Source organism: Anaerostipes sp. Marseille-Q3525, from assembly GCF_018223505.1.
GTDB lineage: Bacteria > Bacillota > Clostridia > Lachnospirales > Lachnospiraceae > Anaerostipes > Anaerostipes amylophilus.
The window spans coordinates 1-55849 of record NZ_JAGTTT010000014.1 but is presented as its reverse complement, the minus strand read 5'-3'; the positions used below and the strand labels follow the sequence as shown (position 1 = coordinate 55849).

The window sequence follows — 55849 nt, the reverse complement described above, 5'->3', positions numbered from 1 at the left end:
TCTTCTGGTGAAAGGAATGTTTCTGCATCTAGTAAAGCTTTTAGCTCTTCTTCACTGATGTTAATATGTTCCATATATGCTTTTACAGATAAATTTGAAATTTTATCCAGATCATCGGCTTCTTTCCTTAACTGATCAGCATTACCACTTGTATAGGTCCATGCATTATGAATCATAAGTAATGATGCATTATTCATGATTCTTTCATCTCCTGCCATAAAAATGACAGATGCAATAGAACAAGCCATGCCATCACAGACTGTTTTAACTGCTGCCTTGTGACGTTTCAAAGAATTGTAAATTGCAATCCCTTCTGCAACCTCTCCGCCATAACTGTTTAGGTAGACATTGATCTGTTCCACATCCAACCCTTCAATTTCTTTTGACAGATTGTAGGCTGACACATCTTTCTCTGTCCATGGATAAGATGTAATGTCTCCATAGATATTTATATTTGCAGCCTTTTGATCTTCATCTACATACAATGCATAATATTTATTTTTCATTTGTTCCCTCCTCATTAATCGCTTTCATTGCATCTTCAATCTTTGTGTAATTCTTTGTCATCCAATGCTGCCTTGACCATTTAGTATTTAAAGGCTCTCTCCCTATTTCCTCTCGAATCTCATCAATGCACAGGTTTCCACTCGCAAGCAACTTGTCCATTGCATTTGACAGATCGAAAATATCTCTATGTATGATCTTTCCTGTATCTACACGATAATACTCTCCTGATTTCCAATTACGAACACCAGCTCTCTTATTCAGTACTTCCTGGATCATATCTGCAACAGGATCTACACTAAATGTCAGAAATACTTTCATGATCTCATTCATATTTGTAATATTCCCTGTCATTAATGTCATTGGAATATGCAGCGCATTTGCTACCATCTCGAACATATCTTTTCTAAGATTGATCATCTCTGCCGATGATGCTGTTCCTGATGACTGCTCATCTTTTTCCAATACGCGGCCTACAAATTCTGGATAAACTGCATTTTCTGATGATATGTATGTTTCTATCTGCTTTTGTAGATAATTTGTAAATTCCTTTTGAAATTCTTCATCTCCAGCCTGAACATTATCAATTTTCAGCTTATATTTCACGCCATTGGCGCGTTTAAAAGCATTCGCAGCACTTTTTAACAGCTTTCCATATTCTTCTCCAATACCTGCCATCAAAGAATTGATTCCTGCATCATGCCATTTGAAATGATATAAATTTTTCGCTTCATAGTTTCCCGGAAACGTAAATTCATTAATACTTATATTGGAATAGACATCTCCATTGATAGAATCCTGTTTTGCAAGCGGGCAACTATCTACACAATAAAGATTCCCTTTGTGCTCAACAACATAAGCTCCTTCGTTCTGTCTGATTGCCTTATTGATCACATCATGCCAAAATTCACTAGAACTCTGATTTGGATTCGGCGATATATTTAAAACATAATAATCATCTTCCTGTACCTCTTTGCCATTTACAAAAGTTTTAATCTCACTTTTTGCAACTGCATTCGATATCAACGTGATTCCTGTGTAAAGTGCCAGCTCTTTATAATACAATTCCGGCGATACACTTATCGTTACTGTATCAGGACCAGTGATCTGTTTCGTAGGAAACCACTTTCCTAAAAAATCTGTAAAACTCATTTTCCCTCCTAAATATTAAAAACCATCGTAGGTATCTTCGGCGGTTTCACTTTCTCTTTTATCTCATCTTTTATCGTAGCTGCTGCCACAAATGCCATAAATCCATCTGTTTTTCTGTAGTGTTCTTCCTGCTTTCCATACTCATAATTGATTCCTTTACTTACTTTTTTGGCATTGTTTGTATACCATCTCATGATCGGACAGTCTCCAAACACTATCTTATGATTTATGAACATTGAATTTATTAATACAGATACTTCCTGAATATTACTTGGTCTTACAGGAAACACATTTTTCTTTTGATATGCTTCAAATCCTATCTCGCTTAATGCTTTATTCATGTATGCATATCTATATTTATCAATTGCAATCTTCTTTATCCTGCACTTATATTTTTTCTGAATAGCTTCAAACCAATCGGCCACATAAGAGGCTGGAATTTCCACATCATCAACATAGATCACATCTCCATCTGTTGCCCATTGATCTATCGGAGTTCTTTCCTTGATTCCTCTAAGATCTTTTGACCTTGTGCATACAAACGTCTGCTGAATCCAGTAATATTTATCCCGAATCTTAAATAATAAACCACATGAAGTAAAATCGTCAGAAGATGAATAATCCACTCCTCCAACACATTCCAAACCTGTTAGATCTGGAATCTCCTGATTCGTTGCTTTGATATCTTCCCATGAAGCCACTTCAATATCTCTGTTCCCTATTGGAAAATTACAACGTTTTGCCATGTATTCCATGTAATATTCTGGTTTAAACGGCATATCAGAAATCTCTTTCATGATCGTTCGTTTTAAACTAGGCATATAATTGATACTTGGATTGGCTTTGACCATTTTATTTATGTCATTCCACTCTTCTTCCTTTTCAATCTTGCACCAAAATACCAATGTTTGATTGTCTGGGTTATATTTCTCTAAGATCAACCTGTTCTGGTCTTTCTCTGCATCCAAAACTCCGCCTCTGATATGTCCATCTGTTGTGATCGTGATAATTCTTCCATCTTTTGTCTTACCAAGACCAGATTGCAATGTATTAATATTTTGTGTATCAACATATTCATGTTTTTCGTCAAAAATAAGACAACCTGAACGTTTTGAATCTTTTCCTCGTTTGGATGAAGTATTAAATACTAGAATGCTTTTTGTTATTTTCCCTTTGATTTCCTCTTTTGTAGCGTAATAATTTGATTTCAAAGCCCTGCGATATTTCTTTTCAGGGTTTTCAGTTACGATTTCATAAACATCCTTAAAACTTCTTTTGGCCTGATTCTCTGAATTAGCCAAAATATCAATATCATAGTGAGGAATCCCATGAGCTGGAGACAAAAAATAAAAGCAAAGAAATGAAATAAATCCATTTTTCCCTGCTCCTCTTCCAATGATGATCCTTATTTCTGTAAAATAAATGTCATCTGTTTCTTTATATCTGACTCCTACGATCAACGTAAACAAAAATATTTCCCACTCCATCAGATCATATGGAAAATACTTTTGTAATTCCAAGCCTTTTTCTACTCTTGCTTCATCAATATAAACATCTTCTCTCTCTAAAACTGGTATGACATTGTTGAAGATCATTTCTTCCTGTTCCTGGCAATGCTCAACCTTGTTTTCAATTATCATTGACATATAAGGGTCTAAATATTTACTATAGCTCTTCAAAGATATCATCCTTATCAATTTCCACTGGACGAAGTCCAAGGAAATCGAGTATACTCCTCATTTCTTTTGTGATCTGCCTCTTTTCTTTTGACAAATCAATCTTAAAACCCTTCTTTAATTTGCCATTTATTTCCCCTAAACTGTCATAATAACCCATGTATTCATCTACCTGGTCTAAAAGATATTTTTCTGATATTCCTCGATCCTGCAAAGCCTTGATAATTGTAGCTTTTGTCTCCCTTTTTAACATTTCTTCTTTGCTTGGACGAGCCACAATTATCACCCACTTTCGCTACTTTTTTCGAATTTTTGATTTTTCTCTGGATGCCTGCCCATCCCCCGTTGTACAGCCCTTCCCAAAATTTTAGGGGTTAGGGGGGGTGTGGGGGTACTACCATCGTTCTTCTGTGATCGGTTTCGGCTTCGGTTTATACTTCATGCGACCATGCACCTTATCGTGGCAGTCGTGGCACAAAGGAATCAGATTCTTATACTCAATCCCTTTGTATTTGTATGTCTTACTCAATGCCAACCATGGATATTTTTTTACATGCTGCACATGATGTACTGTCTCTGCCTTTGTTACCTTTCCTGACTCTCTGCACATAGCACATTCATAATTGTTTTCTTTTAATACTTCTTCTTTTAAATGTCTCCATTCTTTTGATTTATAGAAACTGTATAATCTATTTTCTTTTATCAGTCTCTCAATCCAATTTGTTAATTCTTCTCTTGTAATCTTGTTCACCTTCCTTTTGGATACAAGAAAAGCACATCAGATATATTCCAATGTGCTTTTCTTTCTTTTAATTTTCTTCTACCTTTTCAATGAATTCATTCATCATCTTTGTCAACTGTCCAGCTTGACTTACTCCAGCTTTCTTACACGCTTCTGCAAATGCTTCCACTGTGTCTTTCTTAAGCTTGTAACTCTTTGCTACATATCCTGCTTTCTTATTCCACTTTGCACTTGCTTTTGTCTGTGCGTTTGCTTTACTTTCCATGTTTTACCAACCTCACAATCTTTGGAACTACATCGATTAATTCAAGGATTGATGCAAATAACAACGTTAGTGTTGTGTAGATGCTTCTCTCTCCGAACTGCAACATGACTGCAAAGAGTAATACCATGTCGTAAAAAGTTATCTTCTTCATTTCTTTTTTAAGCTAATGTGTGTTATACTATTGTTACAAAGGATCGGGAGATTTCTCTCCCTTTCCTCTGTTGTTTTAACTAATAGGGCTTTATTAGTTAAGAGCTTGTATAAGTTGAGCTATCGCACTTAACAGTAACGCAACTGCTGTTATTGCTTTGATGATCAACTTTGCAAGCTTTTTCTTTTGTTTTTTCTTCATTAGCTTTCCTCCTTTCATACTTATATTATACTATAGTGTGTACACTATGTCAATACTTTTCTGAAAGAAGTTTTTTAAATGGATCTCAAGGGGTTCGAACCCTTGACCGATCGGTTATGAGTCGATTGCTCTGACCAACTGAGCTAGAGATCCATGATTTTAATCATAAAAAGACTCGGGGTCCGAAGATCACCCGAGTTCGTTCAATGAAAATATATGAGAAAAAGAACACCCTATGAAGAATCACTTCATCTAATCGTTCTAGCTTATATATTACACTATTTTTTGCGAACGTGACCGAACATTTTCTAATTTTCTTGAAAAAATCTTGCATTTCTCATTCTACAGCTGTCTTCTGTATAAGCTATTTTTCTTTTGGGATGCAGCTGGTTCATCTTATGTGCTACCTGCAGCCACGTCATACCATCAATGTAATAAAATCTAAACATCATTCTTAATTCACTTTTCTTGATGCTGTTTATGTATTCTTCTGCTTGGTTCATAAGATTCAAAAGTTCATTTTCTTTTTCGAGCAGCATTGCTTTTCGCCTGTTGAGCAATAATCTCTTTCGGCTAAGTTCTGGCATCGGCATTCCTTCCACCACAAAATGTTGTATTCCGCCCATTCCTCCCGATACCGTATCTTTTACAGTTCCTTCTTCTCCAATCTTCCAGATCTGCTTTTCAGTCTCTGTGATTCTTCTCCTTAAATCTTTAATTTCTTCTTTCATGTCACAATATTGGATCAGTACGTTCTTGTCCACGTTCTCCCCTCCTGTTATCTGCTGCCTTGTTTCTTTTATCGGCACAAATGCCCATGCAATTTTTCTGCACAGGCTTTGCGTTGATTTACCATACTTTTCTACCACTCTTTTGTTTCATTAAATTTCTCTTATAAAATTTCCCTCTTGTGGTAGATGAATAGTATTTATCTCTATCTTCTTTCTTTTTCTGTCTGATTGCCTGCATGCTTAACTTCCAGGCAACAAATTGTGTACACTTTCTTCTACACTCTATCCGCTTTTCTCTTTGTTCTTCTGAATCACATTTAAAACATGGACAGTCTTCATATCCCATTATGTATCATTCCTTTCATTTAATAATAATTGGCTTTATATCTACAACGTCATAAAAATTAGGTTTTGCTCCAATCTCTTTGATATAGTCTTCTACTAGATTCGTTAATTTTTCCTCGTATTTATCATATATTTCTTGTCTTTCTTCTATATCCCTTACAGACAGATCCCAGTCTTCTGCATTATCTCCATAGTCAGAATACATTGCATCTTGTACATCTTCTAACACTCTGTCAAGAAACACTCCGCAACTAATATCTGGTTCCGTACATTTTCCGATGTAAATTGTCTGTCCAGGCTTAAATCCTTCTTTTTTAGCATCCTCAACACATTCTTCAATTGAATCAAATGTTCCTTTATAGTCTTCTGAAAAAATTCTATCTCTTTCCCATGCATATAAAACTTCTTTATCTGAATCTATCATGTTCTTCTTCCTTTTCTACTTTTTTAGTTTTAAATATTTCGATTGCCAGTACACTATTTTCTGGTCCATCTTCCACATATTCTATATTTACATCTAGTCCTTTTTCTGCAAGATACTCCGGAATTCCGAAGCTTACTCCGTGCGTATACATGTGAATCTTTCCTATTCTATCTCTAATTGTTCCCATTATTTTCTTTCTCCTATTCATATCTTCCTGCACTTGATCCGTATCGATGCCATGTTATTGCTTTGGAAACTTTTTTCCTCTGTAAAGTTTCTCTTTCAACTTCATCGATCACTTCATATCGGTATTTATTATCCCAGTATTCTATTAGTTGTCGGCTGATTCCTGTTTCTCTTGCCATCGCCTCACAGGTAATCCCATCATAGATCATATTTTTTACTATACTTTTTTTGTATTCTTCACTGTATTTTTTGCGATCTACTTTAGGTACTTCTTCATCCTTATATTGTTTAATCCATCTTTTCAATGTTTCTACACTAATATCCACTTTATCTGCAAACTCTTTTCGTGACGTTTCTGATGCTATAAGGACTCTTACCATCCCTCGTTTAAATTCCTCTGTATACTTCATTTTCCTTTTTCAGACAGCTTAGTTCTCTATCCGATTAACATTTTATCTTTGATCACTGTTCCCTTATTTTTTGCCCGATCGTATAAATTGTTATGATTCTTTTTTGTTTGTGATTTGCAATACTAAATCTAGATAAATCGATGAAATTTTTATCTGGAAAAATCTGAAAAAATATGTTTACATCCTGTTTCCTTAGTTAATAGTTACTTTAAGAATCCGGCCAGGTAGAGAACTAAGCTGTCTGTCTCCTTTCTGCCTGCTGCCGTGGCAACAGGCTTATGATTTGTTTCTTATGCGTTTTTGTTGTTGGTTACTGTGGTATATAAATCAGCTTAACTGATTGTGCACTTATTTTTATCTTTTATGACTCCCGTCATTTGATCCGTTAACGTTGTTTTAAATGCCAGATTATAGCATTGTTCTAATTCTTTATCTGTCATTTCTTTAAATGGTTTTTGAGTTAAATCACACATTGGATAACATTCGCAATTTTCCTCTGTACATCTTTGTCTTGAACAATAGTGTAGTAAGCTTTCTGTCATTTCTAATCCATTCATGCCTTATTACCTTCTTTCTCGCACCAGATACAGTTTTTATCACATTTCTTCCGTATTATAAATTTTTGAAATTTATCCGGGCACAACTTCATTTCTTTGATCTTCTTGCCTGTGATTTCACATACATAACCTTCAAATTCTTTCTTGTTTAACATTCTCTTACCTCTCAATATCTGTCAGTGCTAATATACAATAACCTTCTTTTAATCCTGCGAATCCTTCCAGGATATAGATAATTTCTTTTTCAAGGATTCTGCCTGTTGGTTCTCCATTATCCATTTCTCTATATTCGATCACATCCCCAAGCTGATATTCTCTATCATTCTTCTGTAGATCAAAAGGCTTTCTGCCTGTTTGCATGTCGTTGAAGAACATCTTAGCCAATTTGAGTTTATGCCTGTGATCATCTGCAACTGTTTCCGGAACTTCTACTTTGTTTGTCTGTTCGATTTTTACTTTCAAATCATCTGGTAAATATTCTGGAAAATCTTTTTCAATGCTTGTTTGGCCAACAACTTGTTCTTCTTGTTGCGATGTCGCAACTGGCTTAGATTCTGCTTTTGCCGGCTTTTTCGGTTCTTGCTTCTTTTCAACTTTTTTTGTTTCTTCTTCCTCTATCTCTCCGTATGCAGCTTTCCATGGATCTTCCGCCCCTAAGTCAAATGCCCGATCATACTCGCTTAGAATCTCACTCCATGTTAATTCCTGCACTCCTGAAACTCCCATGGTGCGGACTGTGATCTTTTCATCTTCGAACTTGATCGCCATAACTCCTTTTTTCATTAGTCTGTATCCTTCTGGGATAACTGCAGCTTTGATATCATCGATGCATTTTGCGTTAGCAATCTCGATCAATTCTTTTCTTCGGTCTGGTGATGCATATTCTTTTCTTAGGACCTCTTGAAATTTTGTTAATGTTTGATTGTCATCTGCTGCCTTTTCCATTCGCTTAATCTCTCGAATATCTTTTATGCTTGTCTGATCCGTTACAAGTACATAATCCTCTGGATCCATCGTTAACATTTCGGACAGTCTGCTTTTTCCAAGTCCAATAAATTCCTCTCTAAGTTCCAGACTGTTACCACCAACGCTGTACTTATCATTGATCGCCATAAATCTGCTTGTTGGAGATTTGGTTAATCCTAGCTCTTTTTCTGCAAATTCAAAGATAGTATTATATCCATCTTGTCTATATGCCTCCGTGTCTCTAATCTGCTTTAGTCTGTAGCCGATCGCTACGAAACTCTCTGCCAGGTGATTGAGTCGTCTTTTGATGTCTTCTTTGATGCTTATATACTCATTTAATGTGATCTGGTGATATTCTTCCATTATGCTACCCTCTTCCTTGCTCTTCTCTCAATTACTCTCTTGAATCCTTTTACAAATTGGTGTATTTCTTCTGGCACTGGATTATTATGTCTGTTGTTATATGCTCCGCGGTATTGCACAATCTCCATATTTTTAACTTCCATTGTGTAATACGATTGATCCTCTTCTCCTTTCTTTCGGATAAACAGGATATCTGTTTCGCCTTTCATAACACTTTTTACATATGTTCCTACACAATGATGTAAATTCTTTCCTTCATCTACGATCGCCTTCAGATTTTCAGGAACTATGATCTTATATTTTTTCGTTTCATAGTTGTACAATTCCTTCATTCCGGGAATACGTTTCTTGTACTGCTGCTCTTTTTCGTTATCATGCTTTACTTTGAGCATTTCTGCTAAATCATCGTGCTTGTCTTCAAGTTCCCTTGGAAATAACACCGCTTTATCTTTCATGTTATAATCTAATTCGTCAGCCATTCTTAGATAATCCCACCACGTCCCTGCATCGTGTCCTTTTTGGGTATAATGAGCTATTTTAGTGATCGTTGTATATAGCTTGAGTCCTTCGATATAATTTCCTGCATTGGACAGAGCAATAATCTCATCATTTGACAGTTTCCCATATGGATCATTTCGCATTACTCTGATTTCATTTATCCCCAAATCGTAATCTCTTGCTTTTCTCATGTTAGGCTTTGTAAGTCCTAAAACCTCATGTAATTTTGTTCCTTTGTATAAATATCCTTCATGCCACCATGCCTGCCGTGTTAATTTTCTCATGTTTGCCTTGATCAAAAGTTCCATTTCTGGATTCTTTCTATAATTTTCAATGATCTCTTTGTATCTTTCTCTTCTTCCTTTCCAGGATGCTACAATGTCAATTCCACTGTATTCTAAGCACGTTCCTTTAATCACCTGTTTTATATTTCGGGTGTAAATTCTTGCTTCTCCATGTTGCACTCCGTAATTTGCATCATACCACTTGTGACTTATATAGTTCATATTGTTATATAACTCATATTCTTCTTCAATAAACCATATGTAATAATCTATAGTCTTTGTTTTTTCTTGATTTTCTGCATATGATCCTTTTATTACTATGCTTTCGATCGCTGCAATTCCAAACTTTGTTTTTTGGAATCTTACAACCCTCATTCTTTCTTCAATCTTTGGCTGTCTGCCTGCTGCCTTGAACACAATCTTCTTTTTGCAATTTGGACAAGTACCTTTCATGTTATGTGTTATTTTTATCTTTTTTCGGTCAAATTTTGCAGTTTGTCCACAATGTCCACAGTACCCTGTTGAATATTTATAAAACAAATATGACTCCATTTGATTCGATGCCCATAAACTCATTTGATCCGTATATGGTCTGATTTCTGCAAGATGTTCTTTTATTTTCTCATTCCTCTTTTGCTCACGTCTTTCTGCTTTCTTTTCACAAATTCGATCTTGATAATGTTCAATCTGCTGTCCTGGATCTCTTATACATTCCCATTCTGGTTTTGTTTTCTCATAAAACTCTGCCAGTTCTTTGCGTTCTTTTGTGCTTAATTCAAGACTTGCTCTGAATACGTTATTGGACGCCCAGCTATTTAATTTCTTTTTATTCCATCCAGTTCCTTCAACATAATTTGCAAACTCGTTTTCTCTTAAACAAATTCTGACATTGATGTTATTTGTTTTTCTGTCGATCAGCTTTCCATCGATCATAAAGCAATCATCTAATCTGTGAATTTTCTCTTTCCCAAATGGAATCTTTTCTATCGCTTTCTTTTTCATGCTCTGGCACCTTCTTTGTAGTATTCATTCGTAGCCTCAATTACTTCATTGCCTGTCAACACTACACAGTCAGTTGGACTATTTTTTCTTTTATCAGCCTTATTCCGTAGCATTTCATAAGCACTTGCCAGCCTCTTTTCCTTCTTCCTGATGCAAATCGCCAGTTCCTCATCTTTTTCTGCACCTACTTTCAGGAAATTTGTCATAACTTTCAAATACTCTTTATGTCCTGTTGCTTCTTTCAGTTCCATATCGAGTTTTCCAACTGCTGCCATGAATGTATCTGTGATAAAATCAATCTCTCCATCCCAAAACATCTCCGCCAATTCAGCATCTATGCCGTTTTCAGCACATAGCTTGTCCAGATTTTCTCTTTCTCCTTCTTCCTTCAGACTTCTTGCAACTGCATTGATTTCCTCTGCTGTTTCCATTTCTCCAAACATGTCAAACATCTTTAACACCTCCTAATACAATTTACCGCCCATGATCGCTCGTACTGCATCTTCAATCTCATACTTTCCGCCATAGCTTTTTGCACTTTCCAGACGTTTATGTAATTTTCTCTCACTTCTTCGGTTCATCGGGCAGCATAAATGCACGATCTCATCCGCTGTCTTTCTTTCTGTTCCTAATTCGGCAAATAGTGCGTTCTGGACACTTTGTTTTAAAAATACATCTGTTTCTCTGCACATATGCGGACCTCTCCGCCCTTTATGTAGTCCTGTTGGGAGTTCAATGATGTTATAATAAAAATCACAACCGCCTTGACTTCTAAATACGATATGATGTTTCTCCATGATCCCAACTTTCTCATCGTCTGTGAATCCATTCAAAAATGCTTCTAATTCGTGAATTTCCATAAATTATCCTCCAGTTCTTCTTTGCATGCATAATGGTCTAATAGATCGCTGTCTGCTGTGACATGGTTTGTCTTTTTAAAGATATAAATCTCTTTCCACAGGTCCGCATTTGCAATTTCTTTTCCTGCTTTTGTTTTCCACTCATGTTCTGCGTAAACTCTTGCAGCTTTTAGCATCCGTTCAAAGTAGTCTGAATCCGCATGTATTCTTATTTCGTAAGGTTGATTCAACTTAATTCTCCGTAGTGCTTTCACTGCTGCTTCGATCGTGATCCGGTTTATCGTTGTCTCTTTGTCTGCTCCTGTAACATCCAGTGTGTGTACTTCTCCGTTTTTCGTTACAAACTCCAACACAGATTTATAAACTGCCGGACCTTTTCCACGGCTGTGGGATAGCGTGTATATGTAAATATCTATCTGTTTCATTCTTTCCTCCACCTGTTGCGTATCTTAACCTGGATATATCTAAGAAACTGATATCCATCGTCTGTGAATCCAGAATATACGCTCTGTTGATCAATGTAGTATCCTTTTTGTGCCTTTGGTTTTCTTTTGAAAAATTTTCGTTCAAGGATGATTCTTCTTTTCGGCACTGGAATCCGCAGATTCTTTGATGGTGAGTATCGTCTTGGCAATTTCTCGCCTTTTTCTGTTACTTCTTTGATCAAATAACTGGCAAGTTTTCCATATTGCCCGGTATCATCTAATAAACTTACGTATACAGATCCATACGGCCAACATTCCCTTAGTGTTCTGCTGTCTATGGAATTGATCACCAAATGGTGATGTCTAGCTCCTCTTTTCCCGATCTCGAACACATGAACAAATTTCAACTCTTTATCCTGTTTACGAAATTCTGTTCGTAGCTTTCTTAAGAATTTTGCTTTATCTTCTTTCATCTGCTCATAATCTGGTTTTGTGCCTGCATAAGATAAACGGATATGCATGTCCCCACCTGTGAAATTTTCATTCAACAGCCATCTAAGTTTATCTGTTGCTTTTCTGACATTGATCTTTTTCTGTGATTCTTTTGTCTCTTTCTTTTTCTTTTCTCTCTTGCATCCTTTGGGGTGTATCCTGTGACTGTAATGTCTTTGGATCTCTATTGTTCTTCCTGCCTTTACTGTTACTTCTACATATGGCATTTCATTCTCCTTTTTTGTCTTAAACTTAATACCTTTAGCAAGTCTAAACAGCGGTATTTCAACCGCTATTTTTCTTGCTTTCTTTTGGAGAACTTGCTATAATATAAATGTGCAGTTTTTGCACTAAGAACTTACTTTTGCCGGTGGGTTCTTTTTTTCTGCTCTTTTATAAGTTTTTCAAGTTCTTCTGGTTCTTCGCAGATATCTTCATACCTGCCTAACTTGTTTACCACATCCCCGATCGCACAATTATTATCTTGTCTAATCAGGGATGCTCTGTATGTATTACTTGCGTGGTTCTTCATTGTCAGTCTCATTGATCTCTTCCTCTTGGATTTCAAACTCTATCTTGCTTGCGATCGCTGTCGCGACACTTATTGTAGTTTTCCATTTGCCATCTAGTTGTTTTTCTAATCCATTTGCCAAAACTCGCAATGCAGCAATCACATATGGTTGTGTATTTTTTGTGATCGGCTGTATGCCATTTACGATTTCTTTCATAATTGTATCTAACACTTTTCTTGTAGCCTGAATTCCTTCTTCATGCTGTCCGCACATCAGAAAAAGATTTGCTTCCAAGATCTCTTTTTCGCAATTGAGTAAAAACTCATCTCTCATCTTCTTACCTCCTACTTTATCGTTAACTTATCCAGTACATACTCCATTACTCTCTGCCCAATCTTCGTTTTTGATGCGATCGCGCATACAATCATACTTACTGCTACATATAAACCAAGCACTGCTGCCGTTGCCATGTCTCACGCTCCTTTAAATACAATATCTTTCCAGGACTGTTCTGCCCCTTCTTTTTCCTCGAACTGACTCATTGGGATCCTGATCAGTTTTCCCATTCGTAAAGCCTGGATCTCTCCGCTTTTTACCATTTTTGTTACAAAGGACTTTGAACAGCTCATTTTCTCGGCAAACTGTGCCGGCGATAAATACTGCTCATTTTTCTTCTGCTTTTTTAACTCTCTGATCTCTCTTTCAAGTTGCTCAACTCTTTGTTCTAAATACATTCCTTGCATCTTTTTCCCTCCTTAATCCAGATGCCTTAGTTTCCTGCCCGATTGTTATTTCACGACTTAATAAGAGGATTTTTCGCATATTGTAGGGTTTCTTTTTTTCTTTTCAGGTATTGGGTAGATACCTGATCGGACAGGAAACTAAGGCATCTGTTCTTTTTATATTTGCAGAAGCGGTAATTTTTTTCTTATTTCTTGATTTTTAATCCTTTCTTTTCTTCCTCGATCTTCTTTTTGAGAATCCCGGCTATCATTCCGGCATATAGTCCAAGTTTTCCCCATGTTGCTTTCCATTCCAGTTCCCTGATTTTATTTTCTAAATCTCTGTATGTCTCACATTCCTTTTTTGCTTCTTCGAGATATTTATCAAGTACTTGATCAATTTCTGCCATTAAGTTCGTTTCCTGGCATTCAATTTTCTCCTCTCGGATTTTATCTTTCATTTTCTGTCTATTGGTTGATTTTCTTCCTTCCATATTTCCACCTCTCATCACTTTTTCACTCCTTCTTGTAAATTTGTCATCTCTTTCATATAATCTATTTACAGGGCACTGCCATGTCCGAGTATTAATGAAAGGAGTTTTTTGATGAAATATTTTTTACTATTCTTTCTTGCTATGTACATGTACTTTGTTCTAAAGAATTTCTATACCATCTGGAAAATTCGTAAGTTAATAAATGTACTAAGCGACTATTTAAACTCCGCTACATTGAGTAATAGTTGTCTTGGTAAATGCTTAATTACAAAGGAAAATTATCAGCAATGCTTAAAAGAAGTTCTTTTTTATTATCCAGTGATTGCAAAATTTCAAACATGTTCTGATTTTCTTGGTTATGGCATACCAGAAACAGAAAATTATATAGCCGCATATCGTCTTTATAACAACTTGATGATGCGTGATAATTCTATTGTTCATGCATTTACTGAATCACTAAACCCCATTTATACGCTAAAACGAATCTTTCATTTTCCTTCTTCTTTTATTTCTTGGATGGGTTTTAAACCATCTATCATCTTTTCAAGATTGTTTAATGCGTTTTCTTGGATAGTGACTTACCTACTTGGTGTATATTCTCAAGAAATAAAATATTTGATTTCTACTTTGATTCATAAATAGCTTTTACACACAGAAAAGCTAACATAAATACTACTGTTTTATCTTTCTTTGTTAGAATTTCTGTAAAACTCAAAAGATAATTTATGAATCGTGTTAAAAATAGTGTGATAATTAATATTGCACTATTTTTTTTCATGTTCTTACCTCCTGGTTATTGTTTAGTTAACTTAAAGTTTACTTTTTAGGCAAAAAAATATTGTCTTTCGGAATCTGATAAATTCTCGAAAGCATTTCCATTTCTGGGATTCTCGGTGTGATTTTTCCTTTTTCCCAATTCACAATCGTATTTTTTGAAACGTGCATTTTCTTTGCAATTTCTTCCTGTGTCATTCCTGCGTTCACTCTCGCAGCTGCAAGAGTGATTTGTAGTCTATCTGTCACGTCGTTTTACCTTCCTTTCTTCCCCGTCAAGCCGATAGGACAGCCATATACTTATTTATCCTGTTTCTTCTTTAAAATAAGTGCAATAATGACGATATTCAGCACGATCTGAATAATATCTAATACAATTGACATACTTCCACCGCCTTTCTGCTATTTTTATATTGACAATGAGCTTTTCAAAAGAGTATTCTTATCATACAGAAGCAATCTTGAAACGTCCTTTTTTACTCGTTTCCTTGTTACAACTGCTTCTGTACGATAATTTCAATCTTAGTCAAGTATATTGCTGATTAAATCAACTAATGCACTGATAAGATTGATAATAGCTACGGCAAGTACGATGGTTTCGGGATCGTGCTTGTCTTTTTTATTACTCTTTTTACTCATTTGCTCTCCTTTCTTTTTTGCATCGTTTCCTTGTTACAATTATATTGTACGCTAACTTTAAGTTAATGTCAATACTAAAAGTTAACTTTTTTCACTTTTATCCTTGCTAAAAGTTTATTCTCATTATATAATCTAGTTAGGAGGTAATTCTATATATGGTAGAAAAACAATTTAATGAAATTTTTTCCAAAAATTTAGTTCATTTTTTAAAAATAAATCAAATGACTCAAGCTGAACTAGCGGAAAGATTAGGTGTAAGCACCGCCACCACTTCCAACTGGTGCAAAGGTTTAAAATCTCCAAGAATGGATAAGGTTGATAAAATGTGTAAGATATTCGGATGCTTACGTTCTGATTTAATGGAAGATAAAGGATTTCTTCGTGGCAAGAAGCAGTCTAAAGGATTTTTGGTTAACGTCCTCGGCCGTGTAGCTGCAGGTATTCCTATCGAAGCGATCACTGATATTGTCGATCAGGAAGAAATATCCGAAGATCTTGCAAAGACTGGCGAATTTTTCGGTTTACGAATCCAGGGAAATAGTATGGAACCTGATATACATAACGGAGATACTGTGATTGTCAAGAAGCAGGATGATGCAGAAACGAATGAGATCGTGATCGCTTTAATTAATGGAAATGATGGTGTTTGTAAAAGGCTTAAGAAGTATGCTGAAAGTATTGCTTTGGTGTCTATTAATCCAGATTATGAACCGATGTATTTTAATCAGGAGGAAATTGATAATACTCCTGTAAGAATTATTGGAAAGGTTGTAGAGCTTCGAAGAAAGTTATAGTTGCGATGTCGCAAAAAGGAGGAAAGAAATGAATCATACTAATAACAGCCCAAAACCAAGTGGAACATCTCCGCATAAGCCTTCTGGCAGTGGTGGTGTTCGTGTTCCAGAAACAGGAAGAGGTCCGAGAAAGCCAAGAAAATAAGAGGCTTTGATCAGCCCCTTACTTCTTATAATTTATCATATTTGTCCAAGTCGTAAAATTTAATTAGTGTATCGGTTTGTGGATCGTAATATTCTAACTCACTGCATGGGAATATTCGGTACTCCACAGGTCTTTTCTGATCATCTTGCAATAGTTCTTTTACATAATCAGAATTTCTTAACGCTAATTTTTTACCTTGGTTTTGTGGTGGATCATAAGCAGCTATTAATCCTGCTGTTACTAAATTAGTTCCTTTATAAACTGCCACCGCTTTGTTCATTGTATCGATAATATCTGCTGAATTAAAAATTGCGTTAAAAGTGTCAGATTGTTCTACTTCTAATGGTCTACCTAACATTTTATTTACAAAATTGACAGCTTTTCTAAAAATTTTAATTCCGAACAGGTACCATATAATAATCACTGCAACACTTACGGCTATGGTCATAATGCAATATTTCGCCATAAACATTGGATAATTAAAATTAATTGTATGTTTTGAACTTAAATACTGTACAAATTTTTTGATATCGTTTTGCATCAATAAAATATTAATAAATAACACAGCCGCGCAAAAGGCTACTGACTCTGCAATTTCCACCGATTTATCTTGCTGCTGTCTTGCGTTTAGTCTTATATATGTATGATATAAAATATGAATTGCGGCCGGTACCGTAAATATGATCAGAAAATAAAGGTTGTCAAATATTTGCATTATGCTCTCCTTCCGTTTTTTGTTTTTATTATACAACAATTTGCAATGAATTTATAGTTGTATTCCGAACTTATAATAATTATCTGGAAGGTCGTGGAACTTCGGAGGAAATTGTAGTTGCGATATCGCAACATTTTAGACCCATATAAAAATATATAAAATAATTGACATTCCATGTCATATAATGGTAATCTAAAAAGAGAAATGGTCGTTGTTTAAAATGACTAGCATTATCCCCTCTTACCATTATATGTGGAAAGAGGGGATTTTACTTTTTATCAATATATTTACACGAGATATAATATATGTTAGAATTTATTTACATTGCTCCTTGCGAGCCCAACTTAAATAGACTTTGCCCCTTTGCGGGCCGAACATTGTAAAGACCTCGTGGAAACACGGGGTCTTTTATGTTATATAACTATAATTAACCTGTTTTTGTCAGAGTCTGACAAAACAACTTGCTAAATACCATTTTCCCGATATCGGCAAAATGGTCAAAATAAAAAACCGCCTGGCTGACAACCAGACGGAATTTAGAAACCTATCAACAACGTGGTGTATGATATGCTTCTGACTCAACACCAGAATTATATCATACACCCACCAATTTTACAAATTGAGAGGGTGTATTTTTTGTACCCTTTTTTGAGAAAGGATGTTACATATGTCTGTTGTTACAAAAACCTACACAAGTAAAAAAACAGGAAAAACTAAAAAAAGTTATTGTGCCGTTCAATGGCATCCCCTTCTAAAGCATCAGGTAACTGGTCCTCGCCGATCTAACAAAAAAGTTGCTAAACAAGATGATGCTAAACTTACCCTTCAAATTAAAAAGGAAGTTAGAGAGCAAAAAGTAAAGCAGCAATCAAAAGAACTTTTTGGTAAAGTTGCAGATGAATGGTTAGCTGCAAACAAAAAAACTTATGCTGATCAGACTTACAGGACTTATCGCGGATATTTAGACCGATATATCTTCCCTGTGTTTGAGGATGTTCCAATTTCCGAAATCGAACCTCAGCATATTTTGAATTTTAAAAAGAGTTTGGAAGATGGAAACAATCCAAAGAAACGCAAATACGGAGCCGAGACAGTAAATAAAAACATTAATATCCTCTGTGATGTGTTTAATTTTGCCATATATCCGCTTAAATTGATTGATGGTAAAGATAACCCAATGATCGGAATTAAAAGAAATAAGGTGCCATACATTGCTAAACCGACGTGGTCTGATGAACAGATCTCTCTCTTTCTAACTTCCAGAGAAGCAAAAGAAAGTCATTATTATGCAATGTTTTGCTGTCAGATTCTTCTTGGTCCACGTCCTAGCGAGACATGTGGGCTTGCAGAATCCGATTATGATCCTGACCGCCAGTGTTTCTATATGCACAGGACTTTGAACAAATATGGAGTTCTTGAAGACAATATGAAGGGAACAAATTCTTTTAGAGCTGTTTATCTTCCCTCTACCCTCAATCAGATTGTGAAGAAAAAGTTATTATGGAAAAAAGAAATGAGACTTCAATATCCAGATTTATTTGATAACGATTTTCTTTTTAATACAGAGATCGGTACTCCTGTCCGTCCTGATCATCTGTATCGGATGTTTACCAGAACCGAAGATCGCTACAACATGAATCATAAAGAAAAGCTTCCTGTAATCACTTTATACGAATGCCGTCATACTTTTGCAACAACCAACTATGAACGTGGAGAATCAGATAAGATCTTATCTGAGATCATGGGGAACACTCCAGCTACATTTCTTCAAAAATATGCGCATATTCATATGGACAGAAAGCAGAAATCTTTGGACTCCTTCGAGGATATCATTTTTAAGTCAGGGAACGAAAATTAAATTTTGTTGGCGAAGTTTGTTGGCGAAGTTTTTTTCAGAAAAATAAAAAAGCTACAAACCGCATAAATACGAAGTTTGTAGCTTATGACTCCAACGAGAATCGAACTCGTGATTCGACCTTGAGAGGGTCGCGTCTTAACCGCTTGACCATGGAGCCAGATATATTCGAGGTGGTCTGTTGCAACCACCTCTATTTATTATACGGATTATTTTTAAAATGTCAATACTTTTTTTAAATTAATTTTCTTATTTTTAAATAATCAAGAATCATCTCCACACATCCATCAATTCCAAGAATCCCTTCATCCAAACATAGCTCATATCCCTTAGATGCGCCCCATATCTCGTCTGTATAATATTTGTGAAACTCATATCGCTTAGAATCTTCTGTTTCAATTTCTTTTTGTGCCTGTTCTTTCGTAATCCCAAGATTTTTCATCAGATTATTTACACGGATTTCTTTCTTCGCATGTAGAAAAATTCTCACAGTATTCGGACGATCTCTAAACAGATAATTCCCACAACTATCCATCACAATTCCACCTGTATCTCCTACGATATTTTTTATGATTCCAAATGGCACATCATTTGATCTTACGCTTTCACTCATTGCGATCGCATATAATAGACTATTTACTTTCCGATCATTAAAGAACGCATTTAATTCATCATATTCATCACTACCTTCTACAGCTCTTAGAAGATGAGCTTTGTCATATAACGGAAGATCAAATTTTCTTCGAATTTTCTCTGCAATCTTTTCTCCCATTGTTCCATGTTCTCTTCCGATCGTAATGATCATTTTTTCATCTGCCATGATTTTTTTCCTCCTCTTGGTTAAATAAACTGAGCAAATCCTGATATAAATACAACGGTCAAAAGTCCTGCTACTGCCACTGCCAGACTACTCATCGCACCCTCTACCGGACCCATTTCAATTGCTCTTGCCGTTCCGATCGCATGGGATGCCGTTCCAAGCGCAAGTCCTTTAGCCAACGGATTTTTTATTTTAAAGATACGAAATACTGTATCTGCGATCACATTTCCAAGAATTCCTGTGATAATGATCACTGCAACAGTAATCGTTACAATTCCTCCAAGTTCTTCTGACAAACCAATTCCGATTGCTGTTGTAATCGATTTCGGAAGCATTGTTACATACTGTTGATGATTAAATCCAAACAACATACAAAGAACAAAAATCCCAAACAAACTTGCCAATGTTCCAGATAAAATTCCACATACAACTGCAACCATATTTTTCTTTAATAGTTCAAGCTGTTCATATAATGGAACTGCCAGGCACACTGTTGCCGGTGTCAGCAGATAAGATATGTACTTTGCACTTGCATTGTATACTTCATAGCTGATTCCTAATCCTTTTAATGCAATGATCACAATAATAATAGATACAAGCAATGGATTCAAAACTGCCAAGCCAAATTTCTTCTTTAAAAATAATCCAATCTCATATGCGATCAAACTGATCGTTACTCCTACAAACATTGATTGTCTGAACACTTCATTCATTTTTGATTCCTCTCTTTTGTGCTATCATTTGTGCAACTCTTCCTGTAACTGCCATAACAAATACCGTGATCACTACCGTAATGATCATGATTGGTACTATCAAGGGTCTTAAAACTCCCCATGAATCAATCAGACCAGCCGCTGCTGGGATAAACATGACCGGCATAATTTCAATCAGAAAAAAAGCTGCATCCTTGACCTGACTTGTTTTTAAAACGCCAGTCATCAAACATACAAGCATCAACACAAGTCCATACACACTTGCCGGTATTGGCAATGGTATGAACATCTTAAGCACTTCTCCCAAAAAAGAGAGAAGCAAAATAATCATAAATTGTCTAAGAAATTTCATACAATCCTCCAGTTTTTCATATTAAGTCTTCTCTTGTGTATACAATATTATGGTACTACCAACTTTTAATGTCAATACTTTGCTTGAAATAAATACTTGAAAAAAATAGAATCCTGCACTTACAGGATTCTATTTTTTTCACTTTGTTATTTTATAATTTTTGCTGCTTTCGAATTGATATATCCAACAAACTTTCCTGATTTTGTATATAAAGATAAATACTTATATCCATTTTCATGTTTATATCTATATTTTGCTGTATATGTTTTCTTATAAACTTTTGTCTTTGATGTCTTCCATGAAAAGTTCTTATATAATTTATAATTTTTCTTTGTAATCTTTACACGTTTTCCATATTTATATGCTTTACCTTGTTCTGGCTGTGTGGCATATCCTAAACGTTTTACAGCTTTCTGATTGATATATCCGACAAATTTTCCTGCCTTTGTATATAATTCTAAATATGTAGATCCATTCTGATGTGAATATTTATATTTAGCTACATACGTTTTTTTGTATGGATTTACTTTGGTTTTTTTCCAGCTAAAATTACTATAAACTTTGTATTTCTTGCTTGTAACTTTCACACGGTAATTGTAATTGATCGCAACACCTTGTGGTAATTTCTTGTATGTGACTTTCTGCTGTGCAATTCCTTCTTTTGTTCCTTTTATTGTCAGCTTATAAGAATCTTTATCTGGTGCATATCCTGCAACTTTCGGCAATGTAACTGTTTTTGTCTTACCTACTTCAACTTTTACATACTGTGTTACAGCAATCTGTTTTCCGTTTTTATCACAAATGTTAATTGCTACGATCTGTTCTGCACCTTTGGATACAGAATCTTTGTAAAATCTAAGTGATTGAAGCGGATGTCCGTTAAAATCAAACAACGTTATATTATCCCAGCTGCAGCCACCCCATGCCGGCTGTCCATTATAATAGAGTTTCTGTGCTACAAAGTAATCTTTCGCACCAGCAGATGCCCAGCCTGTTCCATATTTGTCTGCCTGCTCTTTGTTATATTTCCAATAGGTCTGTCCTGCTCTTACAGGAATCCATGCACCTTCCCAATAAAATGCACCTAAACCATTTCCTTTTGACATCACTGTTTTATAAAGGTCTGTCAATTCATCTACCTGTCCTTGTGGACTCACAGAATAAGCACTTGTATTGGCACTCTCTCCAATCGTGTTTCCTGTTCCATCTGCATCTTTTAAACTATTTGCCCAGCCTGTTTCCAATACTGCAAATAGTTTACCATAAGATGCAGCTAAATCCTGGACTTTAGATAAAGTTTCTGGTGTATTTGCTTTTGCCCAAGTTGACCAGAATGGATAATAGGAAGATCCTAACACATCATAATCTACCTTATCACGCTTCCATGTATTCATAATATCCTGATATTTTTTAACATTTGGTGTTTCGAGATGTAATGCTACTAAACTTTCAGGCAAAGTTTCTCTTACTGCCTTAATTCCAGCTTTCAAATATGTATTGATCTTTGTTGATTTCTTTTTATCTCCCCATACTGCATCGTATGTTTTTCCAGCATCTCTGTTTAAATAAATTCCAAAACCACCATTCGTCAATTCATTTCCAACCTGTGCCATTCCAACATCTGCACCTGCTTCTTTAAACTTCTGAATTGTTTCTTTTGTAAACTGATAAATGTTATCGCACATCTTTGTCTCATCATTCTCGTCGGCTTTCCATGCTTTTGGAAGTAACTGCACAGATGGATCTGTCCAAAAATCAGAATAATGGAAATCTAATAAAATCTTCATATCGTATTTTGTTGCTTCTTTGGCAATCTTAAGTCCGGTTTTGACATCATTTCCACCGCCGCCATAAGTTTCGCCATCCTTATTAAATGGGTCATTCCAAATACGGATTCTTATATAATTCACTCCATTGTCATGCAAAACCTTCAATAAAGATTCTTCATTTCCATCATTATCATAGTATTTGACACCTGCATTCTTTAGTGCCTCATATGATGAGATATCCATTCCTCTCATTGCATTTTCTGACATACCTGTGACTTTTTTGATCGTAACTTTCTGATCCTTTAATCCAGATTCTCCTCCATAGATCCATGGATCAACACTTACATTTGTATCGTCTCCTTTTCCTTGTGCATATGCAAAAATTGAAAGAGACATTGCTGCCTGTCCATTATCAAAAAATGAATTCCAACCATCAACAACTTCTCCCTCATCATAGATGATTCCACCTTTATTCTTGTCATCAATCGTAGCTGTCAGCAGATCATAGATATTCTTTGTCTGTGTATACACACTTGTTTTCGCTTCATCATCATTTCTTGGATATTTCACATTTGAAACAATCAGTTGTGCATCTTTATTCACTCCTGCATCTGCCTGATTATTTTCGAATTCTTTACGTAATTTTTCAATATTCGTATTGGTATTCTCATCTGGATATACATTCACACCAAGATAATCGTATGAAATATTATTCCAATCTCCATTTAACTGGTTTTGTACCCATTTAATATCTGATGGATCATTCGGCATTGAAATACTTACAGCTGTTTTTATATCTTTATAATCTTTCTTAATCTCTTGTGTGATCTTTCCCATCTGCACAAACCCATCATTACCGCTGATTCCAAGGAAATTATAATTCACTTCATTTCCAACCGTCACAATGTCAGGAAGTGCATCATCATCGTCTAAAGCTTTTAACGTAGCTTGTGTATAAGCAATGGCTTTCTCACCTGCATCATCTGATGTCCAGCCGTCTGGAAGATTCTGTGTATTGGCATATGTCATTTCATCTGAATAAAGCAACACTGCATTCGTCCTTAACCCTGCCTTTTTTGCCTCTTTTAATGTTTTCTCGGCATTCTCCAGAGACAGGTATTTATTATCTTTTCCTGGATTCACTGCGATCTTAACAGAGATTGTATTGATTCCCTGTGTTTTTACATACGAAAAGAGATTGTTAACGGCATTTCCTTTATAATCTTTCCATACCTTGTTCCATCCAACATTTTGCTGGTAATGTGAAAAATCAGCACCCAAAATTGTCTTTTCACTATCAATTCCCTCAATCTTTTGATACTGGTCCATTACTTTTTGAGCTGTCTCTTTGCTGCTTTCTGTTTTTGTGGACTCATTTGTTTCCACCACTTCTGGTGTGGATGCAAATACTGAAGTTCCAGCACTTGTTGCTGCAATCATGGACATCATAAGTCCTGCGGCCAGCAGTTGTTTCATTTTCCTCATAAAATTCTACTCTCCTTTTCTTCATTTAATCTTTATACCTTATCATTATAACACATTCTTATCGTAACAACATCATAAAGTTAAATAACTCTTTCTGGAACTGTATATTTTTCACCCGGTCAATCTCTGTTGTGCGGACTCTTGTCCCATAAATGTAAAATGCTGAAGAAGTAAGTCCCCCTCTTTGGACTCTTTCTCTTTTAAACCAGTTTCCAAAAGAACTTGTCGGTCTGCTTTTAATCGGATGTGAATCTAGCACCAGATATTTTTTCGTTTTCGGATTAAAATCTGCGATCGTCACATAATGACCTGGTACATGTGAAATCGCAACATATCCTTTCTGCAGATAGTCTCTGACTTCAGAGAGACTGTAACTTGTTTTTACATAAGAAAATCCATAGGCCTCTCCGAATTCTTTGGCTGCTCCTTTAAAGACCCCATCCTGTGTTCCTGAACCTATGATCCTGTAATGTTTTTTTACTGCAAAATCTGCAAAGAGCATAGGATCTACAAACTGTCCATTTAATGCATAAACTGCATTGGTAATCGCTACAACTCCACATCCTGCTGCCGCCATTTTCCCGCTGTAGTCTGAAACATTTCCATAATCTTTTCTTGCCCATGCCGGATCAAACTGCATAAAGTTTCTATATGGTGTCACATTTTTATTCTGAAGGCGAATAAACTGCCACTGCATTGTCTCATTTCCCGCCTCTTTATCTGTTTTTTGGAAGTTATTTTTTATATCTCCATGTTTCACTAACACAAGGTTTCCATCCTGATCTATGGAAAGATATTTATCTTCTTTCACATTTTTTATATATAAATGATCATATTCTCTTACCAGTTCCCAGTTCGTATCCTGAGATTTCAAATATTTATCTTCTGTCTGGAATTTATACTGCTGGTTTCCTGAAAATGTAATTGTTATGTCTATACCTTCTTTTGTTTTTTTATTCTGTACCCAATACTTTCCATTTCCAATCAATTGTTTTTCGCTTCCATTGTAAGCAATCGCTTCTTTATGATACCTACTTTTTTCAATCCATCCGATGCCATATCCTTTCTTTTTCTCATAAATAACCTGTAAATATCCGGATGCTTTGCTTACAACAATAATCCCTGAATATTTCGGTGCAGATGCAATTTTTTTAGAACCTGAAGAATTCTCATACACATTCATTTTATTTTTCAAAAATGCATATTGTTTCTCATATGATATATCAACGATTTTTCCTTTAAATTCGTTATAAATCGTCTGCGGATTATCAAAATATCCTGGCGCAGCTGCCTGTATCTTTATCGTTGTCTGCATACAAATGATAAGACACAAAATCATACTGATCCATCTCTTTTTTCCCTTATACCACTTTATCATCTGATTTTCCCTTTATTTTATGAATTCTATTGACAGTGTTTCATTTTCATGATAAATTATTAATCGGTTCTGCTGCTGTGGCACAGGAGGTAGCGCACCTCATTGGTAGTGAGGAGGTCACGGGTTCAACTCCCGTCAGCAGCTTATACAAGATTGGCTTAAAACTTATGTTTTAAGCCATTTTTCATTGTATCAACTATTTTCTTTCATCACTTTTAATCTTTTTTCGAATTCTTTGAATCGCATTATCAATTGATTTATCAGTTTTCCCAAGCTTCTTTGCGATCACTGTATAATTATCCCCATTCAGATAGTAATACATAACCTGTTTTTCAAATTTACTTAATTTCTGATTGATCTTTTGATAATAATCTTTAATCTCTTCTTTTCGAAGCAAACTCTCCTCTGGTGTCTCATCAGGATTCTCTAAGATTTCATCAAGTGCAAACTCATTCCCTTGATCTTTATATTCAAACAAAGAAATCGACGTATTCAATGGAATATGTTTTTTTCTATTAAATGCTGTGATCGTTGTATAGATCTGTCTATGCACACACAAATATGCAAATGTCGAAAATGAAGTACTTTTCCCTTCCTGATAAGATGTGATCGCCTTAAAAAGTCCGATCATACCTTCCTGTATCAGATCTTCTTCATCCCCACCTGCAAGGAAAAATTTCCTCGCCTCTTTTCTTACCATATCCCGATATTTCTCTAATAGACACTCCATGGCGTCATCACTGCCACCATGGATCTGTCTTAGCAATTCCTCATCAGAAATTGTTCTTAATTCATTCATTATTATTTTCCCAGTCGTTGTCTTACAACTTCAAATGCCAGAACTCCGGCTGCTACTGATGCATTCAGAGAATCAATATCTCCTTTCATCGGAATTGATGAAATAAAGTCACATTTTTCTTTTACAAGTCGACTAACACCGCTTCCTTCGTTTCCAATCACAAGACCGATGGATCCTGTCAGATTCTGTCGATAGATCACTTCTCCATCCATATCTGCACATGCAAACCACATACCGCGTTCTTTTAACTCATCCATTGCTTTTCCAATATTTGTAACTTTCACTACCGGAGTATAATTGATCGCTCCTGCTGACGTCTTTGCTACAGTTGGTGTGATTCCAACAGCACGATGTTTTGGAATGATCACTCCGTGCGCTCCTGCAAGATTTGCTGTACGAATGATCGCACCAAGATTATGTGGATCTTCAATTCCATCAAGTAAGATAAAGAAAGGATCTTCTCCCTTTTCTTCTGCTCTCTTAAATAGGTCATCTATTGTTCCATATTCATATGCTGCTACAATTGCTACAACACCCTGATGATGCTCATTTGTCAACTGGTTTAGACGCTCTTTGTCTACAAATTTAAGAATCGCGTCTGTTTTCTTTGCCTCTCTTACGATCGTGCGGATTGGTCCATCTTGGCATCCGTCCAGTACAAAAATCTTATCAATTGGTTTCTTTGCTCTCAAAGCCTCGATCACGGCATTACGCCCCGCGATCAGATCTTCTTTATGATTCATGTTTTTCTCCTATTTCTTTTTTCTTATTTAAATCAAAACCGATCCCGATCAATTCGATGATGCGGTCCATATCTCCTGCCAAATATAAATATCCGACTAACGCTTCTACTCCTGTTGCTTTTCTATAATCCATCATAGATGCATTCTTCGCCACAGAACCTGATTTTGAATTTCTCCCGCGTTTGTAAACTGCCATCTCCTCGTCTGTCAAAAATGGCTCTATCTTTTCAAACACTTCTTTTTGCGCAGAAGCTTTTACCATACTGCTTGATTTTTTATGATATTTATTAACACTCATATTTCCAGCAGACATAACGATCGTTCGAATTACGATCTCATAGATTGCATCTCCGATATAAGCAAGAGATAATGGCGAGTAACTTTTTGGATCTAATCCTTCAAGAGACAATCCTTCTTTGATCTTATTAACTAAGCTCTGCTCCATTTTACACCTTCTCTTGTATCTTTTAATACGATACCCTGTTCTAATAACTGATCTCTGATCTCATCAGCTCTTGCAAAATCTTTGTTCTTTCTTGCTGCCTGACGTTCTTCGATCAATTTCTCAATCTCTTCATCTAAGATTTCTTCTTCTTTTGTTGTCTCAATTCCAAGAACTCCACATAGATCTTCTAAAACTTTTAAGACTTTCTTTGCGTAATCCGCACTGAAATCTTTTACCGTTGAGTTTGATTCACGTACGATCTCAAAGATTGCAGAAACGGCATCAGCTGTGTTAAAGTCATCTTCCATCGCATCTTCAAATTTCTTTACAAGTGCTTCTACCTTTGCAAAATGTTCTTTTTCTGCATCACTTAGTGATCCTGTTTCTTCTTTCGCCGCCATCTCTCTGCACAGATCAATTGCTGTTAAGATACGATCTAATCCAGTTTTAGCGCTTTCTACTAATGTATCACTGAAATTTAATGGTGTTCTGTAATGTGCACTTAACATAAAGAAACGGATCACCTGTAATGGATATTTTTCTCCAATCTCACGGACTGTAAAAAAGTTTCCTGCGGATTTGGACATCTTCTTATTATTAATATTTAAAAATCCATTATGCATCCAGTAATTTGCAAACTTCTCATCGTTGCATGCTTCACTTTGTGCGATCTCATTTTCATGATGAGGGAAGATCAAGTCTTCTCCACCTGCATGGATATCGATCGTATCTCCAATGTATTTCTTTGACATCTCGGAACACTCAATATGCCATCCTGGTCTTCCTTCTCCCCATGGAGAATCCCATGCGATTTCTCCCTCTTTCTTTGGTTTCCATAATACGAAATCCAGTGGATCTTTCTTTCCTTCTTCTCCTGTTACTTTGATCTCTCGATGTCCCGCTTCCAGATCATCGATATTTTTCTTAGAAAGTTTTCCATAATCTTTAAAGGATCTTGTCTTAAAGTAAACAGTTCCATCAACTTCATATGCATGCCCTTTTTCGATCAGCGTCTGGATCATCTTGATCATCCCACCAATTTCTTCTGTTGCTCTTGGCTGATGTGTGGCAGGTTTAATATTTAAAGCTTCCATATCCTGTTTACATTCTTTGATATATCTTTCTGCGATCTCTGTCGCTGTCACACCTTCTTCATTTGCCTTCTTGATGATCTTATCATCAACATCTGTAAAATTTGAAACATAATTTACTTCATAACCTTTATATTCAAAGTAACGGCGGACAGTATCAAAAATGATCATCGGTCTTGCATTTCCGATATGGATATAATTATAAACAGTTGGTCCGCACACGTACATTCCAACTTTTCCCGGATGAACCGGTACAAATTCTTCTTTTTGTCTTGTCAGTGTATTGTAAATTTTCATTTTTTATTTTCCCTTCTGATTGCTTCTGAATTCTGGTAATGTATAATAAACGTCTCTAATGCCTGTCGTAATTCTGCGTTTTCTCTTGCAAGTTTCTCAATATCCATATCCACAGGGTTTGGAAGATCGATCTGATCAAGTACCAGACTCTGAATGCGGTTTACTCTCTCTCCATCCTGTTTGACAACTTTTCCAGGAACTCCGACAACCGTAGAGTTCGGTGGCACATCAGATACTACAACACTTCCAGCCCCAATCTTTGAATTCTTCCCAATTGTAATAGAACCTAAAACTTTAGCACCAGAACTGATCATAACATTATCTTCGATCGTTGGATGACGTTTCCCTGTTTCATTTCCAGTTCCGCCCAATGTAACGCCCTGATATAAGGTTACATTATTTCCGATGATCGTTGTCTCTCCAATGACCACTCCATGCCCATGGTCAATGAAGAATCCTTCCCCGATCTGTGCACCTGGGTGAATTTCAATTCCAGTCTTTCTCGCCCATTTCTGCGAAATCTTTCTAGCTTTATAAAACTCTCCCTTCTTATATAATTCGTGTGCAACTCGATGCCAATACAGTGCCTTCACATAAGGATACAAAAAAACTTCTTTCTCTTCCCTTAACGCAGGATCTCTTAGTTTGATCGTATCATATTGGCTTTTCGCAAATTCTCGAAAACCCATCATAGCTTCTAAACCTCCAATATATAGTATGTAATTTACAGGACTTTTTATTTTATTGATCTCTCAAAAAACAAAAAACTTCGTCTCTATATAAAGAGACGAAGTATATCCGCGGTTCCACTCTTTTAAAAGCTTCTGACCTTCTTACTGTATACCTGATTGGTATCATCCGATCAAAATGCCTTCACTTAAATCCGTTAACGCCGGCGACGTACAAAACTACTTGATTCATCTTGTCTGCTCCCAGATGCATTCCAGATATCTTTCCTCAAAGCTGCTTTCAGCCGGTGACAGCTTCTCTCTGACAGTTCCAAATTATCTGTACTAATTCTGTTCATTGCATTTAACTACGAATAGTTTATGCTTTTTCATGCAAAATGTCAACTGATTCTTATTTTTCATACAAAGTATTTATTCTTATTCTGGTAACACTCTTGCTTTTACAACTGCTTTCTTCACAGCACTTCCTGCAATGATCGCAACAATAATCTTAGCTGCATCTCCTGGAAGATATGGAATGACACCTGCATATAATCCCTGAATGAATGTTAAATGCATCTGTGCACAAAGCCAGATCGTTCCAAATGTATAAGTTACCGTTGTTCCCAAAATCATACCGATTGCTGTCATTATGACGTTATTAGAAAATTTTTCTGTAAAAAATCCACTGATCAATGCCAAAAAGATAAATCCAACCAAATATCCTCCTGTCGGTCCTGCAAGTTTGGCAAGTCCTCCGCTAAACCCTGAAAACACTGGAAGTCCTACAGCTCCGATCAATAAATATACAAGATAGCTGATCGTTCCACGTTTCATTCCAATAACCATGATTGAAAAATAAATTACCAGATTGGTAAATGAGATTGGTACTGGTGTAAATGGCAGTGTGATTGACATTGGTCCCAAAATACAAGTTAAAGCTGCCATTAACGCGATCAATGTAAGATCCTGAATTTTCATCGTCTGTTGTCTCATAATAAGTTCTCCTCTTTTTTATCATTTTTCTGATTTTATTGTTATTATAGATTGTTAACTTTAGATTGTCAACCGTTTTATTATTAAAGTTAACAATAAAGGAATTGAAAATACTTTTTTCTATGATTTTTATCTTTCTAGAAGGATTTCACCAAAATTTCCTATCAAACAAAAACACAGATATCTATACATGATATCTGTGTCTCTCTATTTATTCATCATTTTCACTATCAAGAATCCCTAGTTCTTTGATCCGTTCTTCTATCTTCTTCAAAGAATCTTCATACGTTCCTTCTTTGGCTTCTTCTTTCTCATGATTCATCTCATCTAATAATTGATCAATATTCTTGCCCAACGGATTACTCTCCGTCTTTCTTGTCAATAATCCCATACCTGTCTCCTTTTTCTGCTTCTTTGATTACTTTACAAGGATTCCCTGCTGCCACAACATTAGCTGGAACATCTTGTGTCACGACACTTCCTGCTGCTATGACTGTATTATCTCCAATCGTCACACCTGGAAGAATCGTTACTCCACCTCCAATCCAGACTTTATTCCCAATCTTTACTGGAAGTGCCCATTCATATCCTTTTTCACGTCTTCTGGCATCCGTTGGATGATTGACCGTATAAATTCCAACATTCGGCCCTATAAAAACACGATTACCAATCTCGACGCCACCTCCATCAAGAATCGTCAGATTGAAGTTTGAAAAAAAATCATCTCCGATCGTTGTTCGATATCCATAATCCAGATAAAATGGTGCTTCTAAATGAACATTCTGACCTAATTTCCCGAAAATCTGTCCCATTAAATATTTTCTATAGTCCCTATCTTCCTGGCGGCTTTCATTATATTGTTTTGTCAGGGATTTTGCACGATTCCTCTCTTCAATCAAAGAAGTTTCTTCTGCATTGTATATGATTCCCATCAGCATTTTTTGTTTTTCCGTCATTTCATGTCCTCCATTGTTTTTTATTTTACCATACTTTTTTTCTCTAATCTATCGAATTTGACTTTCGATTCAAAAAATTGTAGGATAAAAGAAATCAAATATCATAAGGAGGTTTCAACGTGGAAACAAATTTTACAATTTCACTTGATTCCATTGCAGAAGTGAATGCTTTTGCAAACATGATCGCACATTTTACATCTGAGATTGATCTGTCCTCTGGAAGATATATCGTCAATGCAAAATCTATCATGGGAATCTTCAGCCTTGATCTGACACAACCTTTGACATTAACTGTACACGGAAATGATGAAATTGACGAAATTACAGAAGCAATCGCGCCTTACATCAAAAAATAAAGAAAAACTGGCATCCATTTTAATGCCAGTTTTTCTTTATCATTAATCATTTATTTCATAGGGAATTTCATCAAACTTTCCTGCAAAATAAAAAAACATGATCTAAGTTAATTCTTAAATCATGCTTATCTACTGAGCGTGCGGGGATTCGAACCCCGGACAACTTGATTAAAAGTCAAGTGCTCTACCACCTGAGCTACACACCCTTAACTGGGGTAGCTGGACTCGAACCAGCGGTGCAGGAGTCAGAATCCTGTGCCTTACCACTTGGCGATACCCCATCAATGCGACAGCTCATTTATATTATCATAGCATTACGACATCTGTCAACACTTTTTTTAAATTTTTTTATTTTATTTTCCCAGAGTCAATTCTTTTAGGTACTGACTATTCCAAAATCGCTCTGTCACAGGTTGCCAATACTCAAATACGATTTTTCCTTTATTTCCTTGTTCAGAAAATCTTCCTTTATCCTCTCCCTTTCCTATATAAATCTCGAGAATCTCTCCTCTCCCAGATTCTTTTCCCTGATTATCATAAAAACAAAGTGCCATTCCTTCCCTCAGTTCTCCTCTGACAAATTCAACCTCCATGGAACCTTTTCCTTCTTCTATTTGTTCCATTCGTTCAATATAAGTAAGACTTCCTTCTAATTGATGCAATTTGTAAATCCGTTTTCTTGCTTCTTCATTTTCTTTAGAAGGTTCCTGTTTTTTTAAATATTCAAAAAATCGCATGTTTCTCTCCTCCATTAATCTGTTTTACTTTATCATAATTTTCTTTTCCATAAAAGAGGTCTTTATAAAAATAGTTACACTCACATTTTACACTTTTACAGTTGACACTTTCTTAATTTTATGTTAGATTGTCATTATTGTAAATGATTTAAATACAATGATAAGGAATAGTAGAATATTTGAGATATTCAGAGAGTTGCTGGATGGTGTGAAGCAATTGTTGATGATATTTGAACTCGCCTTTGAGTAGCATGCTGAACTTATAGTAGGTATTGCCGGAGTCCAACCGTTATAATGGAGAGATATCGGTTTTATAACCCGTATCAGTAAAAAGTGCACGTTTTTTAATAACGTGAATTAGAGTGGTACCGCGGAAGTTTCTTCGTCTCTATCCTTATAAGGATCAGATTCGGAGCTTTTTTTATGTTATAGAAGATTATTTCATCTTTCTATCATGTATTTTTACCGCGATTCATCTATATATACTGAAAACACATGCCTACAACAATTATTAATTTTGAAAGGAGCTTCACAGCAATGATGAACCCAAACAAATATGAAAGACAATATTTTATGCCACCTGAAACGTCCCTTGAATGGACAAAGAAGGAATATATCACTAAGGCACCTACATGGTGTAGTGTTGACCTTCGTGATGGAAACCAGGCACTGATCATTCCAATGAGTCTTGATGAAAAGGTTGAATTCTTTAAATACTTAGTTAAAGTTGGTTTCAAAGAAATTGAAGTTGGTTTCCCTGCTGCATCTGAAACAGAATATACATTTCTTCGTACATTGATTGAAAATGACCTGATTCCTGATGATGTTACAATTCAGGTTTTAACACAAGCCAGAGAACATATTATCAAAAAAACTTTTGCAGCCTTGAAAGGTGCTAAAAAAGCAATCGTTCATGTATATAACTCTACTTCCGTTGCGCAGCGCGAGCAGGTATTTAAGAAATCTAAAGAAGAAATCATGAAGATTGCTACTGACGGAGCCAAATTATTAAAACGTCTGGCAGATGAAACAGAAGGTAATTTCTTATTTGAATATTCTCCTGAAAGTTTTACTGGTACTGAAATCGACTATGCATTAGATGTATGTAATGCAGTTCTTGACGTATGGCAACCTCGTCCAGACTGGAAAGTTATCATCAACCTTCCCGTTACTGTACAACTTTCTCTGCCACACGTATACGCAAGTCAGATTGAATATATGAGTAAACATATGAAGTATCGTGAAAATGTTGTATTATCTCTTCATCCACATAATGACCGCGGATGTGGTGTTGCAGACACCGAACTTGCCCTACTTGCAGGTGCTGATCGTGTCGAAGGTACTTTATTTGGAAATGGAGAACGTACAGGTAACGTTGATGTTATCACTCTTGCATTAAATATGTATACACATGGTATTGATCCAAAACTGGACTTTTCCAACTTACCAGAACTTACAAAAGCCTATGAAAGATTAACAAGAATGTCTGTTTACGAACGCCAGCCATATACAGGTCAGCTGGTATTCGCCGCATTCTCTGGATCTCATCAGGATGCCATCGCCAAAGGTATGCATTGGAGAGAAGAAAAACATCCAGATCACTGGAATATTCCATACCTTCCAATCGATCCGCACGACGTTGGACGCGAATACGAAAGTGATGTTATCCGTATCAACAGCCAGTCCGGTAAAGGTGGCATCAGCTATGTACTAGAAGAAAACTTTGGATTCCATATTCCTGGAAAGATGCGTGAAGATGTTGGCTACACAATCAAAGATGTGTCCGACAAACGTCATCAGGAATTAGTTCCTCGAGATATCTTAAAGGTATTTAAAGAAGTTTATGTAAACATCGATGATTCTTGCAAATTAAAAGAAGTACATTTCGTACAAAAAGATGGTGGAATCGAAACAGAAATCTCCTTGGATAAATCTGGTGTTCCTAAACTTTACCATGGTAAAGGAAATGGTCGTCTGGATGCTGTAAGTAATGCATTACAGAGACACAGTGATATGCATTATTCTATCATTACTTATCAGGAACACGCTTTAAATGTTGGTTCTAATTCACAAGCTTGTGCTTATGTTGGTGTTCAGGAACCTAATGGAACAATTACTTGGGGAGCTGGTATTCATGAAGATATTATTACAGCTTCTGTATTAGCATTAATCAGTGCGGTAAACCGGCTTGATCAGTAAATTCTGATTTGCAGGTAGTGTTGCATGTATGAGTCAGAAAGAAGATAAGAAGAAATATTTATAAGAAAAAAAGGATGACACAACGCATTCAAAAAGTGCTCATGTTGTCATCCTTTTTTTCTTATAAATATTTCTTCTTATCTTCTTTCTGACTTATACAACGGAACGCTATTCAAATCACTACATAGTGTGTATGTTAAACGGTATTTGCTGATAAGTTTTATATTCGTTAACGGAAGATGAAAGATTTTTTATCATATACTCGAAATCTACAGTTGGCTAATTACAAATTAAATTTTATCTCCCCATCAATTTCAGCATAATAACTTTCTTCTCCTTTTTCAAGAACTCCCTTTCCCATGGATGCTTCCATAAATTTCTTTTCCATCATTTCAACATCTTCCACTGGGATGATCATTTCAAAAGTTACGTTATCTGTATATATGGTATCCAACACCGGAATATGATCTGTTGCTGTCAGATACTGTATCTTTCCTGATGTTGTATAGTCACATGTTAAACTCATTTTCTGACCAAGACATTTTTCAATTATGGTGCTTGCTTTGATTCCTTCTTGTGTGCTCTTTGTATATGCACGAATCAGACCTCCTGTTCCAAGCAGAGTGCCTCCAAAGTACCTTGTGACTACTGCTACTACATTGTGCAGTTCTTGCCCTGTCAATACTTCTAGCATTGGTTTTCCTGCTGTTCCGCTTGGTTCTCCATCATCGCTGCATCTTAATGCCGGCTGTTTTTCTCCAATGCTATATGCCCAGCAGTTATGTCTGGCATCCCAGTATTGTTTCTTTATCTTTTCTACAAAATCCTGTGCTTCTTCTTCTGTCTGTGCTGGTGCAATATGTGCGATAAATCTTGATTTCTTCTCTGAAATCTCTGCTTCCCCTTCCTTGTATAAAATCTTATATCTCTGACTGCTCATTTTCTTCCTCCCTGATCATGATCTCATCTAATGATTCTGCTAATGAAATTGGTGTTACTTTATATTTTATCAGACTATTGATCATATGTCCTATCACTTCCGCTGAATCTGTAATCTTCGGTATACTGTCCCATTCGATCAATCCTGCATCTTCCTGACTTTTTTTCAGTGCCACTCCATATATCTGATGTACTGGATCTTCCATTAAATAGTAGGATACTACATTTTCCCTGGCTTTGTCATCATAAAACACCTGTTTCCCCATAAATTTTTTCTCGTAATTGTTACTCATAATAATTTCCTCACTTATTAATTATTCTTCTGTTTGCATGTTACATGGCCGGTTTACTTGAACTTTCTTATTTGGTATAATGCTTATCAGGAGGTTTATTATGAAATACACCAAACAAAATATTGAGAAGCAGAGAAAAGTTCTTTCTTCTGATAAAGTACGGAAGAATTCCAGTGTTTCTCTCTTTCTTTTTAAATATGTTTTTATTGTTTCCATTATCCTGATCGTTGCCGGTCTTGGCCTTGGTGTGGGATTTGTTCGTGGTATCCTTAAGACAACTCCACAGATCACCAAAAATTCCGTACATTCCAAGGGCTATATCACAACGATCTATGATAATAAAGGTCAGACAATCAAAACTTTATCAAACCATGATTCTAACAGAATTTATACTCCTCTGTCATCCATCCCCAAAGATCTCCAGCATGCATTTATTGCCATTGAGGATGAACGGTTTTACAGCCATAATGGTATTGATTTGTACGGGATCATTCGAGCTACCTTCCTTGGTATTCGTAACCAATCATTAAGCCAAGGGGGAAGTACGATCACACAGCAGTTGATCAAGAATAATCTGTTGGGAATCCAACCTGAAAAAACTATGATGGAACGTCTGGAACGTAAGATCAAAGAACAGTCTCTTGCACTAGAACTTGAGAAAATTGCTTCCAAGAAATATATATTGGAAGAATATTTGAATGCGATCAATCTTGGAGAAGGAACTCTTGGTGTTCAGACAGCATCTCAGAAATATTTTAACAAAGATGTCTCTGATCTGACACTTTCAGAATGTGCGGTTCTGGCAGGAATCACAAAAAATCCTACACGTTTAGATCCAATTACTCATCCGGAAAGCAACGCTTCCAGAAGATTACTTGTTTTACAAAATATGTTAGATCAACATTATATCACAAAATCTCAATATAGAGAAGCACTTCGTGATGATGTATACACAAGAATTCAAAAAAATGCTGCTGCATCTACAACAAAGAAAAACACGAATTCTTATTTTGAAGATGCACTGATCCTTCAAGTTGTAAAAGACTTAAAAAGCAAACTCGGGTATGATGAGACAAAAGCTTACAGTGCAATCTACAGTGGCGGATTAAAAATATATTCTACACAAGATACTGCAATTCAAAATATCGCGGACAGTATCACTAGCAACCCAGCAAACTATCCTAAAGCCACAAAAGTAGCTTTAACCTGCTCTTTCACGGTGCGTGCAGCTTCCGGAGAGACAAATACTTACACCGAACATAATCTGCTTCATTACATGAAGACCCATAAACTAGGAAACAGCCTGGTTTTCCAGAATGCTTCCGATGCAAAAGAAACTCTCGCTAAATATAAACATTATATAAAAGATAAAGGTGCAATGATCATCGATGAGACTTCACAGCCAACGATCCAGCCACAAATTTCTTTAACGATCATGAATCAGTCAAATGGTTCTGTAGAAGCTTTAGTTGGAGGACGCGATCTGAAGACTTCAGATCTTTCACTAAACCGTGCTACTACTTCAACCAGACAGCCTGGATCAACATTTAAGATTTTGTCTGCATTTTTACCAGCCCTTGATAAAAATCATATGACACTTGGAACAGTTTATGATGACGCTCCATACAACTATAACGATTCCAATCGTCCGGTGCATAATTATTACAAAGGTTACAAAGGTTATTCAACGATCCGTGAAGCGATCACCCAATCAATGAATATTGTCGCAGCAAAAACTATTTCTGATGTAACACCAAAGACATCTTTTGATTACCTTACAAAACTTGGTTTTTCAACACTTGTTTCCAATGAGTTTACATCTAACGGTAACGTATATACGGATATCACACAGTCATTAGCCCTTGGCGGTCTGACATATGGTGTCACGAATATGGAATTAACTGCTGCCTATGCTTCTATTGCCAATGGCGGTATGTATAATAAACCTGTTTTATATACAAAGGTTGTCGATCAAAATGGAAATGTCCTGCTTTCTAACAAACCAACGAAGAAACGGATTATGAAATCAAGCACCGCTTTTCTGCTTACCGATGCCATGAAGGATGTCATTGCCAAAGGAACTGGTAAAGACGCAAAACTGTCTTCTCCTATGGCTGTTGCAGGAAAAACTGGTACAACCTCTAACAATTACGATTACTGGTTCAGCGGTTATACACCTTACCACACAGCTTCTATATGGATGGGATACGACAACAATACAAATTTCAATTCCGAAAACACACATAAGAAACTATGGGCAAAGATCATGAATCAGATCATACAGACAAAATCCGAGAAAACTAAGAATTTCTCAAAACCATCAAATATTGTCAAGGCAAAGATTTGTAAAGAGTCTGGAAAACTTGCCATCAAAGGAGTCTGCGACCACGACCCTCGCGGTAATTGTATCATCACTGAATATTTTGAAAAAGGCACTGTTCCAAAACAAACTTGTGATACTCATGTAGCTGTTGAAATCTGCAAGAAAACAGATAAACTTGCCAATAAAAAATGTCCTAAATCCGAACGTATCAAGAAAGTTTATATCGTCCGAAAAAATGGAAGTCACGGAAAAACAGCAGATACAAAATTCCTGCTTCCAAAAAAATATCAATCTAATTCCTGCACAATGCATTAACAAAAAAATAAAAAACAGGGAATTCCTCAAAGAAGAATTCCCTGTTTTTTATTTTTTTATCTTCGGTTGAAAGATCAATGATGCAAGATATGAAAAAATCAATGCAGCAGATGTTCCCACAGCTGCTGCTGTAAAGCCTCCTTCAAACAATCCTAAAAAACCATGTTTATCAATTGCTTCTTTCATTCCTTTCCACAAACTGAACCCAAATCCTGACAGCGGAACTGTTGCCCCACACCCTCCAAATTCTTCGATTTTTTTATAAATTCCCAACGCTCCAAGAAGAACTCCTGCAATGACTAAAATTACCATGATCCTTCCAGGCTGCAGTGTCGTATGATCCATAAGAATCTGTACAAGAATACAGATGATTCCTCCTGTGATAAATGCCCTGATATATTCCATTATTCATTTTCTCCTTCCAAAACAATTGCATGCGCAATTCCAGCAACACTTTCCCCTTCATTAAAACTTGTCTTTGACATCAATGCTCCTGTCGGCACAAATAATACACGTTTCCATATTCCGTCAGTTATCTTCTTTATGATCATTGCTGCCAGCACAACTGCGCTACATGCACACCCAGAACCTCCTGAATGGGTATCTTGTTCTTCACTTTCATAAATCTCAATTCCACAATCTCCATATACTCCTGAAAGATCATAACCATTTTCACGAAGTAAATGAAGCAAGATCTTTTTTCCAACTTCCCCAAGATCTCCTGTATAAATCGCATCATAATCTTCTGGCTTTGTATTAAAATCCACAAAATGCTGATAGATCACTTCCGCTGCAGCCGGTGCCATACAAGCTCCCATATTCATCGGATCTTCCATTCCATAATCTACAATCTTTCCTGTCGTGATTCCCTTGATCTTTACTGATCCCTTCTCATCTGATACAACAAACCCTCCAGAACCTGTGACTGTCCATGTTGAAGATAACGGTCTTTGATTCCCATATTCCAAAGGAAAACGGAACTGTTTTTCCGCACTTCCAATATGACTTGAGGCAACTGCAAGTACATGCTTTGCAAAGTCTCCTGCAATACTCATAGCCGCTAGTGATAATGCCTCACCTACTGTCGAACAAGCCCCAAATAAACCAAACAAGGGGATTTCAAGCTCTTTCATACCAGAAAACGTCGCTGTGTTCTGTTCCAGAAGATCTCCAGCAAATGCATACCGGATATCTTTTGTGTGAAGCCTTGCTTTACTGATCGCAAGCATAGCGGCCTGTTTCATAAAACGTCCTTCAGCAAGCTCCCAGCTTTTCTGTCCAAAATAAGGATCTTCTATAATCTGATCGATCGCATTTCCTAATGGCCCTTCTCCTTCTTTCTGTCCTGCAACCGATGCCCAGCCTTTTATATATGGTGTCTTACTAAATTCAATACTTTGGATTCCTTTCCTCATTGTCATAAAAACCACCCCCACTGCTTTATAAACAAATAAATAAGACCTGCCAGAAATGATGAAAAAATTCCATATAAAATAACCGGACCTGCAATCGTAAAGATTTTCACACCAATACCAAACACCTGTCCTTCTTTCTGGTACTCAATTGCTGCCGATGCTACAGAATTAGCAAATCCTGTGATCGGTACAAGTCCTCCAGCGCCTCCAAATTTTGTAATTTTCCCATATAAATTAAATCCTGTTAAGATAACACTTAATAAAACAAGTTCAATCGTCACATAAAGCAGAGAATCTTTTTTAGAAAGGCCAAAATATGTTATCATTGTCTGCTTCATCATTTCACCCAAAACACAAAACACACCTCCAACCACAAATGCCTTTGCACAATTTAATAAACTGTTATGTTTTGGTGTAAGATTTTTTACGATCTGCTGATATTCTTGTTTATCCGGTTCTTTTTTCATTTTAACCACCCTTTCATAGATTGATTTAACGGAATATATAAAAATACATATAGCATCCAAACATTTTCCCTAGCGCAATTCCATAAATAACATATGGAATCCCTGACCTTAGTTTTAATCTCCTTGAAAAAATCGGAAGACTTTTGATCGTCTCCGCCAATGCTCCGATCATACATCCAATAAATATGCCTCCAAAGATTCCATAAGCTGCCAGCAACCAGTATCCAGCCCTTATCGACCATCTGTAGATAAATGCTAATGTTCCAAGAATCCCTCCTGCTGCCACGAAACTTTCATACGCTCTTGCATACTTTATGCTTTTTGTAAGGCCTGCAAGTCTTGGAATCACACCCAGCATACTTAAAAATGCGAGAAAACTGGCTGCAATAAGTCCTCCTGCACATAATCCGTAAAATATTAAAAGTATACTACGAATCCACATCTTCTTCCTCCTCTTTGCGGCCTGCATCAATCATTAATGTATCATTTACATCTCTTTCATAAAGCCGCATCTGCACTTCAAATGGTGTCGGATCATCATTTAGTTTGATCTTTCCTGCATGATTGAAAAAGATGATGATTCCTATTGCCAAACCTATCGTATATGAAACATGAAGAAGATTCGGGCCATTTGGAGCACTTCCCATGATCATTTCATAAACATTATAAAAAAGTTCCTCAATTCCAACATCTGTGTTATATGTCATGATTGAAAAGCTTGCACCAAAAAACGCAACGAGCATCACAAATAAGATTTTTCCATAATGCATGATCTTCGATTCATCTTGTTTCTTTTTGTAATAGACAATAAAATCCTGCGGTCCAAGATTTATCACATCTAACGTTTTATCTACTTCTTTGATCTTCTCGATCACTTTAAGAACTGAAAAACATTTTCTCTGATTACCTCTGTCTATAAAATGATAAATACTCTTATTCTTAATCTGTTGTTCCATATCTTTATCGGTGCAGTATAAAGACATAATATCTTTCATTTTAATTTCTTTATGATCAATGCATACACTTTCTTCCACCTTAATATACACATTCATTTTTATCACCTCAGCGTTATTATCTGTTATTTTTGGCTTTTCATTCATAAGTTGCAAGAAAAATGATGTGGTGTTATAATCTCTCATAGTGACTTTTATCGATAAATCAAAGGAGAATGGCCATGGAACAAGAACAATTAACACTTTACAAACTTATGATTTTATATTTAATTGAGAAAGTGGATTTTCCTTTGAGTAATTCCCAGATATCTGAATTTATTCTGGATAAAGGCTATACGAACTATTTTACCGTTCAGAGAGCTTTTCATGAGCTAGAGGAAGAGAATATGCTCAGAGTTAAACAAATCCGTAATATGAGCCATTATGCTCTTAGTGATGAGGGTTTAGAAGCGATCGAGATGTTTGAATACCAGATTCCGAATTCGATCAAAGAAGATATCGCACAATTTCTAAAAGAAAAAGAATACGAACTGCGTAAGGAAGCGAATGTAAAAGCAGATTTTTATCCATCGAAAGGTGATGAATACACGGTAAATCTTAAGATCAGCGAAAAAGAAAGCCCGCTCCTTGAGATTAACTTAAATGTCGTCTCAAGAGACCAGGCAGTTTACATATGCGACCATTGGGAGAAGAAACACTCCGATGTCTATTCCATGCTAATTGAAAAATTATTATTTGACGAGCCGGATAAGTAATTATTCGGTTTCTTCTTTTTCAAGGACGATTTTTTCAATGAAATCCCAGATTTCATCTCTTCCCTGTTTGGATAAGGCTGAGAATGGGAAGATTGGTGTTTCCTTGTCCATCTGAAGCTCTGTGCGGATCTCTTTTAGATGTTTTGGCACTTGGCTTCTTTTTAATTTGTCAAGCTTTGTTGCGATGATCACTGGACGGTATCCATTGTGAAGGATCCAATCATACATCACGACATCATTCTTTGATGGTTTATGTCTGATATCGATTAGTAAGAATACCATTCTAAGCTGTTTTGATGTCTGTAAATAGTTCTCGATCATGTGTCCCCATTTTTCCTTAACAGACTGTGTTACTTTCGCAAATCCGTATCCTGGAAGGTCTACATAATAAAGTTCTTCGTTAATATTATAATAATTGATCGTCTGTGTCTTTCCTGGCTGTGCAGAAATTCTTGCGTAGGATTTACGATTCATCAATGCATTGATCAGTGATGATTTTCCTACATTTGATTTCCCTGCAAATGCTACTTCCGGCAATGTGTTGTCCGGTAATTTACTTGTGATTCCACAGACGGTTTCTAAATTTACACTTTTTATGATCATGTCAATCTCCTAACGTAAAATAAATCCATTACCGAACATATTCTACGTTATCCCCTATTATTTGTCAATGGAGACATGATGAATGGGCTTTGTATTTTTTGTGATCGGAAGTATCTGATATCCCTCTTTTTTTAAGGTTTTGATCAGCGAGTCTAATCCTTTTACTGTATTTTTCGTCTCATGAAGGTCATGCATCAGGACAATGCTTGTCTTTTGTCTTCTGACATCCTTTAATATCTTTTGATTCAACTCATAAGAACTGGCATTAAAATTGATCGCATCTTCATTTAATGCATTCCAGTCAAAATATAAGATGCCTTTTTGATTCACATATCGGATATACGGTTTGATGTCTCCAGCACAATGATTACTGCTGCCTCCTGGAAAACGATAAATATACGACTTTACTTCCGTAAGATCATATAAATATTTCTGAAGTTTCATCAAATCTTTAGAAAATGCTCCGACACTTGCATAAATCTGATCATAATTATGACTATATGAATGCATACCTAGTGTGTGTCCTTCTAAAATGATCCTCCGATACATCTTTTTAGCATGTTCCGTTTCTTTCCCTACAACAAAAAATGTTGCCCTTACCTTATTTTTCTTTAAAATATCAAGAATCTCGTCTGTATGATCTGACGGCCCATCATCGAACGTTAAGTATACCTTTTTTTGATTCAGATTATTATTTGTAAGGAATCCGCTTTCTCCTTCCCCCTGACTTGCAATTTTAAATATATTATTTTGTCTGGGTATTAATTGGATCATACATGTAGTGATCGTTAATACTGCAATGATATATGCCAATATCTTCTTTCTCATATTCTTCCTCTTTTCAAAATATTTTGATTCTTCTTTCTATTTATCATGTGAAGAACTCTCATTTTTATTCTGGCATATATTTACACAAAATAAATAAAAAAAGTGACAGAAATAACATTTCTGCCACTTTTTTCGTGTATTAAAGAGTTTTACAAACTATGTAATCTTAAACTTCGAAGATCAGATCTCCGTAACTTGGCATTGGCCAGTCTTCTTTCGCTACTAACATTTCCAGTCTGTCTGCTGGTTCACGTACTGCACTCATATCTGTAAAGATCGTATCATGATAGAAACGAGCCTGTGCTTCACTTTCTAATGCCTGAGCTTCTGGAATATCTGCTTCTAATTTCTTAATCGCTGCAAATAAATCTTTTAAGTTTGCAGTGATATCTTCTAACAGTTTTTCCTGTACAGAGCTGTCAACTCCAACTGTCTTCAGTTCAGCAACTCCATTTGCAAGTTTTCTCTGATATTTCATAACTGCTGGAACAATCTGTTTCTTCGCAATATCTAATGTTGCAAGTCCTTCGATGTTGATCGTGTTAGAATACTGTTCATATAATACTTCTACACGGGACTCTAATTCTCCTTTTGTAAATACACCGAATTTTTCGAACATCTTGATAGATTTTTCTGTTGTTAATGTTGGGATTGCATCTACCATGCTTCTTAAGTTTGGAAGTCCTCTTCTCTCAGCTTCTGCTACCCATTCATCAGAATATCCGTTACCATTGAAGATAACTCTCTGATGCTCTGTTAATAATTCTTTTGTGATCTCGTGAGCTTCCATTGCTACTGCATCTGCTCCGCCTTCTACTTTCTCTAATCTGTCACAAACATCTGCAAATACATCTGCTACGATCGTATTTAATACAACGTTTGGATCAGAGATAGACTGTGTAGAACCAACCATACGGAATTCGAATTTATTTCCTGTAAATGCAAATGGTGATGTTCTGTTACGGTCTGTTGCATCTTTTTCAAATGCTGGTAAAGAATGTACTCCTGATGCAAGTCTGTCACCATGTTTAGATTCTGTAGCTTCTCCTCTTGTTACAAGCTGTTTTACAACATCCTCTAACTGATCTCCAAGGAAGATAGAAATGATTGCTGGAGGTGCCTCGTTAGCTCCTAATCTGTGGTCGTTTCCTGGTGTAGATGCTGACATACGAAGTAAATCTGCATGTTTATCTACTGCTGCAATAATGGAAGCTAAGATCAGTAAGAACTGATTGTTTTCATGAGGAGTTTTTCCTGGATCTAACAGATTCTTTCCTTCATTTGTTACCATAGACCAGTTGTTATGTTTTCCTGATCCGTTGATTCCTGCAAATGGTTTCTCATGAAGTAAGCATTTTAATCCGTGACGTCTTGCAACACGTCTCATTGTTTCCATTAATAACTGGTTGTGGTCTGTTGCCACGTTGTTTGAGTTATAAATTGGAGCTAATTCGTGCTGTGCTGGTGCTACTTCGTTATGCTCTGTCTTAGCACTGATTCCAAGTTTCCATGCTTCGATATTTAAATCTTTCATGAATCCTTCGATTCTTGGTTTGATGATTCCAAAATAATGGTCATCCATTTCCTGACCTTTTGGAGGCATTGCTCCGAATAATGTACGTCCAGTGAAGATCAAGTCTTTTCTCTGTTTATATTTTTCTTCATCAACTAAGAAATATTCCTGTTCTGGTCCAACGGATGTGCTAACACGTTTTACATTCTTATTTCCTAATACATTTAATAATCTTGTTGTCTGGATATCTAATGCCTGCATAGAACGAAGAAGTGGTGTCTTCTTGTCTAATGCTTCTCCTTTGTATGAGCAGAATGCTGTTGGGATACATAAGATACATGCATTTTCTGTTTCTTTGATGAATGCAGGTGATGTACAATCCCAGGCTGTATATCCTCTTGCTTCAAATGTTGCTCTTAATCCACCTGATGGGAATGAAGATGCATCTGGTTCACCTTTGATCAGTTCTTTTCCTGAGAACTCAAGTAAAACTTTACCATCGTCTGTTGGGTTAATGAAAGCGTCATGTTTCTCTGCTGTCACACCTGTTAATGGCTGGAACCAGTGAGTATAATGTGTAGCACCCTTTTCAATAGCCCATTCTTTCATCTCATTCGCAACTACGTCTGCAATTGCTGGATTTAATTCTGTTCCTTCTTCGATTGTCTTTTTCAGATCTTTGTAAACGGCCTTTGGAAGACGTGCTTTCATAACACTGTCGTTAAATACGTGGGATCCGAAGATTTCTGATACATTGATTTTTTCCTTCATAGAGTTCTTCCTTTCTTCTCTTACATTTGAAGCATAATCTATATATTTTTTTCTTCTATTATCTAACTGATAGTAGAAAAAAAGGGGCGACAAACAATATGAAACTAATTGTTTGACGCCCTTGTCAGTAACTTCACTGGTTATAGGATACAATGATTCTTTTTGAAAATCAAGTCCTTTTTTGTATTTTATCTAGTACTTTTATTTGATCGTTTTTTCGACAGATTTTCCATTCACTGTTTTGATTCCTACCAGGCGGAACTTGTAACTCTTTCCTACTTTTGCTTTTTTCTTTGTGTATTTGTATGATTTTACTTTAAACTTGTAGGATGTTCCTGCTACAAAGTAAATTGTAATTCCGATGGTTCTCCAATTCCTTCAATTTTGCCATCAAACATCATCCCGATACGGTCTGCATATTCTGCACAGAATTCCAGATCATGGGATACCATGAAAATCGTTCTTCCCTCATCTGCAAGTTTTTGTAAAAGCTCTCCAAATCTCCTGCTGTGTTCTCTGTCCATCCCTTTGGTTGGCTCATCTAGCAGCAAAATCTCTGGGTCTGCAAGCAATACCTTGACCAAAGCTGCCATCTGCTGCTGGCCGCCACTTAGATCATATGGATGTGCATACTTTTCTTTCATAAGATCTGCCATCTCTAACAGTTCATCGACTCTTTCCTCTTTGCCTTTTCCCATCTCCAACAGATCTGCAAACAGCTGATCTTTCTTATCTGCTTCCTTGCTTCTTCTATCTTAAAGCTTGGTTCTAAGTTAAATTTATCTTCCAAACGAAGAATCTGTGGAAGTGACTGTTCAAATGGATGATGCATTGATCTGCCATTTCCATCACATCTTCTAAATTATGGGATGTCAAAATAATCGTTAATCCAAATTCCTTATGTAATTTCTGAAGCATCACAAGAAAGTCATTTCTTACTGTGGGATCTAACTGTGCTGTTGGTTCATCAAGGATCAACACCTTTGGATGCATTGCCATAACTGCTGCAAGATTTACCATCTATTTTTGGCCTCCAGACAATTCATCTGTACTTTTATGATAAATCTTTTGCAGATCAAAATAATTAACGATCTCCGCAACCGTACGCTTCATCTGTTCATAAAGCATTCCTGTATTTTCAAGTCCAAATGCGATTTCATGCCATACCGTATCCATTACCATCTGAGCCGATGGATTCTGAAATAAATAAGCAATTTCTTTTATGGAACGCAAATCGTCTAATTGTTCAAGTCTCTGATGATCATAAGAAATATCTCCTGATTTCTCACCTTTTGGCATCAGTTCTTTGTTCGTTTCGATAACTTTTTGATATTTCATAATTTTATCTGTTTTCCTGTTAGATCAATGCGATAGTTACTTCGATAGATCAATCTGGAGACTGGTACAAGCTCATATCCTTTTGCTTTGATATTTCTTATGATCTGTTTTAATACCTGTTTGGTGCATTTTGTTCCAGTATGCATCAGAATAATACTTCCAGGTGATAAATTTTTATGTTCACAAACTTTCTTGATCAACTGTTCTTTGGTTGGTTCCTGCCAGTCTAAGCTGTCTACGTTCCATTGAATGATATAATAATTCATTTTTCTTGCATTTTTTACAACAGATTCATTATAGTCTCCGTATGGTGCACGAAACAGATCAATTTTGATACCTAATAATCCTTGAATCTTTTCTGTGACACCTCGGATCTCTTCCTGCTGCTGTTTATCTGTTAATTTTGTCATATATTTATGATGATCTCCATGACTTGCGATATCATGCCCTCCATCGTAGATTGTTTTGATATCCGCTGGATATTTGCTGATCCAGTCTCCACAGAAGAAAAAAGTTGCTTTTACATTTTCCTGCTTTAGTATCTTTAAGATCTGTGGAATATCTTCATTGCCCCATGCGGTGTCAAATGTCAATGCGATTTGTTTTTTATCTGTATCTACACAGTAAATTGGAAGTTTTTCTTCCTGTGTTTCACTCCAGACATAGATATTGTTTTGTATAAATTCTCTGGCTGGACGAATACTGTCACTGTTTGTAACCCAGAGTGCTGTCAAGATCAACAGGATAATGACTGACATTTTTCGAAGCATTGTTTGATCTGCCTCTCTTTTTTTATCATTTTATGAATTTAGACATAGAAAAAGAATCCTGCTTTCACAGAATCCTTTTTCTTATTTTTGTTGATATTTTCTATTTTATGATACTTATTTTACCTGACCCTTCTGGATGATGGATACAATATTTAAATCTTTATCTAAAACTACTGCATTTGCGTATTTTCCTTCTTCAAGGCTTCCATATTTATCATCGATTCCAATCGATTTTGCTGGATTTAATGTTGCACACCTGACTGCACTTTCTAATGGAATATTCATCTTCTTAACTGCTGTTCTCATACAATCCATCAGGTTTGTTGCAGAACCTGCAATAGCTCCTCCTTCTGTCAGTGTTGCAAGATTACCTACTACAGTTACTGGCTGTCCACCTAATTCGTACTGTCCATCATCCATACCTGTTGCCATCATGCTATCACTGATCAGAACAATTCTCTTGTCTGTAAACATCTCAAAAGTTGCTCTGACACAAGATGGATGGATATGAACCCCGTCACAGATCAGTTCTACGAAACATTCGCTGTCCCTTGCTGCTCCAATAACTCCTGGTGTCCTGTGACCAAATGGCGGCATTGCATTGTATAGATGAGTAATATGATCGACACCTCTATGAATCGCTTCGGTTGCTGTATCATAATCTGCAGTTGTGTGTGCGATTGATACATGAACTTCATCTTTTACCTGATCGATAAATTCCATTGCACCTTCTGTCTCTGGTGCAAGATCAATCAATTTCACAAGTCCACCTGCTGCTTCCTGCATTCTGTGGAAGAAATCTACATCGGCTGTTTTAATATCTTCTTCTTTCTGGGCGCCTTTCTTTTCTTTGTTTACAAAAGGTCCTTCCATATTGATTCCGACAAGATCTGCACCTTTTCCATTCTTATGTTCTTTAGCCGCTTTCATTGCCTGCATTAACTGGTCTTCTGGAATTGTCATTGTAGCTGGACAGATTGCTAATACTCCATTGGCTGCCTCATAATCAGCCAGTGCCTGAATCGATTCTTCGGTTCCATCACACATATCATGTCTGACACATCCATGGAAGTGAATATCTACAAGACCTGGGATCACATAGCATCCTTCGGCTTCTACTTCTTTGTTATCTGTTGTTTTGTTAGAAATATATTCTCCTTCTATATAGAGATCTTTTTTTTCGAATGTTCCTTCTGGTGTAAAAACCAGTCCGTTTTTTATGATCATTGTATTACCTCGATTCTCGTTACTATTTATATGATTCTTTCTGCTTCTATTTTAACAGTCTGATACTTTACAATCAAATAAAACAGAGCTTTTTGGCCCTGTTTTACTGAAACTGATTGTTCCGTCGTGATTTGTTTTTGTTTAATCAAGTTTTTGAATGTACTTTCGATTTATCTAATGTTCTTTGCAAGACCATTCGGTTACGGTTAATTTCCATACATTCACGCTGTTAACCATTTGATCTGCGAAAGTCCAGAATGCGTCATCACTTACTTTGCAAAACTATCTTTATTATACAAAAAGTCTTTTATGATATCAACGGAAAAACGGACCAGCATATCGCCGGTCCGTTTTCGGGGAGAATTATGAATAGCAACAAAGACTTATTTACATAATTTTTCCATCTCATCTGCAACAAACTGAACTTTTGGTCCAATGATAACCTGAATGTTACCTTTTCCTGGACGAATGATTCCTGCTGCTCCTGAGGATTTGATCTTTGCTTCATTTACTTTATCATCATCGTTGATTTCTAAACGAAGTCTTGTGATGCAGTTATCAACACTCTTAACATTGGCACTTCCACCCAATCCTTCCAGGATCACAGATGCCATTGCTGTATAATCGTCATTTGCTAATGCGATGTTTTCTTCATCAATATCATCATCTTCACGACCTGGTGTTTTCAGATCGAATTTGGTGATCGCAATACGGAATACTACATAGAATACGATAAATGCTGCGATTCCTAAAGGAATGATCATCCATGTCTTCTGTGCTGCTGGTAAGGAAGATGAGAATACAAGGTCGGTTGCTCCTGCGGAGAAGCTGAATCCTGCTCTGAATCCTACCAGAGTTGTGATCGTTGTGAAAATTCCATAAAGGAGTGCGTAGATTACATATAAACCTGGTGCTAAGAACATAAATCCGAACTCAAATGGTTCTGTTACACCACAGACAAATGCACAAACGGCTGCAGATCCTACTAAACCGATGGCAATCTTTTTCTTGTTGCTCTTTGCTGTCTGGATCATCGCTAAGGCTGCTCCTGGAATACCGAACATCATACATGGGAAGAATCCTGACATATACATTCCAAGGCTCCATGATACATTCTTAGATGTTTCACCTGCCCAAAAATGAGTTAAATCTCCAAGTCCGATCGTATCAAACCAGAATACGTTGTTCAATGCATGATGTAATCCAGTTGGAATCAGCAGACGGTTTAAGAATGCATAGATACCGGCTCCAATGGCTCCCATCTTGGCAATAGACTGACCAACTGTGATCAGTGCTGTAAATACTACTGGCCATACAAACAGTAATACAACAGATACAATGATAGATACAACACCAGCAACAATTGCGACACAGCGTTTACCACTGAAGAATGATAACCAGTCTGGTAATTTTGTATCTTTGAACTTGTTATAACACATAGATCCGATCACACCAGATAAGATACCGATAAATGGATTGGCGATCTTATCAAATGCAAGTGTTGCATCTGCATTCTTTGCGATAGATGGCATGATCGTTGTTACTACTGCTGTAGATAACAAGGTTGTGATCATCAGCCATGATGCTAAGGCTGCCAGACCCCCAGTTCCGTCGTGTTTATCCGACATACCTACACCTACACCGATCACAAACAGTAATGCCATGTTATCGATCAAAGCACCTCCTGCCTTCACGAGGAAGAATCCGATCTGGTTTCCGATCCCTGTGATATCACCACCCTGCATGGTTGCAGGACACAGTGCATATCCGATTCCCATTAAAATACCACAGATTGGTAAGCACGCTACTGGAAGCATCAAGGCTTTTCCTAATTTTTGTAAAAATTTCATATAGCTCGTCCCCTTTCATTTTTACTTTCATTTTTACTTTTAGTTTTTCATGTTTTCCTTCTCTTTTGGTTACTTATCTTAGTTATTCTTTTGTTAATTGTATCACCTCATCTCCCGCTTGCACTTGTTGTCCTGTTAAACATTTTGTGATCTTATAACCACTTAAGTTCGTTATTACAATTGGCGTTGTGACGTCATATCCTGCCTTTGCAATCTCCTCAATATCAAATGTAAGCAAAACGTCTCCTGCTTTTACATGGTCTCCTGTATTGACATGTGCTTCATAATACTTTCCATTCAACTCCACAGTATCAAGACCTACGTGAACGATCATCTCTAATCCATCTTCTCCTTGAATACAAACTGCATGCTTTGTATCCATCACTGTAGCTATGGTTCCATCAATTGGAGAAACAACTGTCCCATTTGATGGATGGATTGCTATTCCAGGTCCTAATAATTCCTGGGCAAATGTCTGATCATTTACTTGATCCATCGGGATTGTTCTTCCATCTTCTGCTGCTTTGACTGAAATTATCTTTGCGTTTTTTTCAAACATCTTTTTTAATGCATCAAACATTTTCTTCTCCTTTTTCTATACTGTTTTTTCTGATCCTTTCGATATGCATCGTAAGATAAGCAATCTCTGCTGATGTCATATCTTTTTTGTATTGTTTTTTGATAAAACTCTTAATGTATCGTGCACACTGATATTCTTCCGGACAGATCTTCTGTATCATCTCCTGTACGTCATTATTCATATCATCCATTCGCTCTGATGCAAATAACTTTCTTGATAAGAATTTCAAATGTGTGATAAACCGCTCATAGCTAAGCGATTGAGTATCTATCTCCAAATGAAAATAATTCTTTACCTGCTCCATGACATCTTCTAAAAATTGTGTGATCTTTAATGTGTCCCTTACTCTCGTGTCAAATTCTGCACTCACGATATGTAATGCGATCGATGCCGCATCATCCATTGGCAAATCGATATGAAGCTTCTGCTTTATCATTCCTAGAGCATACTCTCCAAGTGCAAATTCCTTCTCATAAAACAATTTCACTTCCCGCAACATCGGGTTTGGAAAATTCATATGGTCTTCATATCTTTGAATCGCAAAATGAATATGATCTGTTAATGTCACATAAATATTCTCATTCAATTCTGTGCCTAAACTTTGCTTGGCATGTTCGATGATCGCTGTTGAAATTTCGAACTGTTCCATCGGAAGATCCTGTAAGATTTCTTTTAATTTTCGAATCATTTTCGGATCTTCTAATCGAAAAATCTTCTGAATCTTCTTCTCATCAACTGGTTTTCCTTCCTTTCCCTGAAAACCAACTCCTGTTCCAACAACAATGATCTCCTGCCCGTCTTCATCAATGCTGCTTACTACATTGTTGTTCATTACTTTATCTATTTTCATAATCTTCTCTCCATTGTAATGGAAAATATATATCAAATATAATTTCTATATTTTTTAATTTTAAATAAAAAGAAAACCACATTTTATAAACATGAAAAGTCTGTGCCTTTCATACTTATAAAATCCGGTTTTGCCTGCATTACCAGTGACAATCCTAAATATTCATACTATTGAAGTCACTTTATTCATTTCTTTAACTTGTTTTTATTCTATCAGCATTTTGCACAAAAGTCAACCTTTTATTTATTTTCTTTTCATTATTTTAAACAATACTTATTGAGTGTTTCTTAACTGCTGGTGCGTGCCACGTCTTCAAATTCTTATGGCGGCGCACCTTGCAGTATCTGCGTATTTCTCTTATTGAGATTATTTCTTGATAACAAGTGTGTCATATCCTTTTTTCTTCAGTTCATTTTCGAGTCTTACTGCTTCATCAAGCGTATTGTATTCCCCAATCTGGACTGCGTAATAAGGATCTTCATAGACAATATCTCCTTCATATCCATCTGCTACCGCACGATTTAGAGCATATTGTGCATTGGAGAAATTGCGGTATAATCCAATCTGAACTCTGTAAATTCCTTGCAGTGCCTCATTTCCACTTCCGATCGTCTCCATAATACCATCTGCGATCGCCTGCGAGATCTGTTCAAATTTCGAATCAAATCTTTCGTTATCCTGATCTGAATTTAAAAATCCTGCTTCGATCAAAATCGCAGGGATTTTTGTTCTTTTTAATACGGTAAGATTTGGCCGTTCTTTGACTCCAATATTTCGAAATCCTACTTGTTCTAAGTTTACATTCACATTTCTCGCCATCTCAGCTTTGATTCCATTGTCATCAAATACCAGAGTTTCAACCCCTTGATATTCATTTGCATTGGGACTTGCATTTCTATGAAAAGAAATAAAATAATCCGCTCCACTTTCATTGCCAAGTCTTGCTTTCTCCGATGGAGACTGGTAGATATCGCTTTTTCTTGTGTAGGAAACTGGAACTCCATTTTGCTCTAAGATCTGTCCGACAGCGAGTGTCAGCCTTAAGTTGTCGTCTTTTTCTTTTCTTCCATCGTACTGAGCTCCATTATCATAACCGCCGTGTCCAGCATCTAGGATCACTCTTGCCATAATTCATACTTCCTGCAGTTCTTTCTTGTATCAGACTATGCAGATTTTACAGTTCTGTGTTATCATTGAACTATATAAATAATGAGTAAAAGGAGATTTTTTATGAAAAACGTGAAAGCTGTTATGTGTGATATCGATGGAACTTTATTAAGCAGTAACGGAATCGTCACACCTAAAACCATTGAAGCAATCAAAAAACTTCGTGAACACGGGATTTTATTTGGTATCTCTACTGGAAGAGATGTTCCAAGTGTCAAGCATTTATTAAAAGTGTGGGGAATTGATGGACTTGTTGATCTTATGGTTGGCAGCAATGGCGGAGAAATCTATGATTATGCGGATGATTATTATGAGATGAATTATCCATTGCCTGGAAGCCTGATCTTAGAGATCATGAAACATTTTGAAGATATGGATGTGAATTTTGCGATTCATGGAGATGGGGTTTTGTATACTCCAAAGGAAGATGATCTGATCAAATCTTTATCTAATACAGATCAGCTGCCTTATGAAGTCATTGATTTTAATGAATTTTTAAAGCAGGATCAATTGAAACTTCTGATCACTTGTGCTCCCGAGACGATGCCTGCTGTCATTGAACGAAGCAAGACTTTCCATAATGAAAAATTTAAATCCGCATGTCTTCAGACAACAAAACTTTTATTTGAATTTATGGATCCTCGAATTTCTAAAGATTTTGGATTAAGAAAAATTATGGAAAAACGCGGTTTTACAATGGAAAATCTTTGCAGTTTTGGGGATGCTGATAATGATTATGAGATGACACTTCATGCTGGCGTTGGCGTTGTTATGGCTAATGGTAGTGAGAAAACGAAGAGTGTTGCGGATTATATTACAGATGATAATGATCATGATGGGATTGGAAATTTTATTGAAAAATATTTAATAGACTGAGTTATTGGCAGAATATTATAAAATCATTTATTTTTTAATATATTCTCCTCTGACTTCTCCATTTGGACTATAAATAGATTCTACTCCGTCAAAAGAATATCCATCGTACCATTCTTAAAATATCTTTTCATTACTTATAGTATGTATTCTGTGTTAATCTTGCTTAAGCTATAAATCTATCCCAAATTTATTCAAATCAACCTTCCCATCTACGACCTGAACTCCGTCTTCTTCTAATAACTTTCTCTGTCTTCCTTCTCCGCCGAATGCGAAGGCTCCTGCAAGTTCTCCTTTGGCATTGACTACCCTGAAGCATGGAATGTGTTCTGGGTCTGGATTTTTGTGCAGGGCGTTTCCGACGGCTCTTGACATCTTTTTGTTTCCTGCCATAGCTGCCACCTGCCCATAAGTTGCGACATGTCCTTTTGGGATTTGTTTGACTGCTTCGTAAATCCTTTTGGTTGGGCTGTCTGTGATGATATCGTAGCTTTCTTTGATCATTTTTTTGATATCTTTTTCTGGTATGGTTCCATCTAAGATGATCGTATTCCAGTATTTTTTATTTTGGTGATATCCTGGAATGACAGCATCGTAAGCTTCTCTCCAGAAGTCTCTCCATTCTGGATCAACTTTGATATTAAGATTAATATAACCATCTTTTTCATAGATCCACAGGAATGCTTTTTTACTTCCTTTGACTCTTACAAGTTCCCAATTTGGGTCTTTGAAAGGAGCTTCTACGTATGTATGTGGGAAGCTTAGGCCGTAGGTAATTGCCTGTTGTCTTGTCTGCATGGAAATCAACTCCTTTTTCTTTTTTCTATACCATATTTTAACACATAAAAAGAAAAAAATATAAGAGTCTGTGCGAATAATCTCACAAATAGACTCTTATATTTCAAAAGGAAATTTTAACTTTGATATTCATCAAAAAATTCATATGTTAAATTAACATCTTTCAATTTTGTTCTAAATGCAATACAAATGTTCGAATCGTTGTCCCTTTGTAATCATTGAAACCATAATCCCACAAAATGCCCCACAACTATCAATCATCACATCAAATACTTTTCCTTCTCGTCCTGGAACAAATAATTGATGAATCTCATCGGTTTATGCATATCCTGTAGAGATCAGCTGTGCGATCAATACTGCTTTCTTTCGATCTTTTACATCACAGGACACCGCTTTATAAGTAAAAAATCCAAGCACTGCATATTCTGTAAAATGTGCTGTCTTTCTAACGAATGTATGCACTACTTCCGCATGCATCATAAGATCTGCATTAGAATGAATCTGGAAGAATCCAAAAAAACTTAAGATCCTTG

The 55849-nt window shown here is 36.3% G+C and carries 69 protein-coding genes, 5 tRNA genes, 1 pseudogene and 2 other annotated features (1 of these 77 cut by a window edge); of the genes and pseudogenes, 9 read left to right on the top strand and 66 right to left on the bottom strand.

Annotation, left to right across the window (positions count from 1 at the left end):
* From KE503_RS08285 to KE503_RS08165, 26 genes are all read right to left on the bottom strand, one after another.
* A protein-coding gene (locus KE503_RS08285; RefSeq protein WP_212384977.1) for a head maturation protease, ClpP-related crosses the window boundary here: on the bottom strand, nucleotides 1-506 show its 5' portion. Its footprint begins 331 nt before the window's first position; the window shows 506 of its 837 coding nt (coding positions 1-506); the start codon lies at nucleotides 504-506; its stop codon lies off the left edge, out of view.
* A complete protein-coding gene (locus tag KE503_RS08280; protein WP_212384976.1) occupies nucleotides 496-1656 on the bottom strand; it encodes a phage portal protein in 1161 nt (386 codons plus the stop codon). Before KE503_RS08280 ends, KE503_RS08285 begins: the two co-directional genes overlap by 11 nt.
* Nucleotides 1657-1664: 8 nt before the next feature.
* Nucleotides 1665-3335, bottom strand: a complete 1671-nt coding sequence (locus KE503_RS08275; protein ID WP_212384975.1) for a terminase TerL endonuclease subunit — start codon at nucleotides 3333-3335, stop codon at nucleotides 1665-1667.
* Complete coding sequence (locus KE503_RS08270) at nucleotides 3322-3585, bottom strand: hypothetical protein (RefSeq protein WP_212384974.1); 264 nt, start codon at nucleotides 3583-3585, stop codon at nucleotides 3322-3324. The genes KE503_RS08275 and KE503_RS08270 overlap by 14 nt, the downstream gene beginning before the upstream one ends.
* A gap of 141 nt (nucleotides 3586-3726) precedes the next feature.
* Nucleotides 3727-4083, bottom strand: coding sequence for an HNH endonuclease (locus KE503_RS08265; RefSeq protein WP_212384973.1), 357 nt, complete (start codon nucleotides 4081-4083; stop codon nucleotides 3727-3729).
* 58 nt (nucleotides 4084-4141) lie between these two features.
* Entirely contained in the window at nucleotides 4142-4339 is a 198-nt protein-coding gene (locus tag KE503_RS08260) for a chemotaxis protein (RefSeq protein WP_212384972.1), read from the bottom strand.
* Nucleotides 4329-4466, bottom strand: coding sequence for a hypothetical protein (locus KE503_RS08255; protein ID WP_212384971.1), 138 nt, complete (start codon nucleotides 4464-4466; stop codon nucleotides 4329-4331). The genes KE503_RS08260 and KE503_RS08255 overlap by 11 nt, the downstream gene beginning before the upstream one ends.
* Nucleotides 4467-4770: 304 nt before the next feature.
* Nucleotides 4771-4844 (bottom strand) — tRNA-Ile (locus tag KE503_RS08250).
* A 155-nt stretch (nucleotides 4845-4999) separates the two neighbouring features.
* Entirely contained in the window at nucleotides 5000-5455 is a 456-nt protein-coding gene (locus KE503_RS08245) for a hypothetical protein (RefSeq protein ID WP_330621951.1), read from the bottom strand.
* Nucleotides 5456-5540: 85 nt separating this feature from the next.
* Nucleotides 5541-5768, bottom strand: coding sequence for a hypothetical protein (locus KE503_RS08240; RefSeq protein ID WP_212384970.1), 228 nt, complete (start codon nucleotides 5766-5768; stop codon nucleotides 5541-5543).
* Between the two features lie 15 nt (nucleotides 5769-5783).
* Nucleotides 5784-6191 carry a hypothetical protein gene (locus tag KE503_RS08235; protein ID WP_212384969.1) on the bottom strand — a complete coding sequence of 136 codons (408 nt, stop codon included), beginning with the start codon at nucleotides 6189-6191 and terminating at the stop codon, nucleotides 5784-5786.
* On the bottom strand, nucleotides 6175-6378 hold the full coding sequence (locus KE503_RS08230) for a hypothetical protein (protein ID WP_212384968.1): 204 nt from the start codon (nucleotides 6376-6378) through the stop codon (nucleotides 6175-6177). The genes KE503_RS08235 and KE503_RS08230 overlap by 17 nt, the downstream gene beginning before the upstream one ends.
* 13 nt (nucleotides 6379-6391) lie before the next feature.
* Nucleotides 6392-6787: a transposase gene (locus KE503_RS08225; protein WP_212384967.1), complete on the bottom strand. Its 396-nt coding sequence runs from the start codon at nucleotides 6785-6787 to the stop codon at nucleotides 6392-6394.
* 332 nt (nucleotides 6788-7119) lie between these two features.
* Nucleotides 7120-7344: a hypothetical protein gene (locus tag KE503_RS08220; protein WP_212384966.1), complete on the bottom strand. Its 225-nt coding sequence runs from the start codon at nucleotides 7342-7344 to the stop codon at nucleotides 7120-7122.
* Nucleotides 7341-7499, bottom strand: coding sequence for a hypothetical protein (locus KE503_RS08215; protein WP_212384965.1), 159 nt, complete (start codon nucleotides 7497-7499; stop codon nucleotides 7341-7343). Before KE503_RS08215 ends, KE503_RS08220 begins: the two co-directional genes overlap by 4 nt.
* Nucleotides 7500-7503: 4 nt before the next feature.
* Complete coding sequence (locus KE503_RS08210; protein WP_212384964.1) at nucleotides 7504-8673, bottom strand: DUF3850 domain-containing protein; 1170 nt, start codon at nucleotides 8671-8673, stop codon at nucleotides 7504-7506.
* Nucleotides 8673-10457: a PcfJ domain-containing protein gene (locus KE503_RS08205; protein WP_212384963.1), complete on the bottom strand. Its 1785-nt coding sequence runs from the start codon at nucleotides 10455-10457 to the stop codon at nucleotides 8673-8675. Before KE503_RS08205 ends, KE503_RS08210 begins: the two co-directional genes overlap by 1 nt.
* A complete protein-coding gene (locus tag KE503_RS08200; RefSeq protein ID WP_212384962.1) occupies nucleotides 10454-10909 on the bottom strand; it encodes a hypothetical protein in 456 nt (151 codons plus the stop codon). Before KE503_RS08200 ends, KE503_RS08205 begins: the two co-directional genes overlap by 4 nt.
* 12 nt (nucleotides 10910-10921) lie before the next feature.
* On the bottom strand, nucleotides 10922-11317 hold the full coding sequence (locus tag KE503_RS08195; RefSeq protein ID WP_212384961.1) for a hypothetical protein: 396 nt from the start codon (nucleotides 11315-11317) through the stop codon (nucleotides 10922-10924).
* The gene (locus tag KE503_RS08190; RefSeq protein ID WP_212384960.1) at nucleotides 11299-11742 is read right to left on the bottom strand and encodes an RNase H family protein; all 444 of its coding nucleotides are present in this window, start codon (nucleotides 11740-11742) and stop codon (nucleotides 11299-11301) included. Before KE503_RS08190 ends, KE503_RS08195 begins: the two co-directional genes overlap by 19 nt.
* Nucleotides 11739-12461 (bottom strand): rolling circle replication-associated protein, encoded by a 723-nt coding sequence (locus KE503_RS08185; RefSeq protein WP_212384959.1) that lies wholly within the window; start codon nucleotides 12459-12461, stop codon nucleotides 11739-11741. Before KE503_RS08185 ends, KE503_RS08190 begins: the two co-directional genes overlap by 4 nt.
* A 131-nt stretch (nucleotides 12462-12592) precedes the next feature.
* Nucleotides 12593-12778: a hypothetical protein gene (locus KE503_RS08180; protein WP_212384958.1), complete on the bottom strand. Its 186-nt coding sequence runs from the start codon at nucleotides 12776-12778 to the stop codon at nucleotides 12593-12595.
* Nucleotides 12747-13079 (bottom strand): hypothetical protein, encoded by a 333-nt coding sequence (locus tag KE503_RS08175; protein WP_212384957.1) that lies wholly within the window; start codon nucleotides 13077-13079, stop codon nucleotides 12747-12749. The genes KE503_RS08180 and KE503_RS08175 overlap by 32 nt, the downstream gene beginning before the upstream one ends.
* Nucleotides 13080-13090: 11 nt before the next feature.
* On the bottom strand, nucleotides 13091-13216 hold the full coding sequence (locus KE503_RS14705) for a hypothetical protein (RefSeq protein WP_283093056.1): 126 nt from the start codon (nucleotides 13214-13216) through the stop codon (nucleotides 13091-13093).
* Nucleotides 13217-13219: 3 nt separating this feature from the next.
* Nucleotides 13220-13489 (bottom strand): excisionase family DNA-binding protein, encoded by a 270-nt coding sequence (locus KE503_RS08170; RefSeq protein ID WP_212384956.1) that lies wholly within the window; start codon nucleotides 13487-13489, stop codon nucleotides 13220-13222.
* A 185-nt stretch (nucleotides 13490-13674) separates the two neighbouring features.
* Complete coding sequence (locus KE503_RS08165; RefSeq protein ID WP_212384955.1) at nucleotides 13675-13977, bottom strand: hypothetical protein; 303 nt, start codon at nucleotides 13975-13977, stop codon at nucleotides 13675-13677.
* A 96-nt stretch (nucleotides 13978-14073) separates the two neighbouring features.
* Here KE503_RS08165 and KE503_RS08160 point away from each other — a divergent pair, with 96 nt between their 5' ends.
* A complete protein-coding gene (locus tag KE503_RS08160; protein WP_212384954.1) occupies nucleotides 14074-14604 on the top strand; it encodes a hypothetical protein in 531 nt (176 codons plus the stop codon).
* Nucleotides 14605-14778: 174 nt separating this feature from the next.
* Here the strand turns inward: KE503_RS08160 and KE503_RS14535 are convergent, their stop codons facing one another.
* Nucleotides 14779-14985 carry a helix-turn-helix transcriptional regulator gene (locus tag KE503_RS14535; RefSeq protein WP_212384953.1) on the bottom strand — a complete coding sequence of 69 codons (207 nt, stop codon included), beginning with the start codon at nucleotides 14983-14985 and terminating at the stop codon, nucleotides 14779-14781.
* Between the two features lie 545 nt (nucleotides 14986-15530).
* Between KE503_RS14535 and KE503_RS08150 the strand changes: the two genes are divergently transcribed.
* The gene (locus KE503_RS08150; protein WP_212384952.1) at nucleotides 15531-16169 is read left to right on the top strand and encodes a LexA family protein; all 639 of its coding nucleotides are present in this window, start codon (nucleotides 15531-15533) and stop codon (nucleotides 16167-16169) included.
* A gap of 170 nt (nucleotides 16170-16339) precedes the next feature.
* Here the strand turns inward: KE503_RS08150 and KE503_RS08145 are convergent, their stop codons facing one another.
* Nucleotides 16340-17029: a hypothetical protein gene (locus KE503_RS08145; protein ID WP_212384951.1), complete on the bottom strand. Its 690-nt coding sequence runs from the start codon at nucleotides 17027-17029 to the stop codon at nucleotides 16340-16342.
* 667 nt (nucleotides 17030-17696) lie between these two features.
* Between KE503_RS08145 and KE503_RS08140 the strand changes: the two genes are divergently transcribed.
* On the top strand, nucleotides 17697-18887 hold the full coding sequence (locus KE503_RS08140) for a tyrosine-type recombinase/integrase (RefSeq protein WP_212384950.1): 1191 nt from the start codon (nucleotides 17697-17699) through the stop codon (nucleotides 18885-18887).
* Nucleotides 18888-18972: 85 nt separating this feature from the next.
* Here KE503_RS08140 and KE503_RS08135 read toward each other — a convergent pair.
* The 6 genes from KE503_RS08135 to KE503_RS08110 all read right to left on the bottom strand — a co-directional run bounded on the left by KE503_RS08135 (nucleotide 18973) and on the right by KE503_RS08110 (nucleotide 25401).
* Nucleotides 18973-19044 (bottom strand) — tRNA-Glu (locus KE503_RS08135).
* Between the two features lie 75 nt (nucleotides 19045-19119).
* The gene (locus KE503_RS08130) at nucleotides 19120-19704 is read right to left on the bottom strand and encodes a cytidylate kinase-like family protein (RefSeq protein ID WP_055197405.1); all 585 of its coding nucleotides are present in this window, start codon (nucleotides 19702-19704) and stop codon (nucleotides 19120-19122) included.
* 20 nt (nucleotides 19705-19724) lie between these two features.
* Nucleotides 19725-20417 (bottom strand): LrgB family protein, encoded by a 693-nt coding sequence (locus tag KE503_RS08125; protein ID WP_022375385.1) that lies wholly within the window; start codon nucleotides 20415-20417, stop codon nucleotides 19725-19727.
* Nucleotides 20410-20769, bottom strand: a complete 360-nt coding sequence (locus tag KE503_RS08120) for a CidA/LrgA family protein (RefSeq protein WP_022375386.1) — start codon at nucleotides 20767-20769, stop codon at nucleotides 20410-20412. Before KE503_RS08120 ends, KE503_RS08125 begins: the two co-directional genes overlap by 8 nt.
* A 146-nt stretch (nucleotides 20770-20915) precedes the next feature.
* Nucleotides 20916-24023, bottom strand: coding sequence for a glycosyl hydrolase 53 family protein (locus KE503_RS08115; RefSeq protein WP_212384949.1), 3108 nt, complete (start codon nucleotides 24021-24023; stop codon nucleotides 20916-20918).
* Nucleotides 24024-24081: 58 nt separating this feature from the next.
* Nucleotides 24082-25401, bottom strand: a complete 1320-nt coding sequence (locus KE503_RS08110; RefSeq protein WP_249183008.1) for a C39 family peptidase — start codon at nucleotides 25399-25401, stop codon at nucleotides 24082-24084.
* 71 nt (nucleotides 25402-25472) lie between these two features.
* Here KE503_RS08110 and KE503_RS08105 point away from each other — a divergent pair.
* A tRNA-Thr gene (locus KE503_RS08105) sits at nucleotides 25473-25545 on the top strand.
* A gap of 52 nt (nucleotides 25546-25597) precedes the next feature.
* On the opposite strand, the gene KE503_RS08100 is transcribed toward KE503_RS08105, so the two are convergent.
* From KE503_RS08100 to KE503_RS08065, 8 genes are all read right to left on the bottom strand, one after another.
* Nucleotides 25598-26200 carry a sigma-70 family RNA polymerase sigma factor gene (locus KE503_RS08100; protein ID WP_022375389.1) on the bottom strand — a complete coding sequence of 201 codons (603 nt, stop codon included), beginning with the start codon at nucleotides 26198-26200 and terminating at the stop codon, nucleotides 25598-25600.
* Between the two features lie 2 nt (nucleotides 26201-26202).
* Complete coding sequence (gene rlmB / locus KE503_RS08095) at nucleotides 26203-26943, bottom strand: 23S rRNA (guanosine(2251)-2'-O)-methyltransferase RlmB (RefSeq protein WP_212384948.1); 741 nt, start codon at nucleotides 26941-26943, stop codon at nucleotides 26203-26205.
* Entirely contained in the window at nucleotides 26933-27388 is a 456-nt protein-coding gene (locus tag KE503_RS08090; RefSeq protein WP_022375391.1) for a Mini-ribonuclease 3, read from the bottom strand. Before KE503_RS08090 ends, rlmB begins: the two co-directional genes overlap by 11 nt.
* Nucleotides 27373-28776, bottom strand: coding sequence for a cysteine--tRNA ligase (gene cysS / locus KE503_RS08085; RefSeq protein WP_022375392.1), 1404 nt, complete (start codon nucleotides 28774-28776; stop codon nucleotides 27373-27375). Before cysS ends, KE503_RS08090 begins: the two co-directional genes overlap by 16 nt.
* Complete coding sequence (gene epsC, locus KE503_RS08080; protein ID WP_212384990.1) at nucleotides 28773-29465, bottom strand: serine O-acetyltransferase EpsC; 693 nt, start codon at nucleotides 29463-29465, stop codon at nucleotides 28773-28775. The genes cysS and epsC overlap by 4 nt, the downstream gene beginning before the upstream one ends.
* 91 nt (nucleotides 29466-29556) lie before the next feature.
* Nucleotides 29557-29812: a binding site (T-box leader), on the bottom strand.
* 70 nt (nucleotides 29813-29882) lie between these two features.
* Entirely contained in the window at nucleotides 29883-30440 is a 558-nt protein-coding gene (locus tag KE503_RS08075) for a biotin transporter BioY (protein WP_212384947.1), read from the bottom strand.
* A 211-nt stretch (nucleotides 30441-30651) separates the two neighbouring features.
* A complete protein-coding gene (locus KE503_RS08070) occupies nucleotides 30652-30831 on the bottom strand; it encodes a hypothetical protein (RefSeq protein WP_022375395.1) in 180 nt (59 codons plus the stop codon).
* Nucleotides 30800-31396 (bottom strand): sugar O-acetyltransferase, encoded by a 597-nt coding sequence (locus KE503_RS08065; protein ID WP_055197393.1) that lies wholly within the window; start codon nucleotides 31394-31396, stop codon nucleotides 30800-30802. Before KE503_RS08065 ends, KE503_RS08070 begins: the two co-directional genes overlap by 32 nt.
* Before the next feature lie 119 nt (nucleotides 31397-31515).
* On the opposite strand from KE503_RS08065, the gene KE503_RS08060 reads away from it, so the two are divergent.
* On the top strand, nucleotides 31516-31752 hold the full coding sequence (locus KE503_RS08060) for an HPr family phosphocarrier protein (protein ID WP_081020062.1): 237 nt from the start codon (nucleotides 31516-31518) through the stop codon (nucleotides 31750-31752).
* Nucleotides 31753-31885: 133 nt separating this feature from the next.
* Here KE503_RS08060 and KE503_RS08055 read toward each other — a convergent pair.
* The 3 genes from KE503_RS08055 to KE503_RS08045 all read right to left on the bottom strand — a co-directional run bounded on the left by KE503_RS08055 (nucleotide 31886) and on the right by KE503_RS08045 (nucleotide 32489).
* Nucleotides 31886-31958: transfer RNA gene (locus tag KE503_RS08055), tRNA-Lys, on the bottom strand.
* A gap of 4 nt (nucleotides 31959-31962) precedes the next feature.
* Nucleotides 31963-32033 (bottom strand) — tRNA-Gln (locus KE503_RS08050).
* Nucleotides 32034-32105: 72 nt separating this feature from the next.
* Nucleotides 32106-32489, bottom strand: a complete 384-nt coding sequence (locus KE503_RS08045; RefSeq protein WP_022375713.1) for a hypothetical protein — start codon at nucleotides 32487-32489, stop codon at nucleotides 32106-32108.
* 148 nt (nucleotides 32490-32637) lie between these two features.
* Nucleotides 32638-32882 (top strand) — a binding site (T-box leader).
* Nucleotides 32883-33026: 144 nt separating this feature from the next.
* On the opposite strand from KE503_RS08045, the gene KE503_RS08040 reads away from it, so the two are divergent.
* Nucleotides 33027-34688, top strand: a complete 1662-nt coding sequence (locus KE503_RS08040; RefSeq protein ID WP_212384946.1) for a 2-isopropylmalate synthase — start codon at nucleotides 33027-33029, stop codon at nucleotides 34686-34688.
* 283 nt (nucleotides 34689-34971) lie between these two features.
* On the opposite strand, the gene KE503_RS08035 is transcribed toward KE503_RS08040, so the two are convergent.
* Both KE503_RS08035 and KE503_RS08030 read right to left on the bottom strand, forming a co-directional pair.
* Nucleotides 34972-35628 (bottom strand): YigZ family protein, encoded by a 657-nt coding sequence (locus tag KE503_RS08035; protein WP_117945071.1) that lies wholly within the window; start codon nucleotides 35626-35628, stop codon nucleotides 34972-34974.
* Nucleotides 35609-35920, bottom strand: a complete 312-nt coding sequence (locus tag KE503_RS08030; protein WP_022375710.1) for a DUF6514 family protein — start codon at nucleotides 35918-35920, stop codon at nucleotides 35609-35611. Before KE503_RS08030 ends, KE503_RS08035 begins: the two co-directional genes overlap by 20 nt.
* A gap of 100 nt (nucleotides 35921-36020) precedes the next feature.
* Between KE503_RS08030 and KE503_RS08025 the strand changes: the two genes are divergently transcribed.
* Nucleotides 36021-38558, top strand: coding sequence for a transglycosylase domain-containing protein (locus tag KE503_RS08025; RefSeq protein WP_022375709.1), 2538 nt, complete (start codon nucleotides 36021-36023; stop codon nucleotides 38556-38558).
* 48 nt (nucleotides 38559-38606) lie between these two features.
* Here KE503_RS08025 and spoVAE read toward each other — a convergent pair whose 3' ends face one another.
* From spoVAE to KE503_RS08000, 5 genes are read right to left on the bottom strand one after another with little or no spacing between them, the layout of a single operon-like run.
* Nucleotides 38607-38963 carry a stage V sporulation protein AE gene (gene spoVAE / locus KE503_RS08020; protein ID WP_117945069.1) on the bottom strand — a complete coding sequence of 119 codons (357 nt, stop codon included), beginning with the start codon at nucleotides 38961-38963 and terminating at the stop codon, nucleotides 38607-38609.
* Nucleotides 38963-39979 carry a stage V sporulation protein AD gene (spoVAD, locus tag KE503_RS08015; RefSeq protein ID WP_117945068.1) on the bottom strand — a complete coding sequence of 339 codons (1017 nt, stop codon included), beginning with the start codon at nucleotides 39977-39979 and terminating at the stop codon, nucleotides 38963-38965. Before spoVAD ends, spoVAE begins: the two co-directional genes overlap by 1 nt.
* Nucleotides 39976-40440: a stage V sporulation protein AC gene (gene spoVAC / locus KE503_RS08010; RefSeq protein ID WP_022375706.1), complete on the bottom strand. Its 465-nt coding sequence runs from the start codon at nucleotides 40438-40440 to the stop codon at nucleotides 39976-39978. The genes spoVAD and spoVAC overlap by 4 nt, the downstream gene beginning before the upstream one ends.
* Nucleotides 40441-40465: 25 nt before the next feature.
* Nucleotides 40466-40882, bottom strand: a complete 417-nt coding sequence (locus tag KE503_RS08005) for a stage V sporulation protein AB (protein ID WP_022375705.1) — start codon at nucleotides 40880-40882, stop codon at nucleotides 40466-40468.
* On the bottom strand, nucleotides 40869-41492 hold the full coding sequence (locus tag KE503_RS08000; protein ID WP_022375704.1) for a stage V sporulation protein AA: 624 nt from the start codon (nucleotides 41490-41492) through the stop codon (nucleotides 40869-40871). Before KE503_RS08000 ends, KE503_RS08005 begins: the two co-directional genes overlap by 14 nt.
* A gap of 122 nt (nucleotides 41493-41614) precedes the next feature.
* Between KE503_RS08000 and KE503_RS07995 the strand changes: the two genes are divergently transcribed.
* Nucleotides 41615-42148 (top strand): DUF4364 family protein, encoded by a 534-nt coding sequence (locus KE503_RS07995; protein ID WP_022375703.1) that lies wholly within the window; start codon nucleotides 41615-41617, stop codon nucleotides 42146-42148.
* Here KE503_RS07995 and yihA read toward each other — a convergent pair whose 3' ends face one another.
* From yihA to KE503_RS07945, 12 genes are all read right to left on the bottom strand, one after another.
* Nucleotides 42149-42751, bottom strand: coding sequence for a ribosome biogenesis GTP-binding protein YihA/YsxC (gene yihA, locus KE503_RS07990; RefSeq protein WP_117945067.1), 603 nt, complete (start codon nucleotides 42749-42751; stop codon nucleotides 42149-42151).
* Between the two features lie 57 nt (nucleotides 42752-42808).
* Nucleotides 42809-43579, bottom strand: coding sequence for a polysaccharide deacetylase family protein (locus KE503_RS07985; protein WP_055197382.1), 771 nt, complete (start codon nucleotides 43577-43579; stop codon nucleotides 42809-42811).
* Between the two features lie 166 nt (nucleotides 43580-43745).
* Complete coding sequence (locus KE503_RS07980; RefSeq protein ID WP_055197380.1) at nucleotides 43746-45863, bottom strand: glutamine synthetase III family protein; 2118 nt, start codon at nucleotides 45861-45863, stop codon at nucleotides 43746-43748.
* Nucleotides 45864-46201: 338 nt separating this feature from the next.
* Entirely contained in the window at nucleotides 46202-46561 is a 360-nt protein-coding gene (locus KE503_RS14525) for an ATP-binding cassette domain-containing protein (RefSeq protein WP_022374969.1), read from the bottom strand.
* A gap of 70 nt (nucleotides 46562-46631) precedes the next feature.
* On the bottom strand, nucleotides 46632-46883 hold the full coding sequence (locus KE503_RS14520; RefSeq protein WP_249183007.1) for an AAA family ATPase: 252 nt from the start codon (nucleotides 46881-46883) through the stop codon (nucleotides 46632-46634).
* Nucleotides 46884-47201 carry a hypothetical protein gene (locus KE503_RS14515; protein ID WP_249183006.1) on the bottom strand — a complete coding sequence of 106 codons (318 nt, stop codon included), beginning with the start codon at nucleotides 47199-47201 and terminating at the stop codon, nucleotides 46884-46886.
* On the bottom strand, nucleotides 47198-47971 hold the full coding sequence (locus KE503_RS07970; protein ID WP_022374971.1) for a polysaccharide deacetylase family protein: 774 nt from the start codon (nucleotides 47969-47971) through the stop codon (nucleotides 47198-47200). Before KE503_RS07970 ends, KE503_RS14515 begins: the two co-directional genes overlap by 4 nt.
* A 114-nt stretch (nucleotides 47972-48085) precedes the next feature.
* Nucleotides 48086-49198 carry an N-acetylglucosamine-6-phosphate deacetylase gene (gene nagA, locus KE503_RS07965; protein ID WP_022374972.1) on the bottom strand — a complete coding sequence of 371 codons (1113 nt, stop codon included), beginning with the start codon at nucleotides 49196-49198 and terminating at the stop codon, nucleotides 48086-48088.
* 383 nt (nucleotides 49199-49581) lie between these two features.
* A complete protein-coding gene (locus KE503_RS07960; RefSeq protein ID WP_022374973.1) occupies nucleotides 49582-51048 on the bottom strand; it encodes a PTS transporter subunit EIIC in 1467 nt (488 codons plus the stop codon).
* An 82-nt stretch (nucleotides 51049-51130) separates the two neighbouring features.
* A complete protein-coding gene (locus KE503_RS07955; protein ID WP_212384945.1) occupies nucleotides 51131-51628 on the bottom strand; it encodes a PTS sugar transporter subunit IIA in 498 nt (165 codons plus the stop codon).
* Nucleotides 51621-52478, bottom strand: a complete 858-nt coding sequence (licT, locus tag KE503_RS07950; RefSeq protein ID WP_022374975.1) for a BglG family transcription antiterminator LicT — start codon at nucleotides 52476-52478, stop codon at nucleotides 51621-51623. Before licT ends, KE503_RS07955 begins: the two co-directional genes overlap by 8 nt.
* 366 nt (nucleotides 52479-52844) lie before the next feature.
* Nucleotides 52845-53606: an N-acetylmuramoyl-L-alanine amidase gene (locus KE503_RS07945; protein ID WP_212384944.1), complete on the bottom strand. Its 762-nt coding sequence runs from the start codon at nucleotides 53604-53606 to the stop codon at nucleotides 52845-52847.
* A 102-nt stretch (nucleotides 53607-53708) separates the two neighbouring features.
* Between KE503_RS07945 and KE503_RS07940 the strand changes: the two genes are divergently transcribed.
* A complete protein-coding gene (locus KE503_RS07940; protein ID WP_117945063.1) occupies nucleotides 53709-54521 on the top strand; it encodes an HAD family hydrolase in 813 nt (270 codons plus the stop codon).
* A gap of 168 nt (nucleotides 54522-54689) precedes the next feature.
* Here the strand turns inward: KE503_RS07940 and KE503_RS07935 are convergent, their stop codons facing one another.
* Nucleotides 54690-55316: a methylated-DNA--[protein]-cysteine S-methyltransferase gene (locus KE503_RS07935; RefSeq protein WP_055197366.1), complete on the bottom strand. Its 627-nt coding sequence runs from the start codon at nucleotides 55314-55316 to the stop codon at nucleotides 54690-54692.
* 174 nt (nucleotides 55317-55490) lie between these two features.
* Nucleotides 55491-55793 (bottom strand): annotated as a pseudogene (locus KE503_RS07930) (VanZ family protein).
* Nucleotides 55794-55849: the final 56 nt, after the last annotated feature.

Coding starts and splice junctions, on each gene's coding strand:
- KE503_RS08035 (WP_117945071.1), bottom strand. CDS start 35,628: ATGAGCAGTCAGAGATATAAGATTTTATACAAGGAAGGGGAAGCAGAG.
- KE503_RS08280 (WP_212384976.1), bottom strand. CDS start 1,656: ATGAGTTTTACAGATTTTTTAGGAAAGTGGTTTCCTACGAAACAGATC.
- KE503_RS08110 (WP_249183008.1), bottom strand. CDS start 25,401: ATGATAAAGTGGTATAAGGGAAAAAAGAGATGGATCAGTATGATTTTG.
- KE503_RS08100 (WP_022375389.1), bottom strand. CDS start 26,200: ATGAATGAATTAAGAACAATTTCTGATGAGGAATTGCTAAGACAGATC.
- KE503_RS07945 (WP_212384944.1), bottom strand. CDS start 53,606: ATGGCAAGAGTGATCCTAGATGCTGGACACGGCGGTTATGATAATGGA.
- KE503_RS07940 (WP_117945063.1), top strand. CDS start 53,709: ATGAAAAACGTGAAAGCTGTTATGTGTGATATCGATGGAACTTTATTA.
- KE503_RS08255 (WP_212384971.1), bottom strand. CDS start 4,466: ATGGTATTACTCTTTGCAGTCATGTTGCAGTTCGGAGAGAGAAGCATC.
- KE503_RS08195 (WP_212384961.1), bottom strand. CDS start 11,317: ATGGAAATTCACGAATTAGAAGCATTTTTGAATGGATTCACAGACGAT.
- KE503_RS08025 (WP_022375709.1), top strand. CDS start 36,021: ATGAAATACACCAAACAAAATATTGAGAAGCAGAGAAAAGTTCTTTCT.
- KE503_RS08165 (WP_212384955.1), bottom strand. CDS start 13,977: ATGAGAGGTGGAAATATGGAAGGAAGAAAATCAACCAATAGACAGAAA.
- yihA (WP_117945067.1), bottom strand. CDS start 42,751: ATGATCATAAAAAGTGTAAATTTAGAAACCGTCTGTGGAATCACAAGT.
- KE503_RS08140 (WP_212384950.1), top strand. CDS start 17,697: ATGTCTGTTGTTACAAAAACCTACACAAGTAAAAAAACAGGAAAAACT.
- spoVAD (WP_117945068.1), bottom strand. CDS start 39,979: ATGACAATGAGGAAAGGAATCCAAAGTATTGAATTTAGTAAGACACCA.
- KE503_RS08130 (WP_055197405.1), bottom strand. CDS start 19,704: ATGGCAGATGAAAAAATGATCATTACGATCGGAAGAGAACATGGAACA.
- cysS (WP_022375392.1), bottom strand. CDS start 28,776: ATGAAAATTTACAATACACTGACAAGACAAAAAGAAGAATTTGTACCG.
- nagA (WP_022374972.1), bottom strand. CDS start 49,198: ATGATCATAAAAAACGGACTGGTTTTTACACCAGAAGGAACATTCGAA.
- KE503_RS07955 (WP_212384945.1), bottom strand. CDS start 51,628: ATGTTTGATGCATTAAAAAAGATGTTTGAAAAAAACGCAAAGATAATT.
- KE503_RS07980 (WP_055197380.1), bottom strand. CDS start 45,863: ATGAAGGAAAAAATCAATGTATCAGAAATCTTCGGATCCCACGTATTT.
- KE503_RS08210 (WP_212384964.1), bottom strand. CDS start 8,673: ATGGAAGAATATCACCAGATCACATTAAATGAGTATATAAGCATCAAA.
- KE503_RS08185 (WP_212384959.1), bottom strand. CDS start 12,461: ATGCCATATGTAGAAGTAACAGTAAAGGCAGGAAGAACAATAGAGATC.
- KE503_RS08240 (WP_212384970.1), bottom strand. CDS start 5,768: ATGGGATATGAAGACTGTCCATGTTTTAAATGTGATTCAGAAGAACAA.
- KE503_RS08260 (WP_212384972.1), bottom strand. CDS start 4,339: ATGGAAAGTAAAGCAAACGCACAGACAAAAGCAAGTGCAAAGTGGAAT.
- KE503_RS08090 (WP_022375391.1), bottom strand. CDS start 27,388: ATGGAGCAGAGCTTAGTTAATAAGATCAAAGAAGGATTGTCTCTTGAA.
- KE503_RS08065 (WP_055197393.1), bottom strand. CDS start 31,396: ATGACGGAAAAACAAAAAATGCTGATGGGAATCATATACAATGCAGAA.
- KE503_RS08270 (WP_212384974.1), bottom strand. CDS start 3,585: ATGTTAAAAAGGGAGACAAAAGCTACAATTATCAAGGCTTTGCAGGAT.
- KE503_RS08125 (WP_022375385.1), bottom strand. CDS start 20,417: ATGAATGAAGTGTTCAGACAATCAATGTTTGTAGGAGTAACGATCAGT.
- KE503_RS08075 (WP_212384947.1), bottom strand. CDS start 30,440: ATGAGACAACAGACGATGAAAATTCAGGATCTTACATTGATCGCGTTA.
- KE503_RS08030 (WP_022375710.1), bottom strand. CDS start 35,920: ATGAGTAACAATTACGAGAAAAAATTTATGGGGAAACAGGTGTTTTAT.
- KE503_RS08190 (WP_212384960.1), bottom strand. CDS start 11,742: ATGAAACAGATAGATATTTACATATACACGCTATCCCACAGCCGTGGA.
- KE503_RS08160 (WP_212384954.1), top strand. CDS start 14,074: ATGAAATATTTTTTACTATTCTTTCTTGCTATGTACATGTACTTTGTT.
- KE503_RS08205 (WP_212384963.1), bottom strand. CDS start 10,457: ATGAAAAAGAAAGCGATAGAAAAGATTCCATTTGGGAAAGAGAAAATT.
- KE503_RS08115 (WP_212384949.1), bottom strand. CDS start 24,023: ATGAGGAAAATGAAACAACTGCTGGCCGCAGGACTTATGATGTCCATG.
- KE503_RS08215 (WP_212384965.1), bottom strand. CDS start 7,499: ATGTTAAACAAGAAAGAATTTGAAGGTTATGTATGTGAAATCACAGGC.
- KE503_RS14525 (WP_022374969.1), bottom strand. CDS start 46,561: ATGGGAAAAGGCAAAGAGGAAAGAGTCGATGAACTGTTAGAGATGGCA.
- KE503_RS08000 (WP_022375704.1), bottom strand. CDS start 41,492: ATGAATGTGTATATTAAGGTGGAAGAAAGTGTATGCATTGATCATAAA.
- KE503_RS14705 (WP_283093056.1), bottom strand. CDS start 13,216: ATGGCAACGGCAGCAGTGCTTGGTTTATATGTAGCAGTAAGTATGATT.
- epsC (WP_212384990.1), bottom strand. CDS start 29,465: ATGGGTTTTCGAGAATTTGCGAAAAGCCAATATGATACGATCAAACTA.
- KE503_RS14515 (WP_249183006.1), bottom strand. CDS start 47,201: ATGAAATATCAAAAAGTTATCGAAACGAACAAAGAACTGATGCCAAAA.
- rlmB (WP_212384948.1), bottom strand. CDS start 26,943: ATGAATCATAAAGAAGATCTGATCGCGGGGCGTAATGCCGTGATCGAG.
- KE503_RS07985 (WP_055197382.1), bottom strand. CDS start 43,579: ATGAGAAAGAAGATATTGGCATATATCATTGCAGTATTAACGATCACT.
- KE503_RS08200 (WP_212384962.1), bottom strand. CDS start 10,909: ATGTTTGACATGTTTGGAGAAATGGAAACAGCAGAGGAAATCAATGCA.
- KE503_RS08045 (WP_022375713.1), bottom strand. CDS start 32,489: ATGCGATTTTTTGAATATTTAAAAAAACAGGAACCTTCTAAAGAAAAT.
- KE503_RS08120 (WP_022375386.1), bottom strand. CDS start 20,769: ATGAAATTTCTTAGACAATTTATGATTATTTTGCTTCTCTCTTTTTTG.
- KE503_RS08175 (WP_212384957.1), bottom strand. CDS start 13,079: ATGAGAGATGAGTTTTTACTCAATTGCGAAAAAGAGATCTTGGAAGCA.
- KE503_RS08145 (WP_212384951.1), bottom strand. CDS start 17,029: ATGCAAATATTTGACAACCTTTATTTTCTGATCATATTTACGGTACCG.
- KE503_RS08220 (WP_212384966.1), bottom strand. CDS start 7,344: ATGAATGGATTAGAAATGACAGAAAGCTTACTACACTATTGTTCAAGA.
- KE503_RS08040 (WP_212384946.1), top strand. CDS start 33,027: ATGATGAACCCAAACAAATATGAAAGACAATATTTTATGCCACCTGAA.
- KE503_RS07970 (WP_022374971.1), bottom strand. CDS start 47,971: ATGCTTCGAAAAATGTCAGTCATTATCCTGTTGATCTTGACAGCACTC.
- spoVAC (WP_022375706.1), bottom strand. CDS start 40,440: ATGAAAAAAGAACCGGATAAACAAGAATATCAGCAGATCGTAAAAAAT.
- KE503_RS08225 (WP_212384967.1), bottom strand. CDS start 6,787: ATGAAGTATACAGAGGAATTTAAACGAGGGATGGTAAGAGTCCTTATA.
- KE503_RS08170 (WP_212384956.1), bottom strand. CDS start 13,489: ATGCAAGGAATGTATTTAGAACAAAGAGTTGAGCAACTTGAAAGAGAG.
- KE503_RS08235 (WP_212384969.1), bottom strand. CDS start 6,191: ATGATAGATTCAGATAAAGAAGTTTTATATGCATGGGAAAGAGATAGA.
- KE503_RS14520 (WP_249183007.1), bottom strand. CDS start 46,883: ATGGTAAATCTTGCAGCAGTTATGGCAATGCATCCAAAGGTGTTGATC.
- licT (WP_022374975.1), bottom strand. CDS start 52,478: ATGAAAATAGATAAAGTAATGAACAACAATGTAGTAAGCAGCATTGAT.
- KE503_RS07935 (WP_055197366.1), bottom strand. CDS start 55,316: ATGCAGACAAGACAACAGGCAATTACCTACGGCCTAAGCTTCCCACAT.
- KE503_RS08230 (WP_212384968.1), bottom strand. CDS start 6,378: ATGGGAACAATTAGAGATAGAATAGGAAAGATTCACATGTATACGCAC.
- KE503_RS08180 (WP_212384958.1), bottom strand. CDS start 12,778: ATGAGACTGACAATGAAGAACCACGCAAGTAATACATACAGAGCATCC.
- spoVAE (WP_117945069.1), bottom strand. CDS start 38,963: ATGGAATATATCAGGGCATTTATCACAGGAGGAATCATCTGTATTCTT.
- KE503_RS07995 (WP_022375703.1), top strand. CDS start 41,615: ATGGAACAAGAACAATTAACACTTTACAAACTTATGATTTTATATTTA.
- KE503_RS08070 (WP_022375395.1), bottom strand. CDS start 30,831: ATGGGATTATTGACAAGAAAGACGGAGAGTAATCCGTTGGGCAAGAAT.
- KE503_RS08005 (WP_022375705.1), bottom strand. CDS start 40,882: ATGTGGATTCGTAGTATACTTTTAATATTTTACGGATTATGTGCAGGA.
- KE503_RS08150 (WP_212384952.1), top strand. CDS start 15,531: ATGGTAGAAAAACAATTTAATGAAATTTTTTCCAAAAATTTAGTTCAT.
- KE503_RS07960 (WP_022374973.1), bottom strand. CDS start 51,048: ATGAAATTTTTACAAAAATTAGGAAAAGCCTTGATGCTTCCAGTAGCG.